We start from the raw sequence: 55235 nt of genomic DNA on the forward strand, positions 1-55235 counted from the left end.
CCGATAAACTGAAGCCCTGCACTGCCGAAACCTACATAACTCATTGAATCTCAAGGAGTTTTCCGTTTCGACTGCGCCGGAAGTGGGGCGAATTATAGACTTCCAGAATCTGCCGTCAACCCCTAATTTCGTTTCTCTTTCAATAACTTGCAGATTGGTCAAAAGACAACCAGCTCCGTCTATCTTCTATATAGAAGACACCAAACAGCCCCCTCTATATAGAAGCACCGTCATACCACCCCACCTTCTTTCAACGCAGCCACTGCACCCGCCCCCAAACCCAGCACCCGCTGCAATACCTCAAGGGTATGCTCACCCAGCAAAGGAGGAGCGCGAAGATATTCAACAGGCGTCTGCGAAAGCCTGATCGGACTCGCCACCTGCGGCACCGTCCCCGCCAACGGATGCGGCATTTCAATCGCCAGACCGCGCGCCTGAACTTGCGGATCAGCAAACACCTGCGACAGATCATTGATCGGCCCGCACGGCACGCCCGCCCGCTCCAACTGAGCGACCCACTCAGCCGTGGTCTTGAATACAGTTGCCTGACGAATCAACGGAATCAGCGTCGCCCGGTTCGCCACCCGCAGCTTGTTGGTCGCAAAACGCGGATCATCTGCCCACTGCGGCTGCCCCGCCACTTCGGCAAACTTGCGGAACTGGCCGTCATTGCCCACGGTAAGGATGAAATCGCCGTCAGCCGTAGGAAAGTCCTGATACGGGACGATGTTCGGATGAGCGTTGCCCAAACGCGTAGGCGCATTGCCCGTAGTCAGGTAGTTCATCGCCTGATTGGCCAGGCAAGCAACCTGAACGTCCAGCAATGCCATATCTATATGTTGCCCACCGCCGTCGTGATCACGATGGGCCAGCGCAGCCAGAATCGCTACCGTCGAGTACAGACCGGTAAGAATGTCGGTCAGTGCTACACCAACCTTCACCGGCCCCGCGCCCTCATCACCCTCAGGACGACCGGTCAGACTCATCAACCCACCCAGCCCCTGAATCATGAAGTCGTAACCGGCCCGCTTGGCATACGGCCCGGTCTGACCGAAGCCAGTAATCGAGCAATAGATCAGATTCGGATTGATCGCCTTCAACGACTCGTAATCCAACCCATACGCCGCCAGACCGCCAACCTTGAAGTTCTCGATCAGGATGTCCGACTTGGCCGCCAGCTCGCGCACCAGCTTCTGACCCTCGGGGCGCGTGAAGTCGATGGTCACCGATTGCTTGTTACGGTTGGCCGACAGGTAATAAGCGGCCTCAGTAGTATTCTCGCCGTAAGCGTCTTTAAGGAAGGGCGGCCCCCAGGCACGAGTGTCGTCACCATTACCCGGGCGCTCGACCTTGATCACCTCGGCGCCAAGGTCGGCGAGGATCTGCCCGGCCCAAGGCCCGGCCAGCACTCGCGATAAATCCAGTACCCGCAGATGCGACAGCGCGCCCATGGTCGCTCTCCTGTTAATAGAACGCCTGCAGACCGGTTTGTGCACGACCGAGGATCAGCGCGTGAACGTCGTGCGTACCTTCATAGGTATTCACCACTTCCAGGTTGACCAGGTGACGGGCCACGCCGAATTCGTCGGAGATGCCGTTACCGCCCAACATGTCGCGAGCCATGCGCGCGATGTCCAGCGACTTGCCGCAGGAGTTACGCTTCATCATCGAAGTGATTTCAACAGCAGCGGTGCCTTCATCCTTCATGCGACCCAGACGCAGGCAACCTTGCAGCGCCAGAGTGATCTCGGTCTGCATGTCTGCCAGCTTCTTCTGGATCAACTGAGTCGCGGCCAATGGACGACCGAACTGCTTGCGATCGAGGGTGTACTGGCGAGCGGTGTGCCAGCAGAACTCTGCAGCGCCCAGCGCGCCCCATGAAATGCCATAACGTGCTGAGTTGAGGCAGGTGAACGGACCTTTCAGGCCACGCACATCCGGAAAGATGTTCTCTTCCGGCACAAATACGTTGTCCATGACGATCTCACCGGTGATCGATGCGCGCAGGCCGACCTTGCCGTGGATCGCCGGAGCACTCAGACCTTTCCAGCCCTTCTCCAGGACGAAGCCACGGATGTCGCCGGCATCGTCCTTGCCCCAGACCACGAATACATCGGCGATCGGGCTATTGGTGATCCACATCTTGGCGCCGGTCAGGCTGTAGCCGCCTTCGACTTTGCGTGCACGAGTAATCATCGCGCCCGGGTCGGACCCATGATCAGGCTCTGTAAGACCGAAGCAGCCGATCCACTCACCCGACGCCAGTTTCGGCAGGTATTTCTGTTTCTGTGCTTCGGTGCCGAACTCATTGATTGGCACCATCACCAGTGAGGACTGCACGCTCATCATCGAGCGATAGCCGGAATCAACGCGCTCCACTTCGCGGGCAATCAGACCGTAGCTCACGTAATTGAGACCGCTGCCACCGTACTGCTCAGGAATGGTCGCGCCCAACAGGCCGACCTCACCCATCTCACGGAAAATCGCCGGATCGGTCTTCTCATGGCGGAAAGCTTCGAGCACGCGTGGCGCGAGCTTCTGCTGAGCAAACTGTTCGGCAGTGTCGCGGATCATGCGCTCTTCTTCGGTGAGCTGTTGATCCAGCAGCAGTGGATCGATCCAGTTGAAGCTAGCTTTGCCGGCCATGAGTGAGTCCTCGCAAATCGGGTGAATTAACGTGGCATTGATCCTAGGCGCGGTTGGTCGTCGCGGCAAACGAGGATTTCGCATCCTGTTGTGCTAATTTCTCACTCCGAAACGTCGCCAAGCGCCATCAATGCGATGTATTAGTGAGGTTGACGTACATGCGCAGAAAGATCCCCAGCACCACCGCCCTGATCAGCTTCGAAGCCGCCGCTCGCCATGAGAGCTTTACCAAAGCCGCCGAAGAACTTTCCCTCACCCAAGGCGCGATTTGCCGACAGATCGCCAGCCTCGAGGACTTCCTCAGTGTTGAACTCTTCCGACGTTCGCGACGCGGTGTGAAGCTGACCGAAGCCGGGCTTTCCTACAGCCGCAGGGTCGCGACTCAACTCGACGCCGTCGAGCGCGACACCCTTTCAGTGATGGGCCAACAAGGCACCAATGTGATCGAACTGGCGGTGGTGCCGACCTTCGGTACCCAATGGCTGCTGCCACGACTCAAGGATTTCCAGCTCAAGCACCCGGAAGTAACGGTCAACCTGACCAACCGTACGCGCCCCTTCCTGTTCGCCGACACCGAGTTCGATGCGGCGATCTACTTTGGTGACGCGGATTGGTCGGGTACCGAATCCCACAGGCTGATGGGCGAAAATCCTATGCCGGTGTGCAGCCCCGCCCTACTTGGCAACAACACGCATTTGACGCCGGAGCAGATTGCAGATCTGCCGTTGCTGCAACAGACCACACGCCCCTATGCCTGGCGTCAGTGGTTCAACTCGCAACAATTGAACATCCCCCGTGACATGACAGGTCCACGCTACGAGCTATTCTCCATGCTGGCCCAGGCAGCCATGCACGACATGGGCGTTGCGCTGATTCCGCCGTTCCTGATCCAGCGCGAGTTGGCCGAGAAACGCTTGGTGATTGCCAACTCGAAAGCACTCTCCAGCATCAAGGCGTATTACCTGATGATTCCGGAGCGAAAAGTCGAATCAGCGTCACTTAGGGCATTTCGCGACTGGCTGGTGAATCAGGCACACAGCTACAACCCAGAAGACTAAAGGCTTGCGATGATACTTAACCCGGTAGTCAGAATATCCAAAGCCCTACAGATATAACTATTTGTCGCAAATCAGAAGACTGTATCCGAAGGTCGTACAGACGTCCCACAAGCGCCTGACAACGTGGCTTTGCGCCTTGATCAACGACTCATTACTGCCTATTCACGCCACCGATGCGAAAAATTTCAATAACAAGCCAAAATCCATACAGAGCACGGCCTGCAAGGGATTAAGCCGGTCATCTGCGACATTCGGTCACGGCATGACTTGTAGTTAATTTTCCGTCACCCGTCATAATCCCTTGAAGGGCTTAAAGTTCGCCTGCAAAATGCCGCGCCCCGCCCTGATTTGGCGGGATCGTGCTGATCGGCCGCCCCAGTCGCACCATCCGAAGTGCCTGGGTTTACTCAATAAGATCACGCAGGAGATTTGACGTGCACATTGGTGTTCCTCTCGAAACCCAGACGGGTGAAACGCGGGTTGCTGCAACCCCGGAAACCATCAAAAAGCTGATCGGCCAAGGTCATCAGGTCACTGTGCAAAGCGGCGCCGGCATCAAGGCCAGTGTTGTCGACAGTGCCTATGAGGCGGCAGGCGCAACCATTGGCAGCGCCAACGATGCGTTTGGTGCCGAGCTGATTCTCAAAGTGGTTGCCCCGAGCGACGCCGAACTGCCGCTAATCAAGCGCGGTGCCGTGCTCGTCGGCATGCTCAATCCGTTCAGCAATGAAACCATTGCCAAACTGGCCGAGTGCGGAATCACCGCGTTCGCCCTGGAAGCGGCGCCACGCACTTCGCGGGCGCAGAGTCTCGATGTGTTGTCGTCGCAGGCAAACATCGCCGGCTATAAGTCAGTGCTGTTGGCCGCCCACTACTATCCGCGTTTCATGCCGATGCTGATGACCGCTGCGGGCACTGTGAAAGCGGCGCGCGTGCTGATTCTCGGCGCGGGCGTGGCCGGATTGCAGGCGATTGCCACGGCGAAACGTCTGGGCGCAGTCATCGAAGCGTCCGACGTGCGTCCGGCCGTGAAGGAACAGATCGAATCCCTCGGCGCCAAGTTCGTCGACGTGCCGTACGAGACCGATGAAGAGCGCGAATGCGCAGTCGGCGTCGGCGGTTACGCGCGGCCGATGCCGGCGAGCTGGATGCAACGTCAGGCGCTGGCGGTGCACGAACGCGCCAAGCAGGCCGACATCGTCATCACCACTGCACTGATTCCGGGCCGCAAGGCACCGACCCTGCTCAGCGCGGAAACCGTGGCGCAGATGAAGCCCGGTTCGGTAGTCATCGACCTCGCAGCGGCGCAGGGCGGCAACTGCCCGCTGACCGTGGCTGATCAGGTGGTGATCGAAAACGGCGTGACCATCGTCGGCCCGACCAATCTTGCCGGTGAAGTCGCCGCAGACGCATCGGCGCTGTACGCACGCAACCTGCTGGACTTCCTGAAACTGGTATTCACCAAAGAAGGCCAGTTTGAAGTGAACCTCGAAGACGACATCGTCGCCGCGTGCCTGATGTGCCGCGACGGCCAAGTCATCCGCAAAAACGCCTAAGCAGGGATTCAGAAGATGGAAGAGCTTATCTCCCCCGGTATCTACAACCTGATCATCTTCGTGCTGGCGATTTATGTCGGTTACCACGTGGTCTGGAACGTTACGCCTGCGCTGCACACGCCGCTGATGGCAGTGACCAACGCCATTTCGGCGATCGTGATCGTCGGCGCGATGCTCGCAGCCGCGCTGACGGTTACGCCGCTGGGCAAAACCATGGGCACCCTCGCCGTGGCGCTGGCCGCGGTCAACGTGTTCGGTGGCTTCCTGGTCACCCGCCGCATGCTTGAGATGTTCAAGAAGAAAGCCCCGAAAGTAAAAGAAGAGGCGCCGAAGTAATGAGCATGAACCTCGTCACGACGCTCTACCTGATCGCGTCGATCTGCTTCATCCAGGCCCTTAAAGGCCTGTCGCACCCGACCACCTCACGCCGCGGCAATCTGTTCGGCATGCTCGGCATGGGTCTGGCGATCATCACTACGGTGGGCCTGATCTATAAGCTCGGCGCCGAGCTGGCTACTGCCGGCATCGGTTACGTGATCGTCGGCCTGCTGGTCGGTGGCACTGCCGGTTCGATCATGGCCAAGCGCGTGGAAATGACCAAGATGCCGGAACTGGTCGCCTTCATGCACAGCATGATCGGCCTCGCGGCGGTGTTCATCGCTATCGCAGCCGTGGTCGAGCCGCAGTCGCTGGGCATCGTCAAACACTTGGGTGATGCAATTCCGGCGGGTAACCGTCTGGAGCTGTTCCTTGGCGCGGCGATTGGTGCAATCACCTTCTCCGGTTCGGTGATCGCCTTCGGCAAGCTCTCGGGCAAGTACAAGTTCCGTCTGTTTCAGGGCGCACCGGTACAGTTTGCCGGTCAGCACAAGCTGAATGCCGTGCTCGGTCTGGCGACGCTGGCGCTCGGCCTGACCTTCATGTTCACCGGCAACCTCACCGCGTTCGCGCTGATGCTGGCACTGGCGTTCGTGATGGGCGTGCTGATCATCATCCCGATTGGTGGCGCGGACATGCCGGTGGTGGTGTCGATGCTCAACAGCTACTCGGGCTGGGCTGCGGCGGGGATTGGTTTCTCGCTGAATAACTCGATGCTGATCATCGCTGGTTCGCTGGTGGGTTCGAGCGGTGCGATCCTCTCGTACATTATGTGCAAGGCGATGAACCGTTCGTTCTTTAATGTGCTGCTCGGTGGTTTCGGCAACACGGTTGACGCTGGCCCGGCCGGTGCGAAAGAAGCGCGTCCGGTGAAATCCGGTTCGGCTGACGACGCGACCTTCCTGCTGACCAACGCTGACACCGTGATCATCGTTCCGGGCTATGGCCTGGCGGTAGCGCGGGCACAGCACGCGCTGAAAGAGCTGACCGAGAAACTGACCCATCGTGGCGTGACCGTGAAGTACGCGATCCACCCGGTGGCCGGTCGCATGCCCGGACACATGAACGTATTGCTGGCCGAGGCCGAAGTGCCGTACGACCAGGTGTTCGAGATGGAAGACATCAACTCCGAGTTCGGTCAGGCTGACGTAGTACTGGTGCTCGGCGCCAACGACGTGGTCAACCCGGCGGCGAAGAACGATCCGAAATCACCGATTGCCGGCATGCCGATTCTCGAAGCCTTCAAGGCCAAGACCATCATCGTCAACAAGCGCTCGATGGCCAGCGGCTATGCCGGTCTGGACAACGAACTGTTCTATCTGGACAAGACCATGATGGTGTTCGGCGACGCGAAAAAAGTCATCGAAGACATGGTCAAAGCGGTCGAATAACTTTCGCCTGCAATGCCCAACGCCCCGACTCGTCGGGGCGTTTTTGTTTACGCAAATCGCCGGACAATTTGCCGCGTTGTTACCGATCCGGTAATGGTGTTTTACTTGAAACCCGCAGAATAGACGCCTCGTTTGCGACCTTGGTAGCGGGACAGGCACCTGTCCAATTCACTAGACTGCGCATCCTGCTACTCGCTACCCGAGATAAAAATCCATGTACCGTGACCGTATTCGCCTGCCTTCGTTGTTGGACAAAGTGATGAGCGCCGCCGACGCCGCAGCTCTGATTGAGGACGGCATGACCGTCGGCATGAGCGGCTTCACCCGCGCCGGCGAAGCCAAAGCCGTGCCCCATGCGCTGGCCGAGCGAGCCAAGGTCACGCCGCTGAAGATCACTTTGATGACCGGCGCCAGCCTCGGTAACGACCTCGACAAGCAACTGACCGAGGCCGGCGTGCTGTCGCGGCGCATGCCGTTCCAGGTCGACAGCACTCTGCGCAAGGCGATCAACGCCGGCCAGGTGATGTTCATCGATCAGCATCTGTCGGAAACTGTTGAGCAACTGCGCAATCAGCAATTGAAGCTGCCGGACATCGCAGTCATCGAAGCCGTGGCGATCACCGAGCAAGGTCACATCGTGCCGACCACCTCTGTGGGCAACTCGGCGAGCTTTGCGATTTTTGCCAAGCAAGTGATCGTCGAGATCAACCTGGCGCATAACGCCAACCTCGAAGGCCTGCATGACATCTATATCCCGACTTACCGCCCGACGCGTACGCCGATCCCGCTGGTAAAAGTCGACGACCGTATCGGCAGCACCGCGATCCCGATTCCGCCGGAGAAGATCGTCGCCATCGTCATTACCCAGCAGCCGGACTCGCCATCCACCGTGTCAGCGCCAGATACCGATACCAACGCCATCGCCGATCACCTGATCACCTTCTTCAAACAGGAAGTCGACGCCGGGCGCATGACCAACAAGCTCGGCCCGTTGCAGGCCGGCATCGGCAATATCGCCAACGCGGTGATGTGCGGGCTGATTGATTCACCGTTCGAAGATCTGACGATGTATTCCGAAGTGCTGCAGGACTCGACCTTCGACTTGATCGATGCCGGCAAACTGAGCTTCGCCTCGGGCAGCTCGATCACGTTGTCGGAACGACGCAACACTGACGTGTTCGGCAATCTGGAGAAGTACAAAGACAAACTGGTGCTGCGCCCGCAGGAGATTTCCAACCATCCGGAAGTCGTCCGGCGGCTGGGCATCATTGGTATCAACACGGCACTGGAGTTCGACATCTACGGCAACGTCAACTCCACCCACATCTGCGGCACGCGGATGATGAACGGCATCGGTGGCTCGGGCGACTTTGCGCGCAATGCGCATCTGGCGGTGTTTGTGACCAAGTCGATTGCCAAGGGCGGCGCGATTTCCAGCGTGGTGCCAATGGTCAGCCATGTTGACCATACCGAGCATGACGTCGACATTCTGGTGACCGAGGTTGGCCTGGCGGATCTGCGTGGACTGGCGCCGCGCGAACGCGCCCGCGTAATCATCGATAATTGCGTGCACCCAGACTATCGCCAGGCCCTGAATGATTACTTCACAGCGGCTTGCGCGATTGGCGGGCACACCCCGCACATCCTGCGTGACGCGCTGAGCTGGCACATCAATCTGGAAGAAACCGGGCACATGCTCAAGGTCTGATTCACACAGATATCCCGCTGACACAAACACAGTTTTGTCAGCCGGATACCGAGAAGCTTCTTTCCCGACAAAAACTGTACTGCTGTACCGGTCATTTCCTACAGCCTTTGCCCGCACATTTTGGTGAATCGGCCAAAAATGCACCACTTAAGGGCAGACAGGTACAGTTTGCACAATTTCGACCCGTACACCCCCTATAAACAGTTAACTGCTCACTCACAATACAGGTGAACTGTATCTAGAGAGTCTGGCCAAACGAGAGGATCATGGGCACCAGTCAAAACCACTACCTGATCCCGCCACAAGCGGAAGGATGTCAACCATGGAACGTACACTCAGTTCCGAACTGTTCTTCGAAGACACTGCAGCAAAAACCCAGGCTTCCATGCCTTTGCGCGTTATCGCCAACCTGATGCTGTGGCAGCGCCGCATCTCCAGCCGCCATCAATTGGCTCGTCTGGATTCGCGTCTGCTGGCTGATGCCGGGATTAGCGAAGCACAACGCTACGAAGAGCTGAGCAAGCCGTTCTGGCGCTAAACAGCGTCGCTGGCTCTGGTCGTCAGACCCACCGCCAGCACCCGAATTGAACAAACAAAACCCGTCGTGGAAAACCGCGACGGGTTTTGTCGTTTTGAACCTTTCAAAACCCATACCAGTACAGTTTCTATAACGCTTAAACAAACCGGTACAATTTGTAGGAGCTGCCGAAGGCTGCGATCTTTTGATCCTGAAATTACAGTCAAAAGATCGCAGCCTTCGGCAGCTCCTACATGTTTTTCATCCAGACACTGGTCCGAAGTGTTGATCCCGGCCTAATATTCATTCAGTAAGTGGCGAATGCTGCGCCGATGGCGTCTGACTCCCAGACACCGTGCCACCTCTCAAAACGGTTTATCCACAGGAGTTATCCCATGACACGTCTTCGCCTGCTCAGCGCCGCCGCCCTGTTGGCCGTGGCTGCCAACGCCAGTGCCACCAGCTTCATCGTCACCACCGACTCTATCGTCGGCGCCCTGAAAGCTTCCTCGGACGCAACCTCCGACGTGACCTCGTCGTTCCGTGACGACAAAATCGTACGCGCCGCCCGCGATGACGCCGCCAGCTTCGTCGCAAGCGAAGGCGAAATCCGTGGCGTGAAACTCGAAAGCGCACTGGATCACATCCGCCACCAGGCGCCACAACTGAACGCGACCGACGCGCAGTTGGCTCAAGCCATTCTGACTATCTGAATCGGCGCATGACGGGGCACGCTCGGTCGTGTCCCGATGTTTCGGCGCTGGCTCTGGCCCGGGCATTACGCTAGCCTTGCGGCTTGCTAACTGTTGCCGAGTCCCATGCGTTTTCTTTCAAATCTGCTCATCCCTTCTATCTTGCTGACAGCCTGTTGGGCGACGTCGGTGAATGGCTTTGATCTGTCCACGCAAAACACCGTCGTCAGCGTATGGGCGACTGGCATGGTGTCTTCTGCGCCTTTCGACCGTAAACTGCTGCTCGCCGCGCACGACGATGCGGCGGCGTTCGTTGCCAGCGACGGTCAACTGCGAGGCCCACAGCTGGAATCCGCGCTGCATTACCTGCGCAAATCCCGGCCAAAACTTCATGCTTGTGACCTTGAACTGGCAGAAGCAATTCTCGTCCAATAGCTATCTTTGTCCCTTTCGGAGTCGTTCCATGCGTAGCCCGCTGATTGCTGCCGCCCTTGGCCTGTTGTTGTTGGCCGACATGGCCCAGGCGCACACCCTGGTAGCCACCAGTAACATCATCGTTCGCGCGTCTCAGCGCACGATCGATTTCACCTCCGATACCACCACTTCGATCCGCGATTCGAAAATCATCCGTGAAGCCCACGACGACGCTGCCAGTTTTGTTGCCAGCGACGGCGATATCCGTGGCGCGCACCTCGAAGCGGCGTTTAACACTTTGCGCACCCGCGTCCCGGAAGCCCGTGACGCCAGTGATCAGGTACTCGCCGAAGCCATCCTCGCATTGTGAAGTCACTCGGCGCCTGGCTACTGGCCGGGGCGTTGTTGCTGCTTGGCAACAGCGCCCACGCGGGCCTGCAACTGCATCTGAAGACCGAGGGTCTGAACCCCGCTCAACAGCAGGCCAGCCAGACGCTGCTGGATGAAGCCATGCAGGCATTGCCCCCGAGCTTCATCGAGCGACTGGATCGACGCATCGATGTCGGCTGGACCGACAATATGCCTTCCAATGCCTACGGCCAGGCGACGCTGGTTTCCGAGCTCGACCTCAATCGCAAACTGCTCGCCAGTCTCACCGACGGCAGCGCGGCGGAAGAAAAGACCAATCGCCCTCACGGTACCGTGCGCCAGGAACTGCTCGCCACGGTGCTGCACGAAATCACCCACATTTATGATCGCGCGCGCTTATGGCCGGACGCCGAGCGCACGCTGATCCAGCGCTGTACCCGGCGCAGTAGCAGCGCCGGGCTGATCGGTATCCCCGATGAATGTCGCGGGCAGAACGGCCGGCGCTTCACTCTCAGCGATGATCCGCGCCTGCTCGACCTCGCCGGTTGGCAGCAATACGTCGGCCGGCGCGGTGAACGCGAACAGCACAATCGGCAGATAGTCCGTAGTCCGGATCTGTACGAGATCTCCAGCCCGAAGGAGTTCGTCGCGGTCAACATGGAGTATTTCCTCCTCGACCCGAGCTACGCCTGCCGTCGCCCGGCGCTGTACCGTTATTACAAGGATCACTTCGGCTGGGCACCGCCGGCCAAAGATGAGTGCAGCAAGTCCTTCTCCTTCCTCAACGCTGGCAACGACTTCGCCAAACAACCGTTGGGACAGGTCGATCCAGAACGCGTTTACGCCGTCGATTACCTGCTGGCCGAGGCCAACCAGAACTGGGTCAGCCGTTGGGGTCACAGCATGCTGCGGCTGGTGATCTGCGCGCCGGGACGGCCACGCGGCCCGGATTGCCGACTCGATCTGGATCAGCATCTGGTGCTGTCCTACCGCGCCTTCGTCGGTGATGTGCAGTTGTCCAGCTGGGACGGACTGGTCGGTAAGTACCCGTCACGTCTGTTCGTGTTGCCCCTGGCGCAGGTGATCGATGAATACACCAAGACCGAGTTGCGCAGCCTCGCCTCGGTGCCGCTGAACCTGTCCCGTAGCGAAATTGAAGGCGTGGTCGAACACGCCGCCGAAATGCACTGGAGCTATGACGGCAACTACTTCTTCCTGTCCAACAACTGCGCGGTCGAGGGCCTGAAGCTGCTGCGCAGCGGCACCGACAACGCCAAGCTCGTGGGCCTCGACAACATCATGCCCAACGGTTTGCTGGAAGTGCTCAAGGGCCGAGGCCTGGCGGACACCAGCGTGCTGGATGATCCGAAAGAAGCGCTGCGTCTGGGTTATCGCTTCGACTCTTTCCGTGATCGCTATCAGGCGATGTTCGATGTGCTGAAAAAGCAGCTGCCGATCAAACAGAACACCGTCGAGGAATGGCTTTCGTTGACTGCCGAAGAACGCCGAGCGTGGTTCGAACGCGCCGACCTGCGCACCAGCGCGGCGCTGTTGCTGCTGGAACAGGCGAGTTTCCGCCGTCAGTTGCTGCTGGCGCAGGATGAGGTCAAGCAACGCTACCTCGGCGCCCGCGAGCTGGAGAACGGCGGAATGGACAAGGCCAACGCGACCTTGCAGCAGATCCTCGCCAACAGCGGCTTCCTCAGTCGCCCGGCGGAACTGCTCGACAGCCGTGGTTATGGTCTGCCGCAGCCGGATGAGTCCAAACGTCTGGAAGCGGAAAGCAGCCAGCGCCAGAAACAGTTGCTGGCGCTGACCGGGGATCTGGACAAGGAAGTCCGCAAATTGCTGGAGCCCCAGCGTGCTGCCGAGATCGCCGCCAGCGAGGCCAATGTGAAGCAGATCGGCGAGCATCTGCGCAAATTGCACAAGGCGTCGGGTGGTCTGGAATTGCCTTAAAAGCAAAAGATCGCAGCCTGCGGCAGCTCCAAGGGATCTGGGTTCCCCTGTAGGAGCTGCCGCAGGCTGCGATCTTTTGACTGACTAATGACTAATACAAAACCCCATCCAGAATTTCATAGACGATCCCGGTGCCCACCGCGATCAGCACTATATCGCCACCGGCCCGGCGCCATTCGTAGCCTGGATAATATGGCAGACGCTCCAGCGCGCGGTTATCCAGACGCTCGCCGTAATAGCCATGCGGTAACGGCCGGCCGCGCTCCAGGTGCATACCCGGCGGTGGCGGTGCCCCACGCACGAAGTAGCCATGGTTATCGCGAATGGTCTGCCGTACCGGCCCAAAGTCGCGCGGCGGCGGGCCACCTCGGTGGTTGTTTTGCGGGCCACGGTGATCGTTACCGCGATTGTCAGGTTGGCCCTGCTGCGGGCCGCCGCGGTCGTGATCGTTGCGTTGATCATCACGCTGATCGGCGCTGGCCAGCAACGGCGTCGCACTGATCATCAGGATGCCCAGACTGGCAATCAGACGTTTCGGCATTTTCATCGTCTTTCCTCACTGCACTGACAGCAAAAAGGGATTCAGAACGTGGTTCTGAATCCCTCGGTCTTGCTGGATTAGTCTGTGCCGCGAGGGGCTAATTCCTCTGTATCAGGAACTTTACCTTCATCTGACGCGGGCCTTACGCACGCCTTCGGACAATGCCGAACACAGGCTCAGCACGCCGTCGATGGCTTGCGCCGGGGTGGTCGCATTAGCGATGTGATCGATCAGCGCCGAACCCACCACCACGCCGTCCGCCAGCCGCGCGATTGCCGCTGCTTGCTCCGGCGTGCGGATGCCGAAACCGATGCTGATCGGCAAATCGGTATGCCGACGCAGACGTGCCACGGCTTCTTCGACGTGTTCCAGAGTTGCCGCACCGGCACCGGTCACGCCGGCCACCGATACGTAGTAAACGAAACCGGAGCTGCCGTTGAGCACGCGCGGCAAACGCGCGTCATCGGTGGTCGGTGTAGTCAGGCGGATGAAGTCGATGCCCGCAGCCTGGGCCGGGTCGCACAACTCTTCGTTATGTTCTGGCGGCATGTCGACCACGATCAGACCGTCGACGCCGGCCTCTTTCGCGTCGGCGATGAAACGAGGCACGCCGTACATGTGAATCGGGTTGAAGTAGCCCATCAGCACCAGCGGGGTTTCGCTGTTTTGCTGGCGGAACTCGCGAACCATTTGCAGGGTTTTACTCAGGTTCTGCTTGGCGCCCAAGGCGCGGATGTTCGCCAGTTGGATCGCCGGTCCGTCGGCCATCGGATCGGTGAACGGCATGCCCAGCTCGATCACATCGGCGCCGGCCTTCGGCAGGCCCTTGAGGATCGCCAGCGAAGTGTCGTAGTCCGGGTCACCGGCCGTGACGAAGGTCACCAGTGCGGCGCGATTCTGTTGTTTGAGTTCGGCAAAACGGGTTTGCAGGCGGCTCATCAGTGTTTCTCCTGCTTAGCGGTTTCCATGTGGTGCATGACTGTCTGCATGTCTTTGTCGCCGCGACCGGAGAGGTTGACCACCATCAGGTGATCTTTCGGCAAGTTCGGTGCGCGTTTGAACACTTCGGCCAAGGCGTGAGCGCTTTCCAGTGCAGGAATGATCCCTTCCAGACGGCAGCATTTGTGGAACGCATCCAACGCTTCGTCGTCAGTCACCGAGGTGTACTGAACGCGGCCGATGTCGTGCAACCATGCGTGCTCAGGGCCGATGCCTGGATAGTCGAGGCCGGCGGAAATCGAATGCGCGTCGATGATCTGGCCATCGTCGTCTTGCAGCAGGAAAGTGCGGTTACCGTGCAACACTCCCGGTACGCCGCCGTTGAGGCTGGCCGCGTGCTTGCCGGTTTCGATGCCATAACCGGCAGCTTCGACGCCGATGATTTCCACGCTCTTGTCATCAAGGAACGGGTGGAACAGGCCCATGGCGTTGGAACCGCCACCGATGCACGCCACCAGACTGTCCGGCAGACGCCCTTCCTGAGCTTGCAACTGATCGCGGGTTTCCTTGCCAATCACAGCCTGGAAATCACGCACCATGGCTGGATACGGATGCGGGCCGGCCACGGTGCCGATCAGGTAGAAGGTGCTGTCGACGTTGGTCACCCAGTCACGCAACGCTTCGTTCATCGCATCTTTCAGAGTACCGGTGCCGGCGACGACCGGGATCACTTCGGCACCGAGCAGCTTCATGCGGAACACGTTGGCCTGCTGGCGCTCGATGTCGGTGGTGCCCATGTAGATCACGCAATCCAGACCGAAACGCGCAGCCACAGTCGCAGTTGCCACACCGTGCATGCCGGCGCCGGTCTCGGCGATGATGCGTTTCTTGCCCATGCGCCGCGCCAGCAGGATCTGGCCGATGCAGTTGTTGATCTTGTGCGCGCCAGTGTGATTAAGCTCTTCGCGCTTGAGGTAAATCTTCGCGCCGCCGCAGAACTCAGTCAGACGCTCGGCGAAATACAGCGGGCTAGGACGTCCGACGTAATCGCGCTGGAAGTAGGCCAATTCCTCTTTGAACGCAGGATCTTCCTTGGCCACTTCGTACTCACGGGCGAGGTCGAGGATCAACGGCATCAGGGTTTCAGCTACGTAGCGGCCACCGAACGAGCCAAACAGGCCGTTGGCGTCAGGGCCGTTACGCAGATCGGAAGTGTTCGAAGTCTGGGTCATGGGTCGCTCCAGCTGATTTTCAAAATAAGGCAATGGCGCCCACTCTACCCCTGACCTTCTAGACTGAAAACCGATAAGATCGCCGCAACCTGTCAGGAAAACTCACAGATCCCATGAGCCACGACCTTCCCCCGCTGAATGCCTTGCGCGCGTTCGAAGCCACCGCCCGTCTGAACAGTGTCAGTCAGGCTGCCGAGCAGCTGCACGTGACTCATGGTGCGGTCAGCCGTCAGCTCAAGGTGCTTGAAGAACACCTTGGCGTCAGTCTGTTCGTCAAAGATGGACGCGGCCTGAAACTCACAGATGCCGGTATGCGGCTACGCGACGCCAGCGGCGAGGCGTTCGAGCGTTTGCGCAGTGTTTGCGCGGAGCTGAAACAAAGCACCGCGGATGCGCCGTTCGTGCTCGGCTGCTCCGGCAGTCTACTGGCGCGCTGGTTTATTCCACGCCTGGGTCGATTGAATGCGGATTTGCCGGACTTGCGCCTGCACTTATCGGCCGGCGAAGGCGATCTGGACCCGCGCCGCCCTGGACTCGATGCGTTGCTACTGTTTGCCGAGCCGCCATGGCCGGCTGACATGCAGGTCTATGAACTGGCGAGCGAACGCATCGGACCGGTCATGAGCCCACTGTTCAGTGGCTATCAACAGCTACAAAACGCACCCGCCAGCGCGCTGACAGGCGAACCGTTGCTGCACACCACTTCGCGCCCGCAAGCCTGGCCGAGCTGGGCACAGCAAAACGGCCTCGACGCCAAGACGTTGAAGCTCGGGCAAGGTTTTGAGCATTTGTATTATTTACTGGAAGCTGCGGTCGCGGGCCTCGGGGTGGCAATTGCACCCGAGCCGCTGGTGGCGGAGGACGTGAAGGCCGGTCGCCTGGTTGCGCCTTGGGGCTTCTGTGAAACCCCGGCGCAACTGGCGTTGTGGCTACCCAAGCGCGCCGCGGACGGACGCGCTCGGCAACTGGCGCAATGGCTCAAACATGAGCTGCGCCAGACGGATCACTCGCCGCGTTTGAACAGCAAGTAAGCAGCGACCAGACCCAGCGCGCCAACGGCTACACCGGCGGTGGTCCATGGATGTTCCTGAGCGTAATCACGGGTGGCGATCCCGGTTTCGCGGGTTTTGACTTTGACTTCTTCGTAGGCATCGCTGAGCAGGCTGCGCGAATGCTTCAGCGCGCTTTCAGCATTGCCTTTGAGCGCCTTGAGGGTCTTGCGTGACTCGTCCGAAGCGTCATCTTTAAGGCTTTCCAACGACTTGAGCAGACTCTCGATCTCCGCTTCCATGCTTTGCAATGAGGCTTTACGTAAAGAGGTGTTGGCCATGGTGGCTCTCCTGCATTGGTGATGAGTGGCGTGTGTTGATTGGGACTTCAGCGGTTCGAGAAAGTGCAGAAAATCTGAACTTACCTTCACCGGAGCCACCGAAATCAACACGGCAAATCGCTGCTAGGCTTTATTCACACTTCAAGGAGAACACCATGAGTGACCATCACACGTACAAGAAAGTCGAGCTGGTCGGGTCGTCCGAGAACAGCATCGAAGAAGCAATCAACAACGCGTTGGCCGAAGCCAACAAGAGCATCAAGCATCTGGAATGGTTTGAAGTGACCGAGACCCGTGGCCACATCAAGGATGGCAAGGCTGCGCACTTTCAGGTGACCCTGAAAGTCGGGTTCCGGATCGCCAGCAGCTGAGTTTGGTCAGTCTTCTGAACTTGCGCGCTGGCGGAGTGCCATAGGAATGGCAAAGCGCTACAGGGTGGCCGCGTCGGGTGAACAACCCGATGCCCGCCTCTTTTAATCCGACCAGGGGTGCGACCGATGAAGAAGTTTATGTTGGCTGTAGGTTTGTTGAGCCTTGCGGGTGGTGCATTTGCTGCCGGCAAGCCTTGTGAAGAGCTGAAAGCCGAGATCGCGGCGAAGCTGGATGCCAAGGGTGTTTCCGGGTATTCGCTGGAGGTTGTGGACAAGGGCACAGCGGCTGACGGCAAAGTCGTCGGCACGTGCGAGGGCGGTGCCAAGGAAATCGTTTACAAACGATAAGTCCTGATCACCTCTGTGGCGAGGGAGCTTGCTCCCGCTGGACTGCGAAGCAGGCCCCTGTTTTGGGGTCGCTGCGCAACCCAGCGGGAGCAAGCTCCCTCGCCACATTTCATTCAGAGGCCGCGCAAACATCAGCCCTTCATGACTTGCGCCAACAGCTCATAAGAACGCAGCCGATCCGCATGCTCATACAGATCGCTGGTAAAAATCAGCTCGTCGGCCTGAGTCTGCTCAACCAGCACTTCCAGCTTCGCGCGGATCTTCTGCGGGCCACCGACCATCGCCAATCCGAGGAAATCCCCCACCGCCTCGCGCTCATGCGGCAACCACAAGCCGTCCATGGTTTTTACCGGCGGACGTTGCACCAGACTCTGTCCGCGCATCAGCGCCAGAATCCGCTGATACACCGAGGTCGCCAGATAATCGGCCTGCTCATCGGTATCGGCCGCCACCAGTGGCACACCGAGCATCACGTACGGTTTATCCAGCACCGCCGACGGCTTGAAGTGATTGCGATATACGCGAATCGCCTCGTGCATGAAGCGTGGTGCGAAATGTGAGGCGAAGGCGTAGGGCAAACCGCGCTCACCGGCCAACTGCGCACTGAACAGACTCGAACCAAGCAACCAGATCGGCACGTTGGTGCCGGTGCCTGGCATCGCGATGACTCGTTGATCCGGAGTGCGCGGACCGAGGAAGCGTGCCAGTTCGGCAACGTCTTCCGGGAAATCATCCGAGCTGCCGGAACGCTCGCGGCGCAAGGCACGGGCGGTCATCTGATCGGAACCCGGCGCGCGGCCCAGACCGAGATCGATACGTCCCGGATACAGGCTTTCGAGGGTGCCAAACTGCTCGGCGATCACCAGCGGCGCATGATTGGGCAACATCACTCCGCCGGAGCCGACCCGAATAGTCGAGGTGCCACCGGCCAGGTAACCCAGCAGCACCGAGGTGGCGGAACTGGCGATGCCATCCATGTTGTGGTGCTCGGCGACCCAGAACCGCGTGTAGCCGAATTTCTCGACATGCTGCGCCAGATCCAGCGAATTGCGCAGCGCCTGCGCCGGGCTGCCGTTCTCGCGCACGGGCACCAGATCGAGGGTAGAAAACTTTACGTCGGACAGTTGCTTCATAAACCTGCTTCTCCGAGTGAGGACGCAGGTTTGTTCTTGCCGAACGAAAACCTGCCGAATGCAATAAGCGTGTTCTATGGAATGAGGGCATATACCCGAGTTTCAATAGCCGACCGGAAATTTCCTACTAAAAAAGTCAACGATTCACCTGAGCTGAACTTTGACCCCGGGTCTATCCTCAGAACCCTTGCAAGCAAAAATCGCAATGGCGCGGCATTTCGCGCCTTATTCGAGGAGGCAACATGGCTATCGTGAAGAAGGCATCCGCACATTGGGAAGGTGACCTGAAAACCGGCATCGGCTCGATTTCCACTGAAACCGGCGTCCTGCGCGAAGCACCGTACGGCTTCAAAGCGCGCTTCGAAGGCGGCAAAGGCACCAACCCGGAAGAATTGATCGGCGCAGCGCACGCTGGCTGTTTCTCCATGGCGTTCTCGATGATTCTCGGCGATGCCGGGCTCAAGGCTGACAGCATCGACACCCAGGCCGAAGTCACTCTGGATCAGGTCGAGGGCGGTTTCGCGATCTCAGCGGTGAAGCTGATCCTCAAAGCGAAAATCCCCGGCGCCACTCAAGCGCAGTTTGAAGAGCTGAGCAACAAGGCCAAAGAAGGTTGCCCGGTCTCCAAGGTATTGAACGCCAAGATCAGCCTGGATGCGTCTTTGGTCAGTTGATGGCTTGAGCCGGATCAGAACCCGCCGGGCAAAAATGTGGTCGAATAGACGACAGCAGCTATCGCGCAACTTCGCGCGCGCTGTTCCAAGGAGCTTCAACCATGAAACGTTTTGCTTTGGCGGTTATCTGTGGCGTGCTGGCAACCTCAGCCTTCGCTGCGCCCAAGGATTGCGAAGAACTCAGAAAAGAGATCGAGGCGAACATCCAGGCTAAAGCCGTTCCCTCGTACACCCTGGAGATCGTGTCCAAGGAAGAGGCAGAGAAGCACGACATCGCTATGGTCGTCGGGACCTGCGAGAACGGCACCAAAGCTATCGTCTATCAAAGGAACGACAGCTGAGCCGCGTCATGGCACGCAGTTGATTCGCCGTTCTTCGGCAACGATCCGGCCTTCGCGGTTGATCAGCCTGGCGCTCGGCGTGAAGGCTAGAGATCGTGCTTCGAGCCGGTAACGCTGGCCCGCTTCGAAATGCTCGTAAGGAATCGTCATGTAGCACAGACGTTCCTGCGGGTCGGTGTCCATGCCTTGGCCGCCGCCGAACACCTCGAAATCAAACCGAACCGTCAGCTCATGACTACCGGGCGCGACTTGAAAAAAGCGCCCGTCACGCAGGCGCTGATTGTCCAGTCGCTCGGCCATCAGCACCTTGCCGCCCGGCGTGGGCATGGCGAAATCGACCCAGGCCATGCCTGGGTCGGCGGGTGGCAACGGTGTCTGGCAACCGGCGATCACGCCAGCGGTCAACAACAGCATTAACTTGCGCATGATGGATGTCCGTAAGTCTGGGCATCCAGCATAACGCCGATCACGTGCGCTGACAGCCAGCGGGTATGCCTTGGCCGACCACGTTGCGCTGTTCATCGTAGAGCTTGGCCCACGGACGGAAACCGATGCTGCCGGCCTGCAACTGATAACGTTGGCCTGCGTTGAAATCCTTGAATTTCACGTTCAACTGGCAATCGCGCCACAGCGGCTCGGCATCGGGACCGATGTTGGTTGCCGCCACCGGGAATTGATATCGCACCGTCAGCTCATGGCTGCCGGGCTGCACCTCGAAATAGCGTTGGTCTTGATTAGCCTGGTTGTCGACTTCCAGCGCTTGCAGCGCGGTGTCCTGCTGCCGGGGATTCAGATCGATCCAGGCTTGCGTGGGATCGGGGGCGGGCATGCCGAACCCGGCACAACCGGCCAGCGTCAGCACGCCTCCTGTCAGTATCAACATGCGCATAGCGAAGCTCCAATGGGCGGGATAGTCTTGCGGGCAGACTTTCCGAAGGATTTTTTATTTTGAGCAGGCCGCTTCCAAGCCATGGGTTACTTGATCGCGTTTTGCCGATTTTGTTTCCGGCTATGTTGTTTTTGTTGCTCAACGGTTGTGCCAGCGTCAGCTACTACGGCCAGTTGGCCAGCGGTCAGCTGCAACTGCTGCGGGCGCGCGAGCCGGTGGAAAAGGTGATTGCCGATCCGGCCCGCGACGCGAAACTGCGCAGCCATCTCGCCCAGTCGCAGAAGGCCCGAACCTTCGCCAGCAAGCATCTGCACTTGCCCGACAACCAGAGCTATCGCCTGTACGCCGACATCGGTCGGCCGTTTGTGGTGTGGAACGTGTTCGCCACGGCGGAATTCTCATTGAGCCCGCAGAATCATTGCTTCCCGATCGCCGGGTGCGTGGCCTATCGCGGCTACTACAGTCAGAGCGCAGCACGCGGTGAAGCGGCGCTGCAGCAGTTGCAAGGCCTGGACGTGTCGATTGGCGGCGTCGAGGCTTACTCGACGCTGGGCTGGTTCAACGATCCGATCCTCAACTCGATGATGGGCTGGGGCGATGAACGACTGGCCACGCTGATCTTTCATGAGTTGGCGCACCAACGTTTCTACGTGCAGGACGACACTGAATTCAACGAGTCCTTTGCCACGTTCGTCGAGCAGGAAGGCACCCGGCAATGGCGGGCGTTTCGCGGATTGCCGGTGGAAAACGATTCTCGGCTGAAACAGCGCGATCAGTTTATCCAGCTGATTCTCGACACCCGCAGTAGGCTGGAAAAGTTATACACACAACCGTTGCCCGCCGAGCAGATGCGCGAGCGCAAAGCGCAGCAATTCGAACAGTTTCGTCGGGATTACCGGGTGATGCGTGATAGCCAGTGGGCGGGGGACAAGCGCTACGACGCTTGGGTCAACACGCCGCTTAACAACGCGAGGCTGCTGCCGTTTGGGCTGTATGACCAATGGGTGCCGGCGTTTGCTAATTTGTTCAAGCAGGTGGGCGGGGATTGGCTGAGGTTTTATGCTGAAGTCGAGAAACTCGGAGAGTTGCCAACTCAACAGAGGAAGGCAGCGCTGAAAACTATGGCTGGTTCATAGCTGTTTATGGGCTGAACTGGCCTCATCGCTGGCAAGCCAGCTCCCACAGGGTTTGTGTCGGACACAACGTTTGTGTTCACCAACGATCCTGTGGGAGCTGGCTTGCCAGCGATGACATTCTGATCAGCGCTGCAAAAACGCCTGATGCAACTCGGCCAACGTCTCGAAGTGATAAGCCGGCGCCTCGGCACTCAGCTCCTCCGGGCTGCCAAACCCATACCCCACCGCCGCCGCATCCATCCCATTGCTGCGCGCCCCGATCAGATCATGCTTGCGATCACCAATCATCAGCGTGTTCGCCGGATCCAGCCCTTCTTCGGCAATCAGATGCGCAATCAGCTCAACCTTGTTGGTGCGCGTGCCGTCCAGCTCACTGCCGTAGATCACCTTGAAGTGCCTGGCGAAATCGAAATGCCGAGCGATCTCGCGAGCAAATACCCAAGGCTTTGACGTCGCGATATACAGCTGTCGCCCTTGGCCACTCAGGGTTTCCAGCAACGGCGTTACGCCATCGAATACCTGGTTTTCATACAGACCGGTGACCTTGAAACGCTCACGATAGAAATTCACCGCCTCCCACGCCTTGGCCTCATCGAAGTCATAGAACTGCATGAACGCCTGCAACAGCGGCGGGCCGATGAAGTGTTCGAGTTTGGTCAGGTCCGGCTCATCAATGCCAAGTTTCGCCAACGCAAACTGAATGGAACGGGTGATGCCCTCACGCGGGTCGGTCAGGGTGCCATCGAGGTCGAACAGTACGGTCTGGTAATGCATGAAAATTCCTGGGTAATCGAGAGAACGGTCAGATCTGGTCGTAGCCTTCGGCCAGATGCAGATCCTTGAGCTTCACGTAGTTCGCCGCGCTGTAGGTGAAAAAGGCCTGTTCCTTGTCAGACAGTGGACGGATCTGTTTCACCGGACTGCCGACATACAGAAAACCGCTCTCAAGGCGTTTGCCCGGCGGCACCAGACTGCCAGCGCCGATGATCACATCGTCCTCGACCACCGCACCGTCCATGACAATGCTACCCATGCCGATCAGCACGCGGCTGCCGACGGTGCAGCCATGCAACATGACCTTGTGGGCGATGGTCACGTCATCGCCGATCAGCAACGGAAAGCCATCCGGATTGAACGGGCCGGCGTGGGTGATGTGCAACACGCAGCCGTCCTGCACGCTGGTGCGCGCGCCGATGCGGATGCGGTGCATGTCGCCGCGGATCACGGTCAGTGGCCAGACGGAGCTGTCTTCACCGATTTCGACGTCGCCGATCACCACCGCCGAGCCGTCGACAAATGCACCTTTGCTCAAGTGCGGGGTGTGATTCTGGTACTTGCGAAGGGACACGATTAGTTCTCTCTCTGTCGCCGATAGCTGCGGTGGATGTCGATTGTAATTAAGATGGGCGCATGTTTCTTCCAGCCAAGGTGCCATCCGTGAGCGTGAACAATCCTCTTTTGCAGTCCTACGACCTGCCGCCGTTCTCGACGATCCGCGCCGAACACGTGCTGCCAGCGATCGAAACCATCCTCGCCGACAACCGCGCGGCGATCGCCGAAATCCTCAAAACCCAAGGCCAGAACCCGACCTGGGCCGGGCTGATTCTGGCGATGGACGAACTCAACGATCGCCTCGGCGCCGCCTGGAGCCCGGTCAGCCACCTCAACGCCGTGTGCAACAGCGCCGAACTGCGTGAAGCCTACGAGTCGTGCCTGCCAGCCCTGAGCGCCTACTCCACCGAGATGGGCCAGAACCGCGAGCTGTTCCAGGCTTATGAAGCCTTGGCCAACAGCCCGGAAGCCGCCGGGTTCGACGTGGCGCAAAAAACCATTCTGGAACACGCCCTGCGCGATTTCCGTCTGTCGGGTATCGACCTGCCGCCAGCCGAGCAGCAGCGTTATGCCGAAGTGCAAAGCAAACTGTCCGAGCTGGGCAGCCGCTTCTCCAATCAACTGCTCGATGCCACGCAAGCCTGGACCAAACACATCACCGACGAAACCACCCTCGCCGGCCTGACCGACTCGGCCAAGGCGCAAATGGCTGCGGCCGCCCAGGCCAAAGAGCTCGACGGCTGGCTGATCACCCTGGAATTCCCGAGCTACTACGCGGTGATGACCTATGCGCAAGACCGCGCACTGCGCGAAGAAGTCTACGCCGCCTACTGCACCCGTGCGTCGGATCAAGGCCCGAATGCCGGTCAGAACGACAACGGCCCGGTGATGGGCGAGATTCTCGACCTGCGTCAGGAACTGGCGAAATTGCTCGGTTTCAGCAGTTTCTCGGAGCTGAGCCTGGCAACGAAAATGGCCGAGTCCAGCGATCAGGTGCTGAGCTTTCTGCGCGATCTGGCCAAGCGCAGCAAGCCGTTCGCCGCGCAGGATCTGCAACAGCTCAAGGCCTATGCCGCTGAGCAAGGTTGTGCCGATCTGCAGAGCTGGGACGTGGGTTTCTACGGTGAAAAACTCCGCGAACAACGCTACAGCGTCGCTCAGGAAACCCTGCGCGCGTACTTCCCGATCGACAAGGTACTCGGCGGTCTGTTCGCCATCGTCCAGCGTCTGTACGGCATCGAAATCGCCGAACTCAAAGGCTTCGACACCTGGCACCCGGACGTGCGCCTGTTCAAGATCAAGGAAAACGGCCAGCACGTCGGCCGCTTCTTCTTCGACCTGTACGCCCGCGCCAACAAGCGTGGCGGCGCGTGGATGGACGGCGCCCGCGATCGTCGCCGTACCCTCGACGGCGTGCTGCAAAGCCCGGTGGCCAATCTGGTGTGTAACTTCACCCCGGCCGACAGCGGCAAGCCTGCGCTGCTGACCCACGATGAAGTCACCACGCTGTTCCACGAATTCGGCCACGGCCTGCATCACCTGCTGACCCGCGTCGAACATGCCGGCGTGTCCGGGATCAACGGCGTGGCATGGGATGCGGTCGAGTTGCCGAGCCAGTTCATGGAAAACTGGTGCTGGGAGCCGGAAGGCCTCGCGCTGATCTCCGGCCATTACGAGACCGGCGAGGCACTGCCGCAGGATCTGCTGGAAAAAATGCTCGCGGCAAAAAACTTCCAGTCCGGCCTGATGATGGTGCGTCAGCTGGAGTTCTCGCTGTTCGACTTCGAATTGCACGCGACCCACGGTGACGGCCGCAGCCCGCTACAAGTGCTTGAAGGCGTGCGCGACGAGGTTTCGGTGATGCGTCCGCCGGCCTACAACCGTTTCCCTAACAGCTTTGCGCACATCTTCGCTGGCGGTTACGCGGCGGGTTACTACAGCTACAAGTGGGCTGAAGTGCTGTCGGCCGATGCCTTCTCGAAGTTCGAAGAAGACGGCGTGCTCAACGCAGAAACCGGTCGCGCGTTCCGCGAAGCGATTCTGGCGCGTGGCGGCTCGCAGGCGCCGATGGTGCTGTTCGTCGACTTCCGTGGCCGCGAGCCTTCGATTGACGCACTCTTGCGCCATAGCGGCCTGAGTGAGGACGCGGCAGCATGAGTGAGGCACCTGTGATTACCAAGAAGCGCTTTATCGCCGGGGCGGTTTGCCCGGCGTGCAGCGAGCCGGACAAGCTGATGATGTGGAACGAAGATACGGTTCCGCATCGTGAGTGCGTGGCCTGCGGGTATTCCGACACGCTCAACGAACAAGGCCTGTCGGTGCCCAAGGAATTGGGCACGCGGGTCAACGTAAGCGCGATCAAACCTGCGCCGGACAAAAAGGTGCAGGCGGTGCAGTTTTTCCCGAACCCCAAGCTCGCGAAAAAGCCTGACGCGTAACAATCCAGCAAACCCGCCTTGCACCGTTCATCGGTGCAGGGTGGTATCCGAGTAACACCTTTACCCTGCACTTGCTTCGTAGGCTGGCCGTTTCGCCATGCCTCGAAGGAAGCTGCCATGCCAGACCCAAATCCCCTCCTGCAACACTGGACGCTGCCGCCGTGGTCGGCGATCCGCGCCGAACATCTACTGCCCGCGATCAACAGCATCATTGCCGATAACCGACGGATCATTGCCGAGGCCATTGCCAGCCAGGCCGACCTTCCCTCCTGGGATGATCTGGTGCTGACCGTCAACGAAACCGATGCGCGTCTCAGCGAGGTGAACTCGATCCTCGAAACCTTCTCGATGGTCAAATCCGACGATGCGCAATGGCTGGTAGAAAGCGCCAAAGGCCAGCTCGCCATCGCACAGTACCGAACCGAGAAAGCCAGCAATCGCTCGCTGTACCGGATTTTCCAACGCTTGGCGCACAGCCCGATCGCGGCCAATTTCGATGGGCCGCGCAAAGCGGCGCTGGCGCGAATCCTGAGCAAGTTTGAAGCGTCGGGCATTCAACTGCCCACTGCACAGCAGCAGGAGCTGGCACGACTGAATCGCGAGATCAGCGGATTGGAGCAGGTATTTTTGCACCACCTCGAGGGCTGGACGCAGACGTGGAGCAAGCGCATCGACAACGTCGCTCTGCTCGCGGGCGTATTGCCGGCGATGCGCGAGCGTCTGGCGCTTGCGGCCGGCCAGGCCGGACATGAGGGCTGGCTGATTCAGCTCGACCAGAATACCTTCCAGCACATTCTCAAATACGCCGAGAACCGCGCGTTGCGCCAAGAGTGCTTCATCGCCTACTCGACCCGGGCTTCCGACCAAGGACCGCTGGCCGGCCAGTTCGATAACGGTTCGGTACTGTCATCACTGCTCGCGCGGCGCCAGCAGAAAGCCCGATTGCTCGGCTATCAAAGCTTCGCGCAGATGCGCCTGGCCACGGAAATGGCCGATGACACCGGTACCGTCAGTGGTTTTCTGCAACGGCAGGTTGCGCTGCTGGCGCCGACACTTGAGCGCGATGCACAGACTCTGAAAACCTTCGCGCTGGAACGCGGGATCAGCCAGATCGAGGCGTGGGATCAGGATTTCCTCGCCGAACAATGGCGGCAACAGCACTTCCCCGGAGCGCTGGAAAATCTGCGTGAGTTTTTTGCACTGGACGCCACTCTGCGCCGGCTCTGCCTGTTCTGCGAGCGCATGTTCGGCATCCGCATCGTTGAGCAGACCGGCTTCGAGCGTTGGCATGACGGTGTGCGGTTGCTGGAAATCAGCGAGCACGAACAGGTCATCGGCTATATCTACTTCGATCCCTACCATCAGGAAAACGCGGCGGATTACGCCGGAACCGCCACCCTGCGCAATCGTCGGATCAGCGCCGAAGGCCGGCCGGCGCTGCCGATTGCTCTGCTCTACAGCAATTTCACCGCGCCAACCGACGCTCATCCGTGCTTGCTGGAGCATCTGGATCTGCGGGTGCTGTTGCATGAATTTGGCCATTGCCTGCAACAGGTGCTGACACGTTCGCCGCATCACAATCTGTCGGGCATTCTGCAGCTGGGGCATGACGCCGCGGAATTTTCCGGGCAGTTATTCGAGCAATGGTGTCAGTCGCGAGAGTTTCTGCTTTGGCTCGGCGCGCATTTTCAGACTGGTGAGCTGCTGAGCGAATCACGCGTCGACGCAGCGCTGGCTGCCATTCAGGCTCATTCCAGCCGCCCCAGCTCAATGCTGCTGATGGGTGCAATGCTCGACTTCGAGCTGCACCGATCCCATGGCGATGGACGCACCGTCCAGCAGGTCTGCGCCGATGTGCAGCGCGCATTTCCACACCTGCAACTGCCCGCACCGAACAGATTCGCCAACAGTTTCGACTACATGGTGACCAATTACGACGCCAGGGTTTACGCCTACGCATGGTCGGGGGTGCTGGCCAGCGAAGCGTTCCAGCGCTTCACGGCGGACTGGGTGTTCAATGCGCAGACCGGTCGGGATTTCCGCGAAACGTTCTTCTCTCCCGGCGCGGCGCGCCCACTGCGGGAAGCCGTCGCAGCGTTCCTTGGCCGGCCAGTCAGCCTGCAACCAACAGCTACTTCAGATTGACCGTCTGAAACCAACTCTTCAGCGAACAGGTGGCGAAAGCGCTGGTGCTGCAATCACCATTGGCCAGCGCCGTGCGCAGCTTGTCGACATCAGCCTGCATCACGTAACGCACGTCGTCCCGGAAATGGCCACTTTCGCCGAAACCGCCCTGGGTCATTTCACTCAGCGCGTCTTCCTTGCTCCAGCCCTGAATCACCACGCGATACATGACCGCCATCAGGCCAGTGCGGTCGGAGCCGTGCTTGCAGTGCATCAACACCGGGCCGGTGGCTTCGGCAGCCTGAATCGCGCGCAGGGTCTTGAGTACGTCGCTGTCGTCGACGTGATTGGTGCGATAGGGCAATTGCACCTGGCTGATGCCGGGGGTCTGCAGCCAGTTCGAATCGGATTCGGGCAGAAAGTTGATGACCGTCGCGACCTTGAGATTTTTCAGCAATGGCACGGCGCCGCTGTCAGGTAGCGCACTGCGGTAGAGGGTGGGTGACATCTGGAACAGGTTGTATTGCACCTCGACCGGTTGCGCCCATTCAGTCGGCCGCACGGGCGCGGCCTCATCGGCCTGAACTGGAACGAGATGCAAAACTGCAAACAGCGAAAAACACACAGCGAAGACAGGACGCATGCTCGGTGGACCGCATAGGGATTGATCAATGGAGGCCTGAAGCTTGGGCTTGCGCCGGTCAAATCCCCGTGAGGCACTCGTCAAAGAATCGTGAATCACTGCCGTCCGGTTCGACTTTCATCGCAAATACCGGCTTTTTTCCGCTGAATCGGTTCATCGAGAAGCTTAGCCTGCTACCATTTGTCACACGATGTTGCAGAAGCCTGCCTTGTTCTCCGGACATTACGGCCACGTCGCAACCAAAAATTCTGAAGCCGTTCGCAGAAACGGCTGACAAACACCAATGCCTGATGAGGTGCACCCCATGTCTGATGCAGATCGAGACAACCCGCGGCGTGAGTTTTTGCGCAAATCCCTGACCCTGATTCCGGTAGTCACCCTTGCGGGCACCGGACTGGGCAGCAGCATGTTGCAAGCGGCACCTGAAGCCGCACCTGCGCCACACCCGGCACCAGCCAAAACCAGCAGCGCCCACTACGAGCCGAACTACTTCACAGCCGAAGAGTGGGCCTTCATCAACGCCGCCGTGGCGCAGTTGATCCCCAGCGATGCGCAAGGCCCAGGTGCCCTTGAGGCTGGCGTGCCGGAATACATCGACCGTCAGATGAACACGCCGTACGCCGCCGGTGCTCTGTGGTACATGCAAGGCCCGTTCAATGCCGACGCCGCGCCGGAAATGGGCTGGCAGAGCAAACTGGTGCCCAAAGACATCTATCGCCTCGGCATCGCCGCCACGGATCAGTGGACCAAAGCGCTCAACGGTAAAACATTTGCCGAGCAAGACAGCGCTACCCGAGACGATCTGCTCAAGCAACTCGAAGCCGGTAAACCGCAGTTCGACAGCGTTCCTGCGAAGATTTTCTTCAATCTGCTGCTGCAAAACACCAAGGAAGGGTTTTTCTGCGATCCGATCCACGGCGGCAATAAAGGCATGGTCGGCTGGACCATGATCGGCTTCCCCGGCGCCCGCGCCGATTTCATGGACTGGGTAGAACGCAACGAGCAGTACCCCTTCCCGGCAGTTTCGATTCGCGGCGAGAGGGCGTAAGCATGGCAACCGTATTGAAGAAAGTTGACGCAGTGATCGTCGGTTTCGGCTGGACTGGCGCGATCATGGCCAAAGAGCTGACCGAGGCCGGTCTGAATGTGCTGGCGCTGGAGCGCGGACCGATGCAGGACACCTACCCCGACGGCAACTATCCGCAGGTGATCGACGAACTCACCTACAGCGTGCGGAAAAAACTCTTCCAGGACATTTCCAAAGAAACTGTCACCATCCGCCACAGCGTCAACGACATCGCCCTGCCGAACCGCCAGTTGGGCGCGTTCCTGCCGGGTAACGGCGTCGGCGGCGCCGGGCTGCACTGGTCGGGCGTGCATTTTCGGGTCGATCCGATCGAACTGCGTATGCGCAGTCACTACGAAGAACGCTACGGCAAAAGCTTCATTCCCAAAGACATGACCATCCAGGACTTCGGCGTCAGCTACGAAGAGCTGGAACCATTCTTCGACTTTGCCGAAAAAGTCTTCGGCACCTCGGGCCAGGCGTGGACGGTCAAAGGCCAACTGGTCGGTCAGGGCAAGGGCGGCAACCCTTACGCGGCGGATCGCTCCAACCCGTTCCCGCTCGAAGCGCAGAAAAACACCGTTTCCGCACAGCTGTTCGGCAAAGCGGCTACCGAAGTCGGTTACAAACCCTACAACCTGCCTTCAGCGAATACTTCGGGGCCGTACACCAATCCCTACGGTGCACAGATGGGTCCGTGCAACTTCTGCGGTTTTTGCAGCGGCTATGTTTGCTACATGTACTCCAAGGCTTCGCCAAACGTGAACATTCTTCCGGCGCTCAAGCCGCTGCCGAATTTCGAGCTGCGCGCCAACGCCCACGTGCTGCGGATCAACCTCGACAGCAGCAAGAGCAAAGCTACCGGCGTTACTTACATCGACGCTCAGGGTCGCGAGATCGAGCAACCGGCGGATCTGGTGATCCTCGGCGCCTTCCAGTTGCATAACGTGCGACTGATGTTGCTCTCGGGCATCGGCAAGCCCTACGACCCGGTCAGCGGCGAAGGCGTGGTCGGGCGTAACTTCGCCTACCAGAACATGGCCACGATCAAGGCGTTCTTCGACAAGGACACCCACACCAACAACTTTATCGGCGCCGGTGGCAACGGTGTAGCGCTGGACGACTTCAACGCCGACAACTTCGACCACGGGCCGCACGGCTTCGTCGGTGGTTCGCCGATGTGGGTCAACCAGGCCGGCAGCCGGCCGATTGCCGGCACCTCCAATCCACCGGGCACTCCGGCCTGGGGCAGCGCCTGGAAACGCGCGACCGCCGATTACTACACCCACCAGGTGTCGATGGACGCCCACGGCGCGCATCAGTCCTACCGTGGCAACTACCTCGATCTCGACCCGGTGTACCGCGATGCCTACGGCTTGCCGTTGCTGCGGATGACATTCGACTGGCAGGAAAACGACATCAAGATGAACCGCTTCATGGTCGAAAAAATGGGCAAGGTCGCCGAAGCCATGGGCCCGAAAGCCATCGCCGTGATCGGCAAGAAAGTCGGTGACCATTTCAACACCGCCTCCTACCAGACCACCCACCTCAACGGTGGCGCGATCATGGGCACCGATCCGAAGACCAGCGCCCTGAACCGCTACTTGCAGAGCTGGGACGTGCACAACGTCTTCGTGCCGGGCGCGTCGGCTTTCCCACAAGGCCTGGGTTACAACCCGACAGGGCTGGTCGCTGCGTTGACCTACTGGTCGGCGAAAGCGATCCGCGAGCAATACCTGAAAAACCCCGGCCCGCTGGTTCAGGCTTAAGGAGCGATGACCATGAAGAATTTCGTTATCGCAACCTTGGCATTGCTCGGCAGCGCTTCGATTCACTCGGCCGAAGTTGATCAAGCCTTGATCAAACAAGGTGAATACCTAGCCCGTGCTGGCGACTGCGTGGCCTGCCACACCGCGAAGAACGGCAAGCCGTTCGCCGGTGGTCTGCCGATGGAAACCCCGATCGGTACGATTTATTCGACCAACATCACCCCGGATAGAACCGGCGTCGGTGACTACAGCTTCGAAGACTTCGACCAGGCTGTGCGACATGGCGTCGCGAAAAACGGCAGTACTTTGTACCCGGCGATGCCCTTTCCGTCCTACGCCCGCGTAAGCAATACCGACATGCAGGCGCTGTACGCCTACTTCATGCACGGCGTACAGCCGGTCGCACAGGACAACAAGGCCAGCGATATCCCGTGGCCACTGAGCATGCGCTGGCCGTTGATGGGCTGGCGCTGGCTGTTTGCGCCGCAGGTCGAGGACTACAAAGCCGCGTCGGAGGATGCCGTCGTCAGTCGTGGGGCGTATCTGGTGGAAGGCCTCGGACATTGCGGCGCCTGCCATACACCGCGTGCCCTGACCATGCAGGAAAAATCCCTTAGCGCGGCCGATGGCAGCAGTTTTCTGTCAGGCAGTGCGCCACTGGAAGGCTGGATCGCCAAAAGTCTGCGCGGCGACCACAAGGATGGACTCGGCAGCTGGAGCGAAGAGCAACTGGTGCAATTCCTCAAGACCGGCCGCAGTGACCGCAGCGCGGTATTCGGCGGCATGAGCGATGTGGTCACCCACAGCATGCAGTACATGACCGACGCCGACCTGACAGCGATTGCCCGCTACCTCAAATCGCTGCCAGCCAACGACCCGACCGACCAGCCGCATCAATACGATGAGAAAGTCGCCAAAGCATTGTGGAACGGCGACGACAGCCAACGTGGCGCATCGGTGTATATCGATAACTGCGCGGCCTGTCACCGCACCGATGGCCATGGCTACACGCGGGTATTCCCTGCGCTGGCGGGTAATCCGGTGCTGCAATCGGAAGATCCGACCTCGCTGATTCACATCGTGCTCAAGGGCGGCACCCTGCCGGCGACTCACACCGCGCCATCGACCTTCACCATGCCCGGTTTTGCCTGGCGTTTGTCGGATCAGGAAGTGGCGGATGTGGTGAGTTTTATTCGTGGCAGTTGGGGTAACAAGTCTTCAGCTGTAACCGCAAAGGAAGTTTCCAGGTTGCGCAGCGACGATATGACCACAACATCATCCGATGACCTTGGACAAGTGACTGATCACAACTAAGCACAATAACCCCTGCATGGAAAAACATGCAGGGGTTATGGTTTTTATCGAACAGGCTTAATCAAGGATTGATAATGCTGGCGTAAGCCTTTGCCAGTGCGGCCAATTTGGCTCGATCTTGCTCGCCCACTTCGCCGTCACGATCAACATCGTGCTCAAGACGACCGATGCTGAAGGTGTGCCCACCGTCTTTGGAGGTCGCGGTGACGAAAATCGGGTCGACCAGCATTTCAGTCTGCACGCCGGCCTCGGCATCCCAACCCAGTTCTTTGCGAGCAAGTTGCATGGACACCAGAGTATTGGGCTCCGATGGACCAGGCTGCATCAGTTGCAGAAAAATACCGCGCGAATTAAAAAACGACATCATCAAATCCTTTTGTCTTTAATCTAATTAATTGTTGTGAAGCGAGGTGGATACTACGAACTTGATAGACATACGACCAGCCAACTTGTGTTTCTTTAATTTACGCCGCTTTCAAACTTTCTATTTAAATAATTCATTTAACTAACTTGGTATTTTTGACCAATGGCCGAACGGTAGTGGATCACTCGGGGCTTTGCGAATACTGTATGGATGTACAGATCAAAGGATCCTCTGATGTCCAGTCTTTTGCCCCCACGCGGTCGTGGCACCGCTACCAACCCGCACAATCGCTTCGCACCGAATCGTTCGGTGGCCGAGGACGATGGCTGGTATCAGGAAGTGCCGCACACCCAAGGCACCGAGGTACGCATCGAAACCGCGAAAACCATCATCACCCGCAACACTTCGCCGGACCTGCCCTTTGATCGTTCGATCAATCCCTATCGCGGCTGCGAGCACGGCTGCATCTATTGCTACGCGCGGCCGAGCCACGCCTATTGGGACATGTCGCCGGGGCTGGATTTCGAGACCAAGCTGATCGCCAAGACTAACGCCGCCCAAGTACTGGAAGAGCAGTTGGGCAAGAAAGGCTATCAATGTGCGCCAATCAATCTGGGTTCCAACACCGACCCGTACCAGCCGATCGAGCGTGAACATAAAATCACCCGTCAGACCCTCGAAGTGCTGCTGCGCTACCGGCATCCGGTGACCATCATCACCAAAGGCTCGCTGATCCTGCGCGACCTCGACCTGCTAACCGAACTGGCGCAACAGCGACTGGTGGCGGTGATGATCAGCCTGACCACGCTCGATGACGAACTCAAACGCATCCTTGAACCGCGCGCTGCTGCACCCAAGGCCAGGTTGCGTGCGATTCGGGTCATGCGTGAAGCCGGTATTCCGGTGGGCGTGTTGTGTTCGCCGATGATTCCGATGATCAACGACTGCGAAATCGAAAGCCTGCTCGCCGAGGCGCACGCGGCTGGTGCGCAAAGTGCGGCCTATATGATGCTGCGCCTGCCGCTGGAGGTGGCGCCGCTGTTCGAAGAATGGCTGCAGGCGCACTATCCGCAACGCGCCGCCCATGTGTTGAGCCTGATCCGCCAGAGCCGTGGCGGCGAGCTATATGACAGTCGTTTTGGCACTCGCATGCGTGGCGAAGGGCCGTTTGCCGATCTGCTGGCCCAGCGCTTCGCCAAGGCGCTGAAACGACTGGGTCTGGATCGACGCGAAGGCTTCAATCTCGATTGCACTGCCTTCTGTCCGCCGGGTCGCCAGATGGCGCTGATTTAGAGACAATTGGCCTATGGTTGAGTGGAGGGATGTACTTGCCCGGTTAACGCCGGTCACGTTTTTTGTGACCTGGAACACACGTTCTAGAGCGCTTGATTCAGTTTGAGTTAAGTTTCGGCGGTTACCTTGTTCATCGAGTGACTGACGGGTCGGGATGACCCGGATGTTGAAAACAGCCACTGGCTTCATATCGGACTACAGGGGAAGAATCCCCGAATCCGCCAAAGAGGATGAATCATGAGTGACAAGGATAAACAGCCGTTGGCTGCGTCGGCGCAATCGCTCCCTGTGGCGGAAACCGCTGATGCAGCATTGAAGAATATCGTCGACGGCTTTTTGCATTTTCATCATGAGGTCTTTCCACAGCAGGAAGAACTCTTCAAAAAACTCGCCACGGCGCAACAGCCGCGCGCGATGTTCATCACCTGCGCTGACTCGCGCATCGTCCCCGAGCTGATCACCCAAAGCTCCCCCGGCGATCTGTTCGTGACGCGTAACGTCGGCAACGTCGTTCCGCCCTACGGTCAGATGAACGGCGGCGTTTCCACCGCGATCGAATACGCGGTACTGGCGCTCGGCGTGCATCACATCATCATCTGCGGCCACTCCGATTGCGGCGCCATGCGTGCGGTGCTCAACCCGGACAGCCTGGAAAAGATGCCTACGGTCAAAGCCTGGCTGCGCCACGCCGAAGTGGCGAAAACCATGGTCCAGGAAAACTGTAACTGCGCCGACGAAAAAGAAAGCATGCCGATCCTCACCGAGGAAAACGTCATCGCCCAATTGCAGCACTTGCGTACCCATCCTTCGGTAGCCTCACGCATGGCGAACGGTCAACTGTTCATCCATGGCTGGGTCTACAACATCGAAACCAGCCAAATCAAAGCTTACGACGCGGATCAGGGTTGTTTCCTGCCGCTCGATGGCAGCCATCCGATCCCGGTGGCGACGCCCAAAGCGCGCTTCTAAGTCCTCCTAAAAATCTGTGTGGTTTGACGCCGGCCGCTGTTTCAGCGGCCCGGCCTCGCCATGCCTGAAGAAAGCTTCGGGAGAATCACCATGCGTGCTGCTCAATTGAAAGCTGTACTGCCACGGGAGCTGCTGGCCTCGGTGGTTGTGTTCCTGGTGGCCCTGCCGTTGTGCATGGGCATCGCCATTGCTTCCGGGCTGCCGCCGGCCAAAGGTCTGATCACCGGGATCATCGGTGGTCTGGTGGTCGGTTGGCTGGCGGGTTCACCGTTGCAAGTCAGCGGGCCGGCGGCCGGGCTGGCGGTGCTGGTGTTCGAACTGGTGCGCCAGCACGGCATCGAGATGCTCGGGCCGATTCTGCTGCTCGCCGGTTTTCTGCAACTGGTGGCCGGGCGGCTGAAGCTCGGTTGCTGGTTCCGGGTCACGGCGCCAGCGGTGGTCTATGGGATGTTGGCGGGGATTGGCGTGCTCATCGTGCTGTCACAGGTGCATGTGATGCTCGATGCTTCGCCCAAGCCTTCCGGGCTGGATAACCTCACGGCATTCCCCGCTGCGGTGGCGCAGGCGTTGCCGTCACTGGGCTGGCAGGCTGGTTTGCTTGGCCTTTCGACGATTGCGGTGATGTGGCTGTGGGAGAAATTCCGTCCGCACTCGCTACGCTTCATTCCGGGTGCGTTGCTTGGCGTGGGTCTGGCGACCGGCGCGAGTTTGCTGCTGGCGTTGCAGGTCAAACGCGTTGAGGTACCGGAGAATCTGGCCGAAGCCATCGACTGGCTGAAACCGGCTGACTTGCTCAGTCTCGCCGACCCGACGCTGCTGATCGCCGCATTCGCCGTTGCGTTCATCGCCAGCGCCGAAACCCTGCTGTCCGCCGCTGCGGTGGATCGCATGCACAACGGTGTACGTTCGGACTTCGACCGTGAGCTGTCGGCGCAAGGTGTCGGCAACATGCTCTGCGGCCTGGTCGGCGCGCTGCCGATGACCGGGGTGATCGTGCGCAGTTCGGCCAACGTTCAGGCTGGCGCGACCACGCGTTACTCGACGATTTTCCACGGTCTGTGGCTGCTCGGTTTCGTCTTGCTGTTGTCGAGCGTGCTGCAAAGCATTCCGGTGGCGAGTCTGGCCGGTGTGCTGGTCTACACCGGGTTCAAACTGGTCGACCTCAAAGCCTTCCGCGGTCTGGGCCGTTATGGGCGGATGCCGATGTTCACCTATGCCGCGACGGCGCTGGCGATCATCTTCACTGACCTGCTGACGGGTGTGTTGATCGGTTTTGGCCTGACGCTGGTGAAACTGGCGTTCAAGGCTTCACGCCTGAAGATCAGCCTGATCGATCTGCCGCAGGACGGCGAAATGGAGCTGCGTCTGATCGGCGCGGGGACGTTCCTGAAAGTGCCGGCGCTGACTCAAGTACTGAGCACCATTCCACCGGGCACGACGGTGCATGTGCCGCTCAACAATTTGAGCTACATCGACCATTCGTGTCTGGAGTTGCTCGAAGAGTGGGGCCGGGCGAATGCGGCCAAGGGTTCAAAACTGATGATCGAGTCGCGCGGGTTGAAGCGCAGGCTTGAGGGGCGGATTCGCACCACTACCGGGATTGGTTCAGCTGCTTAAAAAACCAGTGTGGCAAAAATGGCAAAAAACCCTGTGGGAGCTGGCTTGCCAGCGATGGCGGAGTGTCAGTCACCAAAGATGTCGACTGATCCGACGCTATCGCTGGCAAGCCAGCTCCCACAGGTGTTGAGGTGGTTCCGGATTACGCAGCAGGCTGGTCGAGTTCCAGGCCCACGCCCAAACGGCGGCTCATGCACGGCCAGCGCTTCCACGCAGCGCCGGTATCCGGGCTGCTGAGTTTTTCGCGGTAGGCTTCCACCGACTCCTGCGAAAAGCTCTCGTCGTTGAGCATGCTGTCCACCGCGTGATGCACCACTTCATCCAGTTCATTGGCAAATTTCTCACCGAGCAACTGGTGAGCAATCAGGTTGGCGACCGTCATGTCCAAAGGGATCAGTGGCTGGCCGAAATGCTTGATGTACAGATCGTTGACCTCTTCGACAAAACGGTGCGCCAAGTAGGCTTCGTCCAGTAGTCGATCCAGACCGACCGGCGGCTGGAGAAAGTACTGCTCGGCGATTTTCAGCACCGGTTTGATCTGTGATTCGATTCCCGCTTCCTTGGCGACGGCGTTGGCTGCTTCCAGCATGTCAGGTACTTCGTCGATGTAGGTTTCGACAAAACGCGTCAGTACAGCCTTGGCGCCTGTCTCAGGCAATTGGATCGACGGGTGCAGATGTGGCAGTTGTTCTTCCAGCTGACGGGTCAGCCGTCCGGTTTCGTTTTCGTGTTGTCGGGCTATTTGGATCTGCTCGCGCAATGCGGCGGTGTTCATGAAAACTCCAGGAAACAAGGCAATGAAATAGGGAAGACATAAGTTAGCTGGCTTACGAAAAATGCTAAGACGCATTTGTCATAATTATTTCATCCTTGAGACACCTGCGTTATATCGGTTTGCCACCACTCGTCTGCATCCTTCTCCATTCGTGCCCTTCAACGCAAGCTCCGGCTGTATCGATCATTTGCCTGCGCACATTGCATTTCCCAGCCGCTGTCTATACTCGCCAATGAATGGAGTTAGCTGATGACGCCCGACTGCCCACGCAGCAAGGCCCGGCGATTCAAGTTCGTAGTCTGATGCAGCCGCTCCCTTGCCGCAGGTGAAAGCCGGCGGGATAACAAGAACGATAAGGGGAACCCGCAATGATGCGACATCCACATGTCTGGATGGGCCTCCTGTTGTGGTCGATTTTCAGCCAGGCACAAGCGGCCTGGACTGTGAATATGGCGCCTGGAGCGACTGAAATCAGTCACGCAGTATTCGACCTGCACATGATCATTTTCTGGATCTGTGTGGTGATCGGGGTCATCGTCTTCGGCGCCATGTTCTGGTCGATGATGGTGCACCGCCGTTCTACCGGGCAGGTCGCCGCGAAATTCCACGAAAGCACCACCGTCGAGATTCTCTGGACCGTCGTACCGCTGCTGATTCTGGTGGTGATGGCGGTACCGGCGACCGCCACCCTGATCAAGATGTACGACTCCAGTGAGCCGGATATTGATATCCAGATCACCGGTTATCAGTGGAAGTGGCATTACAAATACCTGGGCCAGGATGTCGAATTCTTCAGCAACCTGACCACTCCCGCCGAGCAGATCCACAACAAGGAAGCCAAGGGCGAGCACTATTTGCTCGAAGTCGACAAGCCGTTGGTACTGCCGATCGGGGCCAAGGTGCGTTTTCTCGTGACCTCGGCCGACGTGATTCATTCGTGGTGGGTGCCGGCCTTCGCGGTCAAGCGCGATGCGATCCCCGGGTTCGTCAACGAAGCCTGGACCCGAGTCGACAAGCCCGGCATCTACCGCGGCCAGTGCGCCGAACTCTGTGGCAAAGATCACGGCTTCATGCCGATCGTGGTCGAGGTCAAGGAACAGGCCGACTACGAGAAATGGCTCGGCGAGCGCAAAGCCGAAGCCGCGCAACTCAAAGAGCTGACCAGCAAGGAATGGACCCTCGACGAACTCAAGGAGCGCGGCGACAAGGTCTATCACACCGCTTGCGTGGCCTGTCACCAGGCTGAAGGCCAAGGCTTGCCGCCAATGTTCCCGGCACTCAAGGGCTCGAAAATTGCCACCGGCCCGATCAAGGATCACTTGGGCATCGTCTTCCACGGCAAGCCCGGCACCGCCATGGCGGCATTCGGCAAACAGCTCTCGGAAGTCGATATCGCAGCGGTCGTGACCTACGAACGGAACGCCTGGGGCAACAACAAGGGCGACATGGTCACGCCAAAAGAAGTGCTGGAGCTGAAACAGGCGGAAAGCCAATGAGCCGGTCTATCGCGTACTTCGTGAACCGGCCGGGGCAACGCGCCCCGGCCAGCCCAGCCCACTCACGTAAAGGAGACCGGCCATGAGCGCTGTAATCGATGACCACGGTCATGCCGACCACGCCCACGGCCCGGCCAAAGGCCTGATGCGCTGGGTGCTGACCACCAACCACAAGGACATCGGCACGCTATACCTGTGGTTTGCGTTCTGCATGTTCCTGCTCGGCGGCTCGTTCGCCATGGTGATTCGCGCCGAGTTGTTTCAGCCCGGACTGCAAATCGTCGAGCCGGCGTTCTTCAACCAGATGACCACCATGCACGGTCTGGTGATGGTGTTCGGTGCGGTGATGCCGGCGTTTGTCGGCCTCGCCAACTGGATGATCCCATTGATGGTCGGCGCGCCGGACATGGCCCTGCCGCGCATGAACAACTTCAGTTTCTGGCTGCTGCCGGCGGCATTCCTGATACTGGTTTCAACGCTGTTCATGCCCGGTGGCGGCCCCAATTTCGGCTGGACCTTCTACGCGCCGCTGTCGACGACCTACGCGCCGGAAAGCGTGACGTTCTTCATCTTTGCCATCCACCTGATGGGCATCAGCTCGATCATGGGCGCGATCAACGTGATCGCCACCATCCTCAACCTGCGCGCCCCCGGCATGACCTTGATGAAAATGCCGCTGTTCGTCTGGACCTGGCTGATCACTGCGTTCCTGTTGATAGCGGTGATGCCGGTGCTGGCCGGGTGCGTGACGATGATGCTGATGGACATCCACTTCGGCACCAGTTTCTTCAGCGCTGCCGGTGGCGGTGATCCGGTGTTGTTCCAGCATGTGTTCTGGTTCTTCGGCCACCCCGAGGTGTACATCATGATCCTGCCGGCCTTCGGCGCCGTCAGCCAGATCATCCCGGCCTTCGCGCGCAAACCGCTGTTCGGCTATACCTCGATGGTCTACGCCACGGCGAGCATCGCGTTCCTGTCGTTCATCGTCTGGGCGCACCACATGTTCGTGGTTGGCATTCCGCTGGTGGGCGAGCTGTTCTTCATGTACGCGACCATGCTCATCGCGGTGCCGACCGGGGTGAAGGTGTTCAACTGGGCCAGCACCATGTGGCAAGGCTCGATGACCTTCGAGACGCCGATGCTGTTCGCAGTGGCGTTCGTGATCCTGTTTTCGATTGGCGGGTTCTCCGGGCTGATGCTGGCCATCGCTCCGGCCGACTTCCAGTATCAGGACACCTACTTCGTGGTCGCGCATTTCCACTACGTGCTGGTGCCGGGGGCGATCTTCGGGATCTTCGCGTCGGCCTATTACTGGCTGCCGAAGTGGACCGGGCACATGTACGACGAAACCCTCGGTAAGCTGCACTTCTGGCTATCGTTCGTCGGCATGAACCTGACCTTCTTCCCGATGCACTTCGTGGGTCTTGCGGGGATGCCGCGACGGATCCCGGACTACAACCTGCAATTCGCCGACTTCAACATGGTTTCGTCGATCGGCGCGTTCATGTTCGGCGCCACGCAGATCTTCTTCCTGTTCATCGTGATCAAGACCATTCGCGGCGGCGTGCCGGCACCGGCCAAACCGTGGGATGGCGCTGAAGGTCTGGAATGGAGCGTGCCGTCGCCGGCGCCGTATCACACCTTCACCACACCGCCGGAAGTGAAATGAACACCCAGCCCGGCGTGAAGATCAGTGAGCAACCTGTGCAAGCACACAGGTCTCCCAGGGCTGCACACAGATCCCCTGTGGCGAGGGGATTTATCCCCGTTCGGCTGCGCAGCAGTCGTGAATCCGGGCAACTCGGCGCATCAGAGTTACCGCGTTTTCAGGCTCTGGGGCTGCTGCGCAACCCAACGGGGATAAATCCCCTCACCACAAAGGAATCGCCAACCACAGGTGATCACGAGGGAGGCCTGACTCATGGCTGACTCGATCTCGCTAAAAAAACTCGTCACCCGCTTGCTCGCGGTGGTGCTGGCGATGTTTGTTTTCGGGTTTGCCCTGGTGCCGATCTACGACGTGATGTGCAAGGCGTTCGGCATCAATGGCAAGACCGGTGGGCAGTACGCGGGCGAGCAGACCGTCGACACTTCGCGCCAGGTGCGCGTGCAGTTCCTGTCCACCAATACGGCCGACATGCCATGGGAGTTCTATCCCAAACATGACGAGCTGACGGCCAACCCCGGTGCGGTCAACGAGATGATTTTCATCGCGCACAACCCCACCGACAAACCGATGAGTGCGCAAGCTGTGCCAAGCATCGCGCCGAGCAATGCCGCCGCGTATTTCCACAAGACCGAATGCTTCTGCTTCACCCAGCAAGTGCTGCAACCGGGCCAGCGCATCGAGATGCCGGTGCGGTTCATCGTGGACCGCGACATGCCCAAGGAAGTGAAGCATCTGACGCTGTCCTACACGCTGTTCGATATCACCGCCCGACATCCACCGGTGGCTGTAAACACTGGCGGTTAAGCGTGCCCGATAAGGAGAACAATAAATGGCAAGTCATGAGCACTATTACGTTCCGGCCCAGAGCAAGTGGCCGATTATTGCCACGGTCGGCATGGCGGTCACCGTGTACGGCCTGGCCGTCTGGTTCAATGATCTGAAGGCGGCGCGCCCGGAGTCTCACGGCCCGCTGATCTTTTTCATCGGCGGCCTGTTGGTGGCGTACATGTTGTTCGGCTGGTTCGGCACGGTGATCAAGGAAAGCCGCGCCGGGCTGTACAGCGCGCAGCTGGATCGTTCGTTCCGCTGGGGCATGAGCTGGTTCATCTTTTCCGAAGTGATGTTCTTCGTCGCGTTCTTCGGGGCGCTGTTTTACGTGCGGCACATCTCCGGCCCGGCGCTCGGCGGCGAAGGCCCGAAAGGCATCGCACACATGTTGTGGCCGAACTTCCAGTTCACCTGGCCGCTGTTGCACACTCCGGATCCGAAACTGTTCCCGCCGCCCAAGGACGTCATCAGTCCATGGGGCCTGCCTTTGATCAACACGATTCTGCTGGTCAGCTCCAGCGTGACCATCACCATCGCCCACCACGCGCTGAAGAAAGGTCATCGCGGCGCGCTGAAAATCTGGCTGGCAATCACCGTACTACTGGGCTGCGCGTTCCTCGGCTTTCAGGCCGAAGAATACATCCACGCTTATAAGGAGCTGGGCCTGACCCTCGGTTCCGGCATCTACGGCGCGACGTTCTTCATGCTCACCGGTTTCCACGGCGCCCACGTGACCATCGGCACGATCATTCTGTTTGTGATGCTGATGCGCATCATGAAGGGCCACTTCGACAACGAGCATCAGTTCGGCTTCGAAGCGGCGAGCTGGTATTGGCACTTTGTCGATGTGGTGTGGATCGGTCTGTTTATCTTCGTCTACGTGCTCTGAGGCTTATTTACCAAGGCGCATGCGACACCAGTTGGCCGCTGTAGAAACCCCAGGCGATCAGGCCGACGGTGATCGCAGCGCAGGCCACCCGAACACTCAGGGCGAGCACCAGCCGATTCGAGCTGCTGTCGTCCTTGACCAGGAAAAACAGGCCGCTGAACAGGCTGATCACCGTGGCAATCAGCATCAGGACGATGGCTGCTTTGAGCATGGCAAGACTCCGGGGGACGGGCGATGCATTGGAGTATAGCGAGCGTGATGCCTGACTTTGTGGCGATGCCATGAAGCACTTCCGCCCGGGCGTCGTGCCAACGCTGGTAGTGGCTTTGTTGCTGCCGCTGCTGGTCTCGCTGGGCTTCTGGCAACTGGGGCGTGGCGCCGAGAAAACCGCCCTGCTCGCCAGTTACGCCGAACGCCGCGCTGCCGAGCCGATGGCCAGCAACGAATTGCTGCACAGCGCCGATCCGGCCTATCGCCGCGTGCATCTGCACGGCCAGTTCGATGGCGCCCACAGTTTGTTGCTGGACAACCGGCAGCGTGACGGCAAGGTCGGCGTCGAGTTGCTGCAACCGTTTCACGATCAGGCCAGCGGGCTGTGGCTGCTGGTCAATCGCGGCTGGCTGCCGTGGCCGGATCGGCGCGTGCCGCCGCAATTCAGCACGCCGGGCGAAGCGGTAAGTGTCGATGCGTGGGTCTACGTCGCCCCCGGCACAACCTTCCAGTTGCACGCCGACCCGGCCAGCCAGAGCTGGCCGCAAACCATCACCGCCGTCGAACCGGCCAAGCTCTGGCAAACCCTCGAACGCGATGGCTTCGCCTACGAATTGCGCGCAGAACCTGGCCCCGCCAGCTATCAGGCCGACTGGCCGGTGGTCGCAATGGGCCCGGAAAAACACCTCGGTTACGCCGTGCAATGGTTCGCCATGAGCATCGCTTTGCTCGGCCTCTACCTCTATCTCGGCTGGCACAACGCCAAGGAGCACCACCATGGGAACGGCCATGAATCCACCCAGCATGTCTGACGCCAAGGCACCGACCAGTCGCCGTCGCGGACGCATTCAATTGCTGCTGATCGTGCTTGGCGTGGTCGGGCCGATGATCCTCGCCACCGGCATGTACAAGTTGCAGTTCTGGGTGCCGGAGGGTCGCAGTTATCACGGTGAACTGATCGGTAATGGCCAGACCCGGGCCGACCTCGGCGTGAACGCTGACGAGCAACGCTGGCAGATGCTGGTCACTGCGCCGAAAGATTGCGCGGTCGATTGCCAGCAGTTGGTGTATCTGGCGCGGCAGATTCAGGTCGGTCTTGGCCGCGAAGCCGGGCGCGCCAGCCACGCTCTCGCCGCCGCGCAACCGCTGAGCGCCGATTACGAAGCCAAGCTGACCCGCGAATATCCGCAGTTGCAGCGTTATCCGCTGGACGCCGCGACCTTCAGCAAGACTGCCGGCGACAAAACCACGCCACAGCTGTGGATCATCGATCCGCACGGCAATCTGGTGCTGCGCTACGACCCGAATGTCAAAGGCAAGGATCTGCTCAACGACCTGCGCCACCTGCTGAAACTGTCGAACATCGGATAAGGGCATCGTCATGGCCAAACCTGGATTTCGCCTCGCGCTGTTTGCCACCCTGCTGGCACTGATTGTGGTGCTGCTCGGCGCCTACACGCGCCTGACCCACGCCGGGCTCGGCTGCCCGGACTGGCCGGGTTGCTACGGGTTTATCAGCGTGCCCAAAAGCGAAGCCCAGCTGGCGCATGCCGAACTGCATTTCCCCGACACGCCGGTCGAAGCGCACAAAGGCTGGAACGAGATGATCCACCGTTACTTCGCCGGCACTCTTGGCCTGTTGATCTCGGTGTTGGCCGGACGTGCGTGGGTCAACCGTCGTCATCCGGGGCTGCCACTGAAACTGCCGTTGTTCTTGCTGGCCGTGGTGATCGCGCAAGCGGCGTTCGGCATGTGGACGGTGACGCTCAAGCTCTGGCCGCAAGTGGTGACCGGGCATTTGCTCGGCGGCTTTGCGACTTTGAGCCTGTTGTTTCTGCTGACGATAAGGCTGTCCGGCGTGCTGCCGGCCCTGACCGTGCCCAAGCGTTTGCAGCACTGGGCGACGGCGGGATTGTTAATGGTGATCGGCCAGATTGCTCTGGGCGGTTGGGTCAGTTCCAACTACGCGGCAGTGGCCTGCATCGACTTTCCAACCTGCCACGGTCAATGGCTGCCGCCCGCCGATTTCGCCAACGGCTTTCACCTGACGCAACACATCGGCCCGAATTACCTCGGCGGGCAACTCGACAGCGATGCACGCACGGCGATTCACCTGACACACCGCATCGGTGCGCTGCTGGTGACGCTGGTACTGCTCGGTCTGGCCTGGCAATTGAAAGTGGTCGGCATGACCCGACTGGCCGGCCTGGTGCTGATCGCCCTCGCCGTACAAATCACTCTCGGCATCAGCAATGTGTTGTTCCATCTGCCGCTGCCAGTCGCAGTGGCACATAACGCCGGTGGCGCGGCGTTGTTGCTGAGCATGGTGCTGGTCAACTATCACGCGCGTACCAGTCTGGTTCGGGTCAGGCAGCCGCTGATCGCGCGCTGGCGTCTGAGCCCGCGTAAACATTCGGCGGCGCCAATCACTATAAAAGGAGAGACGCCATGGCGATTCTGATCGGCGAACGTCCCGCGCAGGCGCTGTGGCGAGATTATCTGGAGCTGACCAAGCCGAAAGTGGTGGTGCTGATGCTCATCACCTCGCTGGTCGGCATGTTCCTCGCGACCCGCGCCGGGGTGCCGTGGACGGTGTTGGTGTTTGGCAATCTGGGCATCGCCCTGTGTGCCGGTGGCGCGGCGGCGGTCAATCATGTGGTGGATCGGCGCATCGATGCGCTGATGGCGCGTACGCATAAACGGCCGCTGGCTGAGGGTCGAGTCTCGCCCGCCGCAGCGCTGACGTTTGCTCTGGTACTGGCTTGGCTCGGACAGGCTCTGTTACTGACTTTTACCAATCCGCTGACCGCGTGGCTGACCCTGGCTTCGCTGCTCGGCTATGCGGTGGTCTACACCGGTTTCCTCAAACGCGCGACGCCGCAGAACATCGTCATTGGTGGCCTCGCCGGGGCCGCACCGCCGCTGCTCGGCTGGACCGCCGCCACCGGCCACGTCAGCGCCGAACCGTTGCTGCTGGTGCTGATCATCTTCGCCTGGACCCCGCCGCACTTCTGGGCGCTGGCGATTCATCGCAAGGAGGAATACGCCAAGGCTGACATCCCGATGCTGCCCGTCACCCACGGCGAGCACTACACCAAAGTGCACATTCTGCTGTACACCTTCGCGCTGCTGGCGGTGAGCCTGCTGCCGTATGTGATTCACATGAGCGGCGTGTTGTATCTGATTTGCGCGCTCGGTCTGGGCGCGCGGTTTCTGCAATGGGCCGTGGTGCTGTACCGTGGCACTCGGCCGCACGCGGCGATCAATACGTTCAAGTACTCTATTTATTACTTGTTCCTGCTGTTCATCGCCCTGCTCGTAGACCACTACTTATTGTTGAACCTATGACTCGAACTCAGAAAACCGTCTTCGTCCTCGTCGCCGTGATCGCACTGATCCTCGGCCTTACCGTCAACAAAGTGCTGAGCGGCAAAAGCCAGGGCGACCCGACCGCGCTGATCGACGCCGGCATCATCCTGCTGCCGCAGAGCCGCAATCTGCCGGACGTGACGATGACCGATCAGGACGGCAAACCGGTCGCGATCAATGAGCTCAAGGGTAAGTGGAGCCTGCTGTTTTTCGGTTACACCTTCTGCCCGGACATCTGCCCGACCACCCTTGCCCAATTGCGCCAAATCAAAAGCGAGCTGCCGAAAGACGCTGTGGATAAGTTGCAGATCGTGCTGGTCAGCGTTGACCCGAATCGTGATAACCCCAAGCAGCTCAAGCAGTACCTGGGCTACTTCGACCCGCAGTTCATCGGCCTGACGCTGACTTCGATTGAAGAGCTGCAGAAAGTGGCGAACGCGGTGAGTATTCCGTTTATTCCGGCGGATACCAGCAAGCCGAATTACACGGTTGATCACAGTGGGAACCTGGCCGTGATTGGCCCGGACGGGACGCAGCGCGGGTTTATTCGCGCGCCGTTGAATAATGCGAAGTTGGTGGCGCAGTTGCCGGTGATGCTTAACCGCAAGTAAGCAAAGTCAAAAGCTTACCCTCACGCTAACCCTCTCCCAAAGGGAGAGGGGACTGACCGAGGTGTTTAGGCGGAATACATCGACCTGAAATATCCAGCCGAACTCAGGTTTTGAACGGCACGAATTTCGGCTCCCTCTCCCTCGGGAGAGGGCTGGGGTGAGGGGCGAATCCAACGCAGTCCCCAAGCCGAACAATTCACAACAACCGCAATCAGAACGCCGGCAACACAGCACCCTTGTACTTCTCGGTAATGAACTTCTTCACTTCCGGGCTATGCAGGGCAGCCGCCAGTTTCTTCATCGCATCGCTGTCCTTGTTGTCCGCGCGGGACACGAGGATGTTTACGTACGGCGAGTCGTTGCCTTCAATCACCAGCGCATCCTTGGACGGATCGAGCTTGGCTTCCAGCGCGTAGTTGGTGTTGATCAGCGCCAGGTCTACCTGAGTCAGCACGCGCGGAATGGTCGCGGCTTCCAGTTCACGGAATTTCAGGTCTTTCGGGTTCTGCGCGATGTCTTTGATGGTCGACAGGATGTTGCTCGGGTCCTTCAAAGTGATTACGCCCGCCTTGGCCAGCAGCAACAGCGCGCGGCCGCCGTTGGTGGCGTCGTTCGGGATGACCACGTTGGCGCCGCCTGGCAGTTCTTCGATTTTCTTGATCTTGCTCGAGTAAGCGCCCAGCGGCTCCAGGTGCACGCCGGTCACGGCCACCAGGCTGGTGCCTTTGGCCTTGTTGAACTCATCGAGGTACGGCTGGTGCTGGAAGAAGTTCGCGTCCAGACGCTTCTCGGCAACCTGCACGTTCGGCTGAACGTAGTCAGTGAAGACTTTGACCTTCAGATCCACGCCTTCTTTGGCCAGTGCCGGCTTCACGAACTCGAGGATTTCGGCGTGTGGTACCGGGCTCGCAGCCACGGTCAGGGTTTCGTCGGCGTGGGCCGAGAACGCTGCAACGGCAGCGAGGGCAACGATCAGTTTTTTCATTCAGCTAACTCCTTTTTGCGGCGCCCGTCTGGCGCCTGCCAGCGAATGGCCGGCTCATGTCATACAAAACCGGTTTACTTGCGCGAGAAGTGTACGACCAAGCGGTCGCCGACCATTTGCAACACTTGCACCAGGATCAACAGCAACACCACGGTCACGATCATCACGTCAGTCTGGAAACGCTGGTAGCCGAAACGGATCGCCAGGTCACCCAGACCACCAGCGCCAACCACACCGGCCATCGCCGTGTAGGAAACCAGTGTAATCGCCGTCACCGTAATCGCTGCAAAGATGCCCGGACGCGCTTCTGGCAGCAAGGCGTTGACGATGATCTGCCGCGTGGTCGCGCCCATCGACTGGGTCGCTTCGATGATGCCGCGATCGACTTCACGCAGGGCAGTTTCCACCAGCCGCCCGAAGAACGGTGTGGCACCCACCACCAGTGGCGGGATCGCACCGGCCACGCCCAGCGACGTGCCGGTGATCAACACGGTGAACGGGATCATCACGATCAACAGAATAATGAACGGCAGCGAACGCAGAATGTTCACCACCAGCGACAGGATCGCGTAGACACCGCGGTTTTCCAGCAGCTGACGCGGGCTGCACAGGAACAGCAACACGCCCAGCGGCAAGCCGAGCAGCACGGTGAACAACAGCGAACCGCCGAGCATCAGCATGGTGTCGCCGGTGGCCAGCCAGATTTCGTACCAGTCGATATTGGTGAAGAAACTCATCAGGTCTGCCATTAGCGCAACACCTCCATGTGAACGTCAGCGGCGGTGAAGCGGGCGAATGCCGCTTCCATGTCGCCACCGGTGACGGCGAGGGTCAATTGCCCGTAAGGGACGTCTTTGATGCGGTCGATGCGACCGGCGAGGATGCTGTAGTCGACGCCGGTTTCCCGAGCGACGGTGCCCAGCAGCGGCGCGTAGGTTGCTTCGCCCTGGAACGTCAGACGCACGATGCGCCCCGGCACGTGAGCGAAATCATCGCGCTGCTCGTTCTCGTCGACCTGCTCGCTTTCTTGCACAAAACGCTTGGTGGTCGGGTGCTGCGGGTGCAGAAACACATCGGCAACCGAACCGTGCTCGACAATCACGCCGGCATCCATCACGCCGACCTGATCGCACACGCGACGGATCACGTCCATCTCGTGGGTGATCAGAACGATAGTAAGTTTCAGCTCGCGATTGATCTCAGCCAGCAGTTGCAGGACCGACGCCGTGGTCTGCGGGTCGAGGGCGCTGGTGGCTTCGTCGCACAGGAGGATTTTCGGCTTGGTCGCCAGGGCGCGGGCAATGCCGACGCGCTGCTTCTGGCCACCGGACAACTGCGCGGGGAATTTCTTCGCGTGATCGGACAGCCCCACGCGCTTGAGCAACTCGGCCACACGCTGGTCGATCTCGGCTCGGGACAGTTCACCGGCGAGGGTCAGCGGCAACGCGACGTTGTCGGCCACGGTCTTCGATGCCAGCAAGTTGAAGTGCTGGAAAATCATCCCGACCTGCTGACGGAAACGGCGCAGACCGTTGGCGTCGAGCGCGGTGACTTCTTCGCCGTCGACGAAAATCTTGCCGCCACTGGATTGCTCCAGGCGATTGATCAGACGCAGCAGCGTACTTTTTCCCGCACCGGAATGGCCAATCAGGCCGTACACCTGACCGTTCTCAATCGTCAGACTGGTCGGGTGCAGGGCGGGGATGTCCTTACCGGCGACGCGGTAAGTCTTGTGGACGTTTTGAAACTCGATCACGTAGCGAACCTTGTGGGGCGCGTTGGAATGGGATCAGCGGTTAGCCGGGCGCGCATTTTAGCCTGTCCGTATAGAGGTTCTTAGCATTTATTTTGCGATTAACCTTCGATTTGGCAATAACGCGATCAAAGGTCATAAAAAAGGAACGGCTGTTCTAACTCGTCGGTCACTAGTTAAGCGACTTGAAACCCTGGGTGCCGTGCCCGGGAACCACTCAAGAGTCCTCGGCAAGAACCGGGGTCAAACGAGGAGTTTACGTCTGATGAGTACCAAGAAACCCGCTACCGACAAGAGCCAAATGGCCGGAACCGATGCCCCGGATCGCGCCAACACCAATACCAAGCTCGACAGCCTCGAGACATTCCGCTCCGACGCCACCGGACAGGCCCTGCGCACCAATCAGGGCGTGAAGATTGCCGACAACCAGAACAGCCTCAAGGTCGGCGCGCGCGGGCCGTCGCTGCTGGAAGATTTCATCATGCGTGAAAAGATCACGCATTTTGACCATGAACGCATCCCGGAGCGCATCGTCCACGCCCGTGGCACTGGCGCGCATGGTTTCTTTCAGACCTACGAGAACCATTCCGCGCTGACCAAGGCCGGTTTCCTACAGGATCCGGGCAAGAAAACCCCGGTATTCGTGCGTTTTTCCACGGTGCAAGGGCCACGCGGCTCCGGCGACACCGTGCGTGACGTGCGCGGCTTCGCCGTGAAGTTCTTCACCGACGAAGGCAACTTCGACCTGGTCGGCAACAACATGCCAGTGTTCTTCATTCAGGACGCGATCAAGTTTCCCGACTTCGTGCATGCGGTGAAACCCGAGCCGCACAACGAAATCCCGACCGGCGGCTCTGCCCACGATACCTTTTGGGACTTCGTTTCGCTGGTACCGGAATCGGCGCACATGGTGATCTGGGCGATGTCCGACCGGGCGATCCCGAAAAGCCTGCGCAGCATGCAGGGCTTCGGTGTGCACACCTTCCGGCTGGTCAGCGCCGACGGCAAATCACGCTTCGTCAAATTCCACTGGCGTCCTACTGCGGGCACTTGCTCGCTGGTGTGGGACGAGGCGCAGAAGCTTGCCGGTAAAGACACCGACTATCACCGTCGCGACCTGTGGGAAGCGATCGAGATGGGCGACTACCCGGAATGGGAACTCGGCGTGCAAATCATCGAGGAAGAAAACGAGCACGACTTCGATTTCGACATTCTCGATCCGACCAAACTGATTCCCGAAGAAATCGTGCCGATTGTGCGGCTGGGCAAAATGGTGCTCGACCGCAACCCGGACAACTTCTTCGCCGAGACCGAGCAAGTCGCGTTCTGCCCAGGCCACATCGTGCCAGGGATCGATTTCTCCAATGACCCGCTGCTGCAAGGTCGGCTGTTTTCCTACACCGATACGCAAATCAGCCGACTCGGCGGGCCGAATTTTCATGAGCTGCCGATCAATCGCCCGGTCGCGCCGTTCCACAACGGTCAACGCGATGCGCAGCACCGCACCACCATCGACAAGGGTCGCGCTTCCTACGAGCCGAATTCGATTGATGGCGGTTGGCCGAAAGAAACTCCGCCGGCCGCGCAGGATGGCGGTTTCGAAACCTACCCGGAACGCATCGACGCGGCGAAGATCCGGCAGCGCAGCGAGTCGTTTGGCGATCACTTCTCCCAGGCGCGGTTGTTCTTCAACAGCATGAGCGCGCACGAGAAAGAGCACATCATCTCGGCTTACAGCTTCGAACTGGGCAAGGTTGAACGCGAGTTCATCCGTGCGCGGGAAGTGAACGAGATTCTCGCCAACATCGACCTGGAACTGGCCAAGCGTGTGGCCGAGAACCTTGGGTTGCCGGCGCCAACCAAGGGCACAGTCGAGGTGCGCAAGACGTCGCTGGACAACTCGCCTGCGCTCAGCCAGGCCAATCTGCTGCCGGAAAACATCAAAACCCGCAAAGTCGCGATTCTGGCGGCGAACGGCGTCGATGGTGCAGCGATTGATGCAATGAAGAAGGCTTTGGCCGCAGAAGGCGCGCACGCGAAACTGCTCGGGCCAACGTCGGCGCCAGTGAAGACTGCCGATGGCAAAAGCCTGGCGGTGGATGCGTCGATGGAAGGCATGCCTTCGGTGATTTTCGATGCGGTGTTCGTGCCGGGTGGCGCGGCGTCGATCAAGGCATTGAGCGGTGACGGCGAGGCGCTGCATTACGTGCTCGAGGCGTACAAGCATCTGAAGGCGATTGCAGTGCATGGCGAAGCTGAACAGCTGATTGATTTGCTGAAGCTTGAGGCGGATGCCGGGTTGCTCAAGGGTAAGGATGTCGGTGCGTTGACCAAGCCGTTCTTTGCTGCGATTGGGCAGCATCGGGTCTGGGCGCGGGAGCCTAAAGCCAAAGCGATTCCGGCCTAGGAAGTAAAAGATCGCAGCCCAAGGGCTGCGATCTTTTTTTACGGTTTACGCGGACTCAAAACCATCTGCGCCGGCACTGTGCGCAGAATCTGTTTCTCGATCTTCAGATCAAAATCCGGGTTCAATTTCTTCACACGCTTGCTGATCAAGTTCGCCAGCCACGGGTAATCGTTGGTACGCGGCGCCTGAATGGTCACAGCGCACTCATAATTCACCACATCGGCGGCAATCGCATCCAGTTGTCGGCGAAGTTTGTGGCTATCGGTGATGTTCAACGCAACCGTGGTGCTTTCAGCAGTCGGATCAATCACTCGCGCTTTCGGCTTGGCTTCAGCTGCGAGCAGCGCCGCTTCGGCTCTTTCCAGCTCAGCCTTGCGTGCTTCGGTGATCGCACCATTCACGCCGCCAGTCAGCGCCGGCGCTTTGGGCATCAGCGCACGAGCACGGCTCAACGCGGTAGCAGCAGCATTCACATCACCCTTCTGCAGGACGATCTGGCTACGGCGCAGATAGGCTTCGGCCAACTGCCGCTGGTATTGCTCAAGGGATTGATCGTTTGGTGTTGCGGTCTGCAACGTCGCCAATTGGGCTTCGGCGGTGGCCAGTTCGCTGCTGGCCAGGCTTTGCTCCAGCTGTGCGATGGCCGTGGCCCGCGCATCGGGGGCTTCAACCACCGGCGGCGTGCTTTGGCAGGCACCCAGCAGCAAGAATGCGACAAGGAGCAGATAACGGGAGGCGAACGGCTTCATTCCTGCGACTCTCTATTTGCGCAAAAAACGAGCAAGTCTACACCCCTCGACGGGGCAGAACAAAACTCAGCAGAAACAGTGCGGCCGCCGTCACAACGATTGACGGCCCGGCCGGGGTGTCCTTGAACCACGACAACGCCAGCCCGCCACACACCGCGAGCATGCCCAGCAGGCTCGCGCCCAGTGCCATCTGTTCCGGCGAGCGGGCGTGACGCTGTGCCGCAGCCGCCGGGATGATCAGCAGCGAAGTAATCAGCAACACACCGACGATTTTCATCGCCACTGCGATCACTACTGCGATCAACAGCATCAGCGCCATGCGCAGACCGGCCACCGGCAGGCCTTCGACTTTGGCCAGCTCCTCATGCACGGTGATCGCCAGCAGCGGACGCCACAGCGTCACCAGCAATACCAGCACCGCCGCGCTGCCGCCGAGGATCCACGCCAGATCGGTCGGGCTGATCGCCAGCAGGTCGCCGAACAGGTAGGCCATCAGGTCGATCCGCACTTCATGCATGAAGCTTAGTACGACCAGGCCAAGGGAGAGCGTGCTCGGTGCGAGAATTCCCAAAAGCGTGTCGGACGCCAACGGTTGGCGTTGCTGCAAAGTCACCAGCAACACCGCCAGCAGCAGACAACCAACGGTCACCGCGACGCTCGGGCTGACATCCAGCAGAAAGCCCAGCGCCACGCCGAGCAGCGCGGCGTGGGACAAGGTGTCGCCGAAATACGCCATGCGCCGCCAGACCACGAATGAACCCAACGGCCCGGCGACTATCGCCAGCGCCAGACCTGCAAGCAGGGCGTAGAGCAGAAAATCAGCCATGCTTGCAGCCATCTCCGTGAACGTGAGGTTGACCCGCTACCGGGCCCTTGACCACCGAACCGTGCAGGTCGTGGGCGTGGTCGTGATGGTGGTGATAGATCGCCAGGCTCTGCGCGTTTTTGCCGAACAGCTCGACAAACGCCGGATCGCCGCTGACTTGCTCAGGATGCCCGGAGCAGCAAACGTGACGATTCAGACAAACCACCTGGTCGGTAGTGCTCATCACCAGATGCAGATCGTGCGAAACCATCAGCACGCCGCAGCCGTGACGATCGCGCAGACGGGTGATCAGGCTGTACAGCTCGGCTTGTCCGGCAACGTCGACACCTTGCACCGGCTCGTCGAGCACCAGCAATTGCGGCTCGCGCAGCAATGCACGCGCGAGCAAAACGCGCTGCATTTCACCGCCGGAAACGCTCTGCACCGGGCTGTCGATCACGTGCTCGGCGCCGACTTCCTTGAGCGCTGCCAAGGCACGCGGGCGATCAACGCCCGGCACCAGCCGCAAAAAGCGCAGGACTGACAGCGGCAGGGTTGGATCGACGTGGAGTTTTTGCGGCATGTAGCCGACGCGCAGTTTCGGCTTGCGCCAGACGCTGCCACTGTCCGGCGTCAACAACCCGAGCACGGCGCGCACCAGCGTGGTTTTGCCGGCGCCATTAGGGCCGATCAGGGTGACGATCTGCCCCGGCTCGACGCTCAGGTGAATGTTGTCCAGCACGTTCTGTCCGGCGAACCGCACAGACACCTGCTCCAGACGGATCAACGTGTCGCTCATCAAGCCCCCCGGCAACCGGAGCACAAGCCGACCACTTCAACGGTCTGCGCTTCAACGATAAAACCGACGTCCTTGGCACTGTTGATGATCGCGTCGCTGATGCTTTTTTGCTCAAGCTCGATGGCGGCGTGGCACTCGCGGCAGATCAGGAACTGGCCCTGATGCGCGTGCTCCGGATGCACACAGCCGACGAAGGCGTTGAGCGAGGAGATGCGGTGCACCAAGCCGTTTTCCAGCAGAAAATCCAGCGCGCGGTACACGGTAGGTGGCGCGGCACGGCGGCCATCTTGCTCGCTGAGCACCGCGAGAATGTCGTAGGCGCCCAGCGGCTTGTGGCTTTGCCACACCAGTTCGAGCACCCGCCGGCGCAGGGCAGTCAGGCGCAGGCCTTTCTGAGCGCACAAGGTATCGGCCTCGGACAGAGCGCTGTGCACGCAATGTGAGTGGTCGTGGGGACGGCTGGCAATCGGTGTAATAGGCATGGGCGGCGACGAGTTTTGATAGAGACGTTATTATGTTACCCGTTCTCGCCTACTTGAGTGGTCACCGTGTCCCGACTTTTTTCTGTTTTTGTCGCATTCGTCACCGGTTTTCTGTTGATCGGTTCAGCTCAGGCCGAGGTAAAAGTCCTCAGCAGCATCAAGCCGTTGCAGCTGATCGCCGCTGCGGTACAGGACGGCGTGGCGATTCCCGAAGTGCTGCTGCCGCCGGGTGCCTCGCCGCATAACTACGCGCTGCGCCCATCCGACGTACGGAAGGTGCAGTCGGTGGATCTGCTGTACTGGATCGGCCCGAGCATGGAAGGTTTCCTGCCGCGCGTGCTCAACGGTCGGACGCTGCCGAGCATTGCGGTGCAGGATCTGCCGGGGATGAAGTTGCGGCACTTCGCCGAAGACAACCACTCGCATGCCGAAGAGGCTGATGAGCACGATCATGACCATCGTCCAGGCAGCCTCGATGCGCATTTGTGGCTATCACCGGTTAACGCACGGGTTATTGCCGACAAAATGGCCGCTGACTTGAGTGCTGCTGATCCGGCGAACGCCGCGCGTTATCAAAGCAACGCCAAGGCCTTCGACGAGCGCCTGGATGCTCTTGATGCGCGTTTGAAGAAACGTCTGACCGCCGTCGAAGGCAAGCCCTACTTCGTATTCCACGAAGCCTTTGATTACTTTGAAGACGCCTATGGCCTGAAACACACTGGCGTGTTCAGTGTGGCAGCGGAAGTGCAGCCGGGTGCCCAGCACGTGGCGGCAATGCGCACGCGTCTGAAGGAAGTGGGCAAGACTTGCGTGTTCAGCGAACCGCCGCTGCGGCCGCGTCTGGCGGAGACGCTGGT

58 protein-coding genes (1 of these 58 running past the window's edge) are annotated in these 55235 nt (G+C 59.6%); 36 read left to right on the forward strand and 22 right to left on the reverse strand.

Features of this window, described 5'->3' with window-relative positions:
* Positions 1-230: 230 nt before the first annotated feature.
* Together ACOI8A_RS20180 and ACOI8A_RS20185 are read right to left on the reverse strand one after the other, a co-directional pair.
* Entirely contained in the window at positions 231-1451 is a 1221-nt protein-coding gene (locus ACOI8A_RS20180; protein WP_420651486.1) for a CaiB/BaiF CoA transferase family protein, read from the reverse strand.
* 13 nt (positions 1452-1464) lie between these two features.
* A complete protein-coding gene (locus tag ACOI8A_RS20185; protein WP_420649962.1) occupies positions 1465-2646 on the reverse strand; it encodes an acyl-CoA dehydrogenase in 1182 nt (393 codons plus the stop codon).
* 158 nt (positions 2647-2804) lie between these two features.
* Here ACOI8A_RS20185 and ACOI8A_RS20190 point away from each other — a divergent pair, with 158 nt between their 5' ends.
* From ACOI8A_RS20190 to ACOI8A_RS20235, 10 genes are all read left to right on the forward strand, one after another.
* A complete protein-coding gene (locus ACOI8A_RS20190; RefSeq protein WP_420649963.1) occupies positions 2805-3704 on the forward strand; it encodes a LysR family transcriptional regulator in 900 nt (299 codons plus the stop codon).
* 434 nt (positions 3705-4138) lie between these two features.
* Positions 4139-5260 carry a Re/Si-specific NAD(P)(+) transhydrogenase subunit alpha gene (locus tag ACOI8A_RS20195; RefSeq protein ID WP_420649964.1) on the forward strand — a complete coding sequence of 374 codons (1122 nt, stop codon included), beginning with the start codon at positions 4139-4141 and terminating at the stop codon, positions 5258-5260.
* Positions 5261-5275: 15 nt separating this feature from the next.
* Positions 5276-5596, forward strand: a complete 321-nt coding sequence (locus tag ACOI8A_RS20200) for an NAD(P) transhydrogenase subunit alpha (protein WP_003187417.1) — start codon at positions 5276-5278, stop codon at positions 5594-5596.
* The gene (locus ACOI8A_RS20205) at positions 5596-7029 is read left to right on the forward strand and encodes an NAD(P)(+) transhydrogenase (Re/Si-specific) subunit beta (RefSeq protein ID WP_420649965.1); all 1434 of its coding nucleotides are present in this window, start codon (positions 5596-5598) and stop codon (positions 7027-7029) included. Before ACOI8A_RS20200 ends, ACOI8A_RS20205 begins: the two co-directional genes overlap by 1 nt.
* A gap of 214 nt (positions 7030-7243) precedes the next feature.
* Positions 7244-8737, forward strand: coding sequence for an acetyl-CoA hydrolase/transferase family protein (locus ACOI8A_RS20210; protein ID WP_420649966.1), 1494 nt, complete (start codon positions 7244-7246; stop codon positions 8735-8737).
* A gap of 322 nt (positions 8738-9059) precedes the next feature.
* Entirely contained in the window at positions 9060-9275 is a 216-nt protein-coding gene (locus ACOI8A_RS20215) for a DUF1127 domain-containing protein (RefSeq protein ID WP_007902752.1), read from the forward strand.
* Positions 9276-9649: 374 nt separating this feature from the next.
* On the forward strand, positions 9650-9967 hold the full coding sequence (locus tag ACOI8A_RS20220; protein ID WP_420649967.1) for a DUF2388 domain-containing protein: 318 nt from the start codon (positions 9650-9652) through the stop codon (positions 9965-9967).
* A 105-nt stretch (positions 9968-10072) separates the two neighbouring features.
* Complete coding sequence (locus ACOI8A_RS20225) at positions 10073-10381, forward strand: DUF2388 domain-containing protein (RefSeq protein WP_420649968.1); 309 nt, start codon at positions 10073-10075, stop codon at positions 10379-10381.
* Positions 10382-10409: 28 nt separating this feature from the next.
* Positions 10410-10730, forward strand: a complete 321-nt coding sequence (locus ACOI8A_RS20230; protein ID WP_420649969.1) for a DUF2388 domain-containing protein — start codon at positions 10410-10412, stop codon at positions 10728-10730.
* Positions 10727-12688: a DUF4105 domain-containing protein gene (locus ACOI8A_RS20235; protein ID WP_420651487.1), complete on the forward strand. Its 1962-nt coding sequence runs from the start codon at positions 10727-10729 to the stop codon at positions 12686-12688. The genes ACOI8A_RS20230 and ACOI8A_RS20235 overlap by 4 nt, the downstream gene beginning before the upstream one ends.
* A 91-nt stretch (positions 12689-12779) precedes the next feature.
* Here ACOI8A_RS20235 and ACOI8A_RS20240 read toward each other — a convergent pair whose 3' ends face one another.
* The 3 genes from ACOI8A_RS20240 to trpB form a co-directional block, all read right to left on the reverse strand.
* Positions 12780-13235, reverse strand: a complete 456-nt coding sequence (locus tag ACOI8A_RS20240; protein ID WP_420649971.1) for an anti-virulence regulator CigR family protein — start codon at positions 13233-13235, stop codon at positions 12780-12782.
* A gap of 120 nt (positions 13236-13355) precedes the next feature.
* The gene (trpA, locus tag ACOI8A_RS20245) at positions 13356-14168 is read right to left on the reverse strand and encodes a tryptophan synthase subunit alpha (protein WP_420649972.1); all 813 of its coding nucleotides are present in this window, start codon (positions 14166-14168) and stop codon (positions 13356-13358) included.
* On the reverse strand, positions 14168-15400 hold the full coding sequence (gene trpB, locus ACOI8A_RS20250; RefSeq protein WP_420649973.1) for a tryptophan synthase subunit beta: 1233 nt from the start codon (positions 15398-15400) through the stop codon (positions 14168-14170). The genes trpA and trpB overlap by 1 nt, the downstream gene beginning before the upstream one ends.
* 113 nt (positions 15401-15513) lie before the next feature.
* On the opposite strand from trpB, the gene ACOI8A_RS20255 reads away from it, so the two are divergent.
* The gene (locus tag ACOI8A_RS20255; protein ID WP_420649974.1) at positions 15514-16431 is read left to right on the forward strand and encodes a LysR family transcriptional regulator; all 918 of its coding nucleotides are present in this window, start codon (positions 15514-15516) and stop codon (positions 16429-16431) included.
* On the opposite strand, the gene ACOI8A_RS20260 is transcribed toward ACOI8A_RS20255, so the two are convergent.
* Positions 16404-16730: a DUF883 family protein gene (locus tag ACOI8A_RS20260; protein WP_420649975.1), complete on the reverse strand. Its 327-nt coding sequence runs from the start codon at positions 16728-16730 to the stop codon at positions 16404-16406. The two genes, ACOI8A_RS20255 and ACOI8A_RS20260, sit on opposite strands and share 28 nt — an antisense overlap.
* A gap of 155 nt (positions 16731-16885) precedes the next feature.
* Between ACOI8A_RS20260 and ACOI8A_RS20265 the strand changes: the two genes are divergently transcribed.
* Together ACOI8A_RS20265 and ACOI8A_RS20270 are read left to right on the forward strand one after the other, a co-directional pair.
* On the forward strand, positions 16886-17101 hold the full coding sequence (locus ACOI8A_RS20265; protein ID WP_420649976.1) for a dodecin: 216 nt from the start codon (positions 16886-16888) through the stop codon (positions 17099-17101).
* Between the two features lie 126 nt (positions 17102-17227).
* A complete protein-coding gene (locus ACOI8A_RS20270; protein WP_420649977.1) occupies positions 17228-17449 on the forward strand; it encodes a DUF1161 domain-containing protein in 222 nt (73 codons plus the stop codon).
* A 131-nt stretch (positions 17450-17580) separates the two neighbouring features.
* Here the strand turns inward: ACOI8A_RS20270 and ACOI8A_RS20275 are convergent, their stop codons facing one another.
* Positions 17581-18582: an LLM class flavin-dependent oxidoreductase gene (locus ACOI8A_RS20275; RefSeq protein WP_420649978.1), complete on the reverse strand. Its 1002-nt coding sequence runs from the start codon at positions 18580-18582 to the stop codon at positions 17581-17583.
* Between the two features lie 242 nt (positions 18583-18824).
* On the opposite strand from ACOI8A_RS20275, the gene ACOI8A_RS20280 reads away from it, so the two are divergent.
* Entirely contained in the window at positions 18825-19256 is a 432-nt protein-coding gene (locus ACOI8A_RS20280; protein ID WP_420649979.1) for an OsmC family protein, read from the forward strand.
* Positions 19257-19357: 101 nt separating this feature from the next.
* The gene (locus ACOI8A_RS20285) at positions 19358-19597 is read left to right on the forward strand and encodes a DUF1161 domain-containing protein (protein WP_420649980.1); all 240 of its coding nucleotides are present in this window, start codon (positions 19358-19360) and stop codon (positions 19595-19597) included.
* Between the two features lie 6 nt (positions 19598-19603).
* On the opposite strand, the gene ACOI8A_RS20290 is transcribed toward ACOI8A_RS20285, so the two are convergent.
* On the reverse strand, positions 19604-20023 hold the full coding sequence (locus ACOI8A_RS20290) for a hypothetical protein (RefSeq protein ID WP_420649981.1): 420 nt from the start codon (positions 20021-20023) through the stop codon (positions 19604-19606).
* Between the two features lie 40 nt (positions 20024-20063).
* Positions 20064-20486 carry a hypothetical protein gene (locus ACOI8A_RS20295; protein WP_420649982.1) on the reverse strand — a complete coding sequence of 141 codons (423 nt, stop codon included), beginning with the start codon at positions 20484-20486 and terminating at the stop codon, positions 20064-20066.
* 59 nt (positions 20487-20545) lie between these two features.
* Here ACOI8A_RS20295 and ACOI8A_RS20300 point away from each other — a divergent pair, with 59 nt between their 5' ends.
* The gene (locus ACOI8A_RS20300; RefSeq protein ID WP_420649983.1) at positions 20546-21622 is read left to right on the forward strand and encodes an aminopeptidase; all 1077 of its coding nucleotides are present in this window, start codon (positions 20546-20548) and stop codon (positions 21620-21622) included.
* Between the two features lie 123 nt (positions 21623-21745).
* Here the strand turns inward: ACOI8A_RS20300 and ACOI8A_RS20305 are convergent, their stop codons facing one another.
* Together ACOI8A_RS20305 and ACOI8A_RS20310 are read right to left on the reverse strand one after the other, a co-directional pair.
* Positions 21746-22396 carry an HAD family hydrolase gene (locus ACOI8A_RS20305; RefSeq protein WP_420649984.1) on the reverse strand — a complete coding sequence of 217 codons (651 nt, stop codon included), beginning with the start codon at positions 22394-22396 and terminating at the stop codon, positions 21746-21748.
* A 28-nt stretch (positions 22397-22424) separates the two neighbouring features.
* Positions 22425-22970 carry a gamma carbonic anhydrase family protein gene (locus ACOI8A_RS20310; RefSeq protein WP_420649985.1) on the reverse strand — a complete coding sequence of 182 codons (546 nt, stop codon included), beginning with the start codon at positions 22968-22970 and terminating at the stop codon, positions 22425-22427.
* 62 nt (positions 22971-23032) lie between these two features.
* On the opposite strand from ACOI8A_RS20310, the gene prlC reads away from it, so the two are divergent.
* The 3 genes from prlC to ACOI8A_RS20325 all read left to right on the forward strand — a co-directional run bounded on the left by prlC (position 23033) and on the right by ACOI8A_RS20325 (position 27537).
* Positions 23033-25111, forward strand: coding sequence for an oligopeptidase A (gene prlC / locus ACOI8A_RS20315; protein ID WP_420649986.1), 2079 nt, complete (start codon positions 23033-23035; stop codon positions 25109-25111).
* The gene (locus ACOI8A_RS20320; protein WP_420649987.1) at positions 25108-25392 is read left to right on the forward strand and encodes a YheV family putative zinc ribbon protein; all 285 of its coding nucleotides are present in this window, start codon (positions 25108-25110) and stop codon (positions 25390-25392) included. The genes prlC and ACOI8A_RS20320 overlap by 4 nt, the downstream gene beginning before the upstream one ends.
* 117 nt (positions 25393-25509) lie before the next feature.
* Positions 25510-27537 (forward strand): M3 family metallopeptidase, encoded by a 2028-nt coding sequence (locus ACOI8A_RS20325; RefSeq protein WP_420649988.1) that lies wholly within the window; start codon positions 25510-25512, stop codon positions 27535-27537.
* Here the strand turns inward: ACOI8A_RS20325 and ACOI8A_RS20330 are convergent.
* Positions 27524-28159 carry a tyrosine-protein phosphatase gene (locus ACOI8A_RS20330; protein WP_420649989.1) on the reverse strand — a complete coding sequence of 212 codons (636 nt, stop codon included), beginning with the start codon at positions 28157-28159 and terminating at the stop codon, positions 27524-27526. The genes ACOI8A_RS20325 and ACOI8A_RS20330 overlap by 14 nt on opposite strands.
* 304 nt (positions 28160-28463) lie before the next feature.
* Here ACOI8A_RS20330 and ACOI8A_RS20335 point away from each other — a divergent pair, with 304 nt between their 5' ends.
* Genes ACOI8A_RS20335 through ACOI8A_RS20345 form a run of 3 tightly spaced genes read left to right on the forward strand, consistent with a single transcriptional unit; the run spans position 28464 to position 32308 of the window.
* Positions 28464-29207 (forward strand): gluconate 2-dehydrogenase subunit 3 family protein, encoded by a 744-nt coding sequence (locus ACOI8A_RS20335; protein ID WP_420649990.1) that lies wholly within the window; start codon positions 28464-28466, stop codon positions 29205-29207.
* Between the two features lie 2 nt (positions 29208-29209).
* Positions 29210-30994: a GMC family oxidoreductase gene (locus ACOI8A_RS20340; protein WP_420649991.1), complete on the forward strand. Its 1785-nt coding sequence runs from the start codon at positions 29210-29212 to the stop codon at positions 30992-30994.
* A gap of 12 nt (positions 30995-31006) precedes the next feature.
* On the forward strand, positions 31007-32308 hold the full coding sequence (locus tag ACOI8A_RS20345; RefSeq protein ID WP_420649992.1) for a c-type cytochrome: 1302 nt from the start codon (positions 31007-31009) through the stop codon (positions 32306-32308).
* Between the two features lie 61 nt (positions 32309-32369).
* Here the strand turns inward: ACOI8A_RS20345 and ACOI8A_RS20350 are convergent, their stop codons facing one another.
* The gene (locus ACOI8A_RS20350; RefSeq protein WP_420649993.1) at positions 32370-32672 is read right to left on the reverse strand and encodes a hypothetical protein; all 303 of its coding nucleotides are present in this window, start codon (positions 32670-32672) and stop codon (positions 32370-32372) included.
* A 234-nt stretch (positions 32673-32906) separates the two neighbouring features.
* Here ACOI8A_RS20350 and ACOI8A_RS20355 point away from each other — a divergent pair, with 234 nt between their 5' ends.
* The 3 genes from ACOI8A_RS20355 (at position 32907) to ACOI8A_RS20365 (ending at position 36551) form a co-directional block, all read left to right on the forward strand.
* On the forward strand, positions 32907-33965 hold the full coding sequence (locus tag ACOI8A_RS20355; protein ID WP_420649994.1) for a PA0069 family radical SAM protein: 1059 nt from the start codon (positions 32907-32909) through the stop codon (positions 33963-33965).
* A gap of 237 nt (positions 33966-34202) precedes the next feature.
* Positions 34203-34934, forward strand: a complete 732-nt coding sequence (locus ACOI8A_RS20360) for a carbonic anhydrase (RefSeq protein WP_420649995.1) — start codon at positions 34203-34205, stop codon at positions 34932-34934.
* A gap of 90 nt (positions 34935-35024) precedes the next feature.
* Positions 35025-36551, forward strand: coding sequence for a SulP family inorganic anion transporter (locus ACOI8A_RS20365; RefSeq protein ID WP_420649996.1), 1527 nt, complete (start codon positions 35025-35027; stop codon positions 36549-36551).
* A 142-nt stretch (positions 36552-36693) separates the two neighbouring features.
* Here ACOI8A_RS20365 and ACOI8A_RS20370 read toward each other — a convergent pair whose 3' ends face one another.
* Positions 36694-37326 (reverse strand): hypothetical protein, encoded by a 633-nt coding sequence (locus ACOI8A_RS20370; RefSeq protein ID WP_420649997.1) that lies wholly within the window; start codon positions 37324-37326, stop codon positions 36694-36696.
* A gap of 368 nt (positions 37327-37694) precedes the next feature.
* Between ACOI8A_RS20370 and coxB the strand changes: the two genes are divergently transcribed.
* The 4 genes from coxB (at position 37695) to ACOI8A_RS20390 (ending at position 42208) form a co-directional block, all read left to right on the forward strand.
* Positions 37695-38822: a cytochrome c oxidase subunit II gene (coxB, locus tag ACOI8A_RS20375; protein WP_420649998.1), complete on the forward strand. Its 1128-nt coding sequence runs from the start codon at positions 37695-37697 to the stop codon at positions 38820-38822.
* An 82-nt stretch (positions 38823-38904) separates the two neighbouring features.
* Positions 38905-40491 (forward strand): cytochrome c oxidase subunit I, encoded by a 1587-nt coding sequence (gene ctaD, locus ACOI8A_RS20380; RefSeq protein WP_420649999.1) that lies wholly within the window; start codon positions 38905-38907, stop codon positions 40489-40491.
* Between the two features lie 252 nt (positions 40492-40743).
* Positions 40744-41295: a cytochrome c oxidase assembly protein gene (locus ACOI8A_RS20385; RefSeq protein WP_420650000.1), complete on the forward strand. Its 552-nt coding sequence runs from the start codon at positions 40744-40746 to the stop codon at positions 41293-41295.
* A gap of 25 nt (positions 41296-41320) precedes the next feature.
* Positions 41321-42208: a cytochrome c oxidase subunit 3 gene (locus tag ACOI8A_RS20390; RefSeq protein WP_420650001.1), complete on the forward strand. Its 888-nt coding sequence runs from the start codon at positions 41321-41323 to the stop codon at positions 42206-42208.
* 7 nt (positions 42209-42215) lie between these two features.
* Here the strand turns inward: ACOI8A_RS20390 and ACOI8A_RS20395 are convergent, their stop codons facing one another.
* Positions 42216-42419, reverse strand: a complete 204-nt coding sequence (locus tag ACOI8A_RS20395) for a twin transmembrane helix small protein (protein WP_420650002.1) — start codon at positions 42417-42419, stop codon at positions 42216-42218.
* Between the two features lie 70 nt (positions 42420-42489).
* Between ACOI8A_RS20395 and ACOI8A_RS20400 the strand changes: the two genes are divergently transcribed.
* Genes ACOI8A_RS20400 through ACOI8A_RS20420 form a run of 5 tightly spaced genes read left to right on the forward strand, consistent with a single transcriptional unit; the run spans position 42490 to position 46398 of the window.
* The gene (locus tag ACOI8A_RS20400) at positions 42490-43230 is read left to right on the forward strand and encodes an SURF1 family protein (protein ID WP_420650003.1); all 741 of its coding nucleotides are present in this window, start codon (positions 42490-42492) and stop codon (positions 43228-43230) included.
* A complete protein-coding gene (locus ACOI8A_RS20405) occupies positions 43196-43789 on the forward strand; it encodes a hypothetical protein (protein WP_420650004.1) in 594 nt (197 codons plus the stop codon). The genes ACOI8A_RS20400 and ACOI8A_RS20405 overlap by 35 nt, the downstream gene beginning before the upstream one ends.
* 10 nt (positions 43790-43799) lie before the next feature.
* A complete protein-coding gene (locus tag ACOI8A_RS20410; protein ID WP_420650005.1) occupies positions 43800-44879 on the forward strand; it encodes a COX15/CtaA family protein in 1080 nt (359 codons plus the stop codon).
* The gene (gene cyoE / locus ACOI8A_RS20415) at positions 44867-45766 is read left to right on the forward strand and encodes a heme o synthase (protein WP_420651489.1); all 900 of its coding nucleotides are present in this window, start codon (positions 44867-44869) and stop codon (positions 45764-45766) included. The genes ACOI8A_RS20410 and cyoE overlap by 13 nt, the downstream gene beginning before the upstream one ends.
* Positions 45763-46398: an SCO family protein gene (locus ACOI8A_RS20420; protein WP_420651490.1), complete on the forward strand. Its 636-nt coding sequence runs from the start codon at positions 45763-45765 to the stop codon at positions 46396-46398. Before cyoE ends, ACOI8A_RS20420 begins: the two co-directional genes overlap by 4 nt.
* Before the next feature lie 211 nt (positions 46399-46609).
* Here the strand turns inward: ACOI8A_RS20420 and ACOI8A_RS20425 are convergent, their stop codons facing one another.
* From ACOI8A_RS20425 to ACOI8A_RS20435, 3 genes are all read right to left on the reverse strand, one after another.
* Positions 46610-47383 carry a MetQ/NlpA family ABC transporter substrate-binding protein gene (locus ACOI8A_RS20425; protein WP_420650008.1) on the reverse strand — a complete coding sequence of 258 codons (774 nt, stop codon included), beginning with the start codon at positions 47381-47383 and terminating at the stop codon, positions 46610-46612.
* Positions 47384-47457: 74 nt separating this feature from the next.
* Positions 47458-48132, reverse strand: a complete 675-nt coding sequence (locus ACOI8A_RS20430) for a methionine ABC transporter permease (RefSeq protein ID WP_420650009.1) — start codon at positions 48130-48132, stop codon at positions 47458-47460.
* Positions 48132-49139, reverse strand: a complete 1008-nt coding sequence (locus ACOI8A_RS20435) for a methionine ABC transporter ATP-binding protein (protein WP_420650010.1) — start codon at positions 49137-49139, stop codon at positions 48132-48134. The genes ACOI8A_RS20430 and ACOI8A_RS20435 overlap by 1 nt, the downstream gene beginning before the upstream one ends.
* 262 nt (positions 49140-49401) lie before the next feature.
* Between ACOI8A_RS20435 and katE the strand changes: the two genes are divergently transcribed.
* Entirely contained in the window at positions 49402-51543 is a 2142-nt protein-coding gene (katE, locus tag ACOI8A_RS20440; protein WP_420650011.1) for a catalase HPII, read from the forward strand.
* A gap of 38 nt (positions 51544-51581) precedes the next feature.
* Here katE and ACOI8A_RS20445 read toward each other — a convergent pair whose 3' ends face one another.
* Genes ACOI8A_RS20445 through ACOI8A_RS20460 form a run of 4 tightly spaced genes read right to left on the reverse strand, consistent with a single transcriptional unit; the run spans position 51582 to position 54378 of the window.
* Positions 51582-52292 (reverse strand): PA5502 family lipoprotein, encoded by a 711-nt coding sequence (locus ACOI8A_RS20445; protein ID WP_420650012.1) that lies wholly within the window; start codon positions 52290-52292, stop codon positions 51582-51584.
* A gap of 37 nt (positions 52293-52329) precedes the next feature.
* Positions 52330-53118, reverse strand: coding sequence for a zinc ABC transporter permease subunit ZnuB (znuB, locus tag ACOI8A_RS20450; RefSeq protein WP_420650013.1), 789 nt, complete (start codon positions 53116-53118; stop codon positions 52330-52332).
* Complete coding sequence (znuC, locus tag ACOI8A_RS20455; RefSeq protein WP_420650014.1) at positions 53111-53896, reverse strand: zinc ABC transporter ATP-binding protein ZnuC; 786 nt, start codon at positions 53894-53896, stop codon at positions 53111-53113. The genes znuB and znuC overlap by 8 nt, the downstream gene beginning before the upstream one ends.
* Entirely contained in the window at positions 53896-54378 is a 483-nt protein-coding gene (locus ACOI8A_RS20460) for a Fur family transcriptional regulator (RefSeq protein ID WP_420650015.1), read from the reverse strand. The genes znuC and ACOI8A_RS20460 overlap by 1 nt, the downstream gene beginning before the upstream one ends.
* A 66-nt stretch (positions 54379-54444) precedes the next feature.
* On the opposite strand from ACOI8A_RS20460, the gene ACOI8A_RS20465 reads away from it, so the two are divergent.
* Positions 54445-55235: the 5' portion of a zinc ABC transporter substrate-binding protein gene (locus tag ACOI8A_RS20465; RefSeq protein WP_420650016.1), read on the forward strand. The gene runs 130 nt beyond the window's last position; 791 of the gene's 921 nt are visible here — the first part of the coding sequence; the start codon lies at positions 54445-54447; its stop codon lies off the right edge, out of view.

Source organism: Pseudomonas sp. P4795, assembly GCF_048822895.1.
Taxonomy (GTDB): Bacteria; Pseudomonadota; Gammaproteobacteria; order Pseudomonadales; family Pseudomonadaceae; genus Aquipseudomonas.

Coding starts and splice junctions, on each gene's coding strand:
- ACOI8A_RS20215 (WP_007902752.1), top strand. CDS start 9,060: ATGGAACGTACACTCAGTTCCGAACTGTTCTTCGAAGACACTGCAGCA.
- trpA (WP_420649972.1), bottom strand. CDS start 14,168: ATGAGCCGCCTGCAAACCCGTTTTGCCGAACTCAAACAACAGAATCGC.
- ACOI8A_RS20305 (WP_420649984.1), bottom strand. CDS start 22,396: ATGCATTACCAGACCGTACTGTTCGACCTCGATGGCACCCTGACCGAC.
- ACOI8A_RS20425 (WP_420650008.1), bottom strand. CDS start 47,383: ATGAAAAAACTGATCGTTGCCCTCGCTGCCGTTGCAGCGTTCTCGGCC.
- ACOI8A_RS20405 (WP_420650004.1), top strand. CDS start 43,196: ATGGGAACGGCCATGAATCCACCCAGCATGTCTGACGCCAAGGCACCG.
- ACOI8A_RS20330 (WP_420649989.1), bottom strand. CDS start 28,159: ATGCGTCCTGTCTTCGCTGTGTGTTTTTCGCTGTTTGCAGTTTTGCAT.
- ACOI8A_RS20260 (WP_420649975.1), bottom strand. CDS start 16,730: ATGGCCAACACCTCTTTACGTAAAGCCTCATTGCAAAGCATGGAAGCG.
- ACOI8A_RS20190 (WP_420649963.1), top strand. CDS start 2,805: ATGCGCAGAAAGATCCCCAGCACCACCGCCCTGATCAGCTTCGAAGCC.
- ACOI8A_RS20275 (WP_420649978.1), bottom strand. CDS start 18,582: ATGAAGCAACTGTCCGACGTAAAGTTTTCTACCCTCGATCTGGTGCCC.
- ACOI8A_RS20410 (WP_420650005.1), top strand. CDS start 43,800: ATGGCCAAACCTGGATTTCGCCTCGCGCTGTTTGCCACCCTGCTGGCA.
- ACOI8A_RS20200 (WP_003187417.1), top strand. CDS start 5,276: ATGGAAGAGCTTATCTCCCCCGGTATCTACAACCTGATCATCTTCGTG.
- ACOI8A_RS20320 (WP_420649987.1), top strand. CDS start 25,108: ATGAGTGAGGCACCTGTGATTACCAAGAAGCGCTTTATCGCCGGGGCG.
- znuC (WP_420650014.1), bottom strand. CDS start 53,896: ATGAGCGACACGTTGATCCGTCTGGAGCAGGTGTCTGTGCGGTTCGCC.
- ACOI8A_RS20400 (WP_420650003.1), top strand. CDS start 42,490: ATGAAGCACTTCCGCCCGGGCGTCGTGCCAACGCTGGTAGTGGCTTTG.
- ACOI8A_RS20360 (WP_420649995.1), top strand. CDS start 34,203: ATGAGTGACAAGGATAAACAGCCGTTGGCTGCGTCGGCGCAATCGCTC.
- katE (WP_420650011.1), top strand. CDS start 49,402: ATGAGTACCAAGAAACCCGCTACCGACAAGAGCCAAATGGCCGGAACC.
- prlC (WP_420649986.1), top strand. CDS start 23,033: ATGTTTCTTCCAGCCAAGGTGCCATCCGTGAGCGTGAACAATCCTCTT.
- cyoE (WP_420651489.1), top strand. CDS start 44,867: ATGGCGATTCTGATCGGCGAACGTCCCGCGCAGGCGCTGTGGCGAGAT.
- ACOI8A_RS20460 (WP_420650015.1), bottom strand. CDS start 54,378: ATGCCTATTACACCGATTGCCAGCCGTCCCCACGACCACTCACATTGC.
- znuB (WP_420650013.1), bottom strand. CDS start 53,118: ATGGCTGATTTTCTGCTCTACGCCCTGCTTGCAGGTCTGGCGCTGGCG.
- ACOI8A_RS20295 (WP_420649982.1), bottom strand. CDS start 20,486: ATGCGCATGTTGATACTGACAGGAGGCGTGCTGACGCTGGCCGGTTGT.
- ACOI8A_RS20210 (WP_420649966.1), top strand. CDS start 7,244: ATGTACCGTGACCGTATTCGCCTGCCTTCGTTGTTGGACAAAGTGATG.
- ACOI8A_RS20395 (WP_420650002.1), bottom strand. CDS start 42,419: ATGCTCAAAGCAGCCATCGTCCTGATGCTGATTGCCACGGTGATCAGC.
- ACOI8A_RS20390 (WP_420650001.1), top strand. CDS start 41,321: ATGGCAAGTCATGAGCACTATTACGTTCCGGCCCAGAGCAAGTGGCCG.
- ACOI8A_RS20385 (WP_420650000.1), top strand. CDS start 40,744: ATGGCTGACTCGATCTCGCTAAAAAAACTCGTCACCCGCTTGCTCGCG.
- ACOI8A_RS20185 (WP_420649962.1), bottom strand. CDS start 2,646: ATGGCCGGCAAAGCTAGCTTCAACTGGATCGATCCACTGCTGCTGGAT.
- ACOI8A_RS20355 (WP_420649994.1), top strand. CDS start 32,907: ATGTCCAGTCTTTTGCCCCCACGCGGTCGTGGCACCGCTACCAACCCG.
- ACOI8A_RS20290 (WP_420649981.1), bottom strand. CDS start 20,023: ATGCGCAAGTTAATGCTGTTGTTGACCGCTGGCGTGATCGCCGGTTGC.
- ACOI8A_RS20270 (WP_420649977.1), top strand. CDS start 17,228: ATGAAGAAGTTTATGTTGGCTGTAGGTTTGTTGAGCCTTGCGGGTGGT.
- ACOI8A_RS20350 (WP_420649993.1), bottom strand. CDS start 32,672: ATGTCGTTTTTTAATTCGCGCGGTATTTTTCTGCAACTGATGCAGCCT.
- ACOI8A_RS20420 (WP_420651490.1), top strand. CDS start 45,763: ATGACTCGAACTCAGAAAACCGTCTTCGTCCTCGTCGCCGTGATCGCA.
- ACOI8A_RS20340 (WP_420649991.1), top strand. CDS start 29,210: ATGGCAACCGTATTGAAGAAAGTTGACGCAGTGATCGTCGGTTTCGGC.
- trpB (WP_420649973.1), bottom strand. CDS start 15,400: ATGACCCAGACTTCGAACACTTCCGATCTGCGTAACGGCCCTGACGCC.
- ACOI8A_RS20240 (WP_420649971.1), bottom strand. CDS start 13,235: ATGAAAATGCCGAAACGTCTGATTGCCAGTCTGGGCATCCTGATGATC.
- ACOI8A_RS20445 (WP_420650012.1), bottom strand. CDS start 52,292: ATGAAGCCGTTCGCCTCCCGTTATCTGCTCCTTGTCGCATTCTTGCTG.
- ACOI8A_RS20180 (WP_420651486.1), bottom strand. CDS start 1,451: ATGGGCGCGCTGTCGCATCTGCGGGTACTGGATTTATCGCGAGTGCTG.
- ctaD (WP_420649999.1), top strand. CDS start 38,905: ATGAGCGCTGTAATCGATGACCACGGTCATGCCGACCACGCCCACGGC.
- ACOI8A_RS20220 (WP_420649967.1), top strand. CDS start 9,650: ATGACACGTCTTCGCCTGCTCAGCGCCGCCGCCCTGTTGGCCGTGGCT.
- ACOI8A_RS20370 (WP_420649997.1), bottom strand. CDS start 37,326: ATGAACACCGCCGCATTGCGCGAGCAGATCCAAATAGCCCGACAACAC.
- ACOI8A_RS20325 (WP_420649988.1), top strand. CDS start 25,510: ATGCCAGACCCAAATCCCCTCCTGCAACACTGGACGCTGCCGCCGTGG.
- coxB (WP_420649998.1), top strand. CDS start 37,695: ATGATGCGACATCCACATGTCTGGATGGGCCTCCTGTTGTGGTCGATT.
- ACOI8A_RS20225 (WP_420649968.1), top strand. CDS start 10,073: ATGCGTTTTCTTTCAAATCTGCTCATCCCTTCTATCTTGCTGACAGCC.
- ACOI8A_RS20255 (WP_420649974.1), top strand. CDS start 15,514: ATGAGCCACGACCTTCCCCCGCTGAATGCCTTGCGCGCGTTCGAAGCC.
- ACOI8A_RS20265 (WP_420649976.1), top strand. CDS start 16,886: ATGAGTGACCATCACACGTACAAGAAAGTCGAGCTGGTCGGGTCGTCC.
- ACOI8A_RS20285 (WP_420649980.1), top strand. CDS start 19,358: ATGAAACGTTTTGCTTTGGCGGTTATCTGTGGCGTGCTGGCAACCTCA.
- ACOI8A_RS20280 (WP_420649979.1), top strand. CDS start 18,825: ATGGCTATCGTGAAGAAGGCATCCGCACATTGGGAAGGTGACCTGAAA.
- ACOI8A_RS20430 (WP_420650009.1), bottom strand. CDS start 48,132: ATGGCAGACCTGATGAGTTTCTTCACCAATATCGACTGGTACGAAATC.
- ACOI8A_RS20345 (WP_420649992.1), top strand. CDS start 31,007: ATGAAGAATTTCGTTATCGCAACCTTGGCATTGCTCGGCAGCGCTTCG.
- ACOI8A_RS20230 (WP_420649969.1), top strand. CDS start 10,410: ATGCGTAGCCCGCTGATTGCTGCCGCCCTTGGCCTGTTGTTGTTGGCC.
- ACOI8A_RS20365 (WP_420649996.1), top strand. CDS start 35,025: ATGCGTGCTGCTCAATTGAAAGCTGTACTGCCACGGGAGCTGCTGGCC.
- ACOI8A_RS20335 (WP_420649990.1), top strand. CDS start 28,464: ATGTCTGATGCAGATCGAGACAACCCGCGGCGTGAGTTTTTGCGCAAA.
- ACOI8A_RS20205 (WP_420649965.1), top strand. CDS start 5,596: ATGAGCATGAACCTCGTCACGACGCTCTACCTGATCGCGTCGATCTGC.